This window comes from Streptomyces sp. a15 (assembly GCF_059026085.1).
The window spans coordinates 1-57,671 of the sequence record NZ_JBWLKM010000003.1 but is presented as its reverse complement, the minus strand read 5'-3'; the positions used below and the strand labels follow the sequence as shown (position 1 = coordinate 57,671).

Genomic DNA, 57,671 nt, shown 5'->3' with positions numbered 1-57,671 from the left:
GCCCCGGCGGCCGAGGCGAGCAGGGTTCTTCTGCGCGGCCCCGAGGGGGTGCGCGGCGGTGGAGCGTACGGCACGTCAGACGTCCTCGGGGAGCTCGTAAGAACACGCGGGCGGGCAGGGCGGCCCCCGCCGGTGATCACGGTACCCGCGCACCGGCTCGGCACCACTCAGCGGCACCGCCCCCGGTGCAGGTGGACGGCAACACTCCCCTGGACCGGATACCCTTTGACCAGACACGCGCCCTACCCACAACAGCACACGCGGCCGAGGAGTCACCCGGATGAGCACCACCCAGAGCGAGAGGCTGCGAGAGCTCCTGGAACCGCTCGTCAGCTCACAGGGCCTGGATCTCGAAGAGATCGCGGTGGACTCGGTCGGACGCAAGCGTGTGCTGCGCGTGGTCGTCGACTCCGACACCGGCGCCGACCTCGACCAGATCGCCGATGTGAGCCGCGAGCTCTCGGCGAAGCTCGACGAGACGGACGCGATGGGCCAGGGCGAGTACACCCTCGAGGTCGGAACCCCCGGCGCGGAGCGCCTCCTCAAGGAGCACCGGCACTACGTACGCGCCACGAGCCGGCTGGTGAAGTTCCAGCTGACCGACGGCGACGAGCTGGTCGCCAGGATCCTGAAGGTCGACGACGAGGGTCTCGACCTGGAAGTGCCCGGTGTGAAGGGCCGCAAGGCCACCGCCCGCAGACTCGCCTTCGGGGACATCGACCGGGCTCGCGTCCAGGTCGAGTTCAACCGCAAGGACAAGGACGACATGAAGGAAGAGGAGGAGGCGTAGCCATGGACATCGACATGAGTGCCCTGCGGGGCTTGGTGCGGGAGAAGGAGATCTCCTTCGAGCTGCTGGTCGAGGCGATCGAGTCGGCCCTCCTCATCGCCTACCACCGCACCGACGGAAGCCGCCGCCACGCGCGCGTGGAGCTCAACCGGGAGAGTGGCCACGTGACGGTGTGGGCGAAGGAGGACCCCGAGGACCTCGAGGAGGGCCAGGAGCCCCGCGAGTTCGACGACACCCCGTCCGGCTTCGGCCGTATCGCCGCGACCACCGCCAAGCAGGTCATCCTGCAGCGGCTGCGCGACGCCGAGGACGACGCGACGCTCGGCGAGTACGCGGGCCGGGAGGGCGACATCGTCACCGGCGTGGTCCAGCAGGGCCGCGACCCGAAGAACGTGCTCGTGGACATCGGCAAGCTGGAGGCCATCCTGCCGGTGCAGGAGCAGGTCCCGGGGGAGACGTATCAGCACGGGATGCGCCTTCGGTCGTACGTCGTCCGGGTGGCGAAGGGGGTCCGCGGTCCGTCCGTGACCCTGTCCCGCACACATCCCAATCTGGTGAAGAAACTCTTCGCGCTCGAGGTGCCGGAGATCGCCGACGGGTCCGTCGAGATCTCCGCCATCGCCCGCGAGGCCGGCCACCGCACGAAGATCGCCGTTCGGTCCACCCGTTCGGGTCTGAACGCCAAGGGTGCCTGCATCGGCCCCATGGGCGGCCGGGTGCGCAATGTCATGGGCGAGCTGAATGGTGAGAAGATCGACATCGTCGACTGGTCGGACGACCCGGCCGAGATGGTGGCGAACGCGCTCTCCCCGGCCCGCGTCTCCAAGGTGGAGGTCGTGGACATGGCGGCCCGCTCCGCGCGTGTGACGGTGCCCGACTACCAGCTGTCCCTGGCGATCGGCAAGGAAGGGCAGAACGCCCGCCTCGCGGCCCGTCTGACCGGCTGGCGGATCGACATCCGTCCGGACACCGAGCAGCCCGGGGAATAGATCCAAGCCGCAGGTGGCTGAGATCACGACAGTTTCATGCGCGGCAACTGTTCGATTCTTGCCCCGAAGGGGTGAGGTCGGTGCGGGGAGGTAGACTTAAGAGTGTCTGGCCGGACGCGAGCCCGCGCATGCCCTGAACGCACCTGTGTGGGGTGCCGGGAGCGAGCGGCCAAGAAGGACTTGCTGCGGATCGTGGCCATCGAGGGTGAATGCGTCCCCGATGATCGCGGTACGCTGCCCGGCCGGGGTGCGTATGTGCACCCCGCCCTGGTCTGTTTCGACCTGGCGGTACGCCGTCGGGCTATCCCACGGGCGCTGCGCGCCCCGGGACCGCTCGACACCAAGGCGTTGCGTCTCTACGTCGAGCAGGCAACACCGTAAGAAGCGTCGTACGGAACCCCCGTGCGGCCCTGGTACCCCGCGAGTTGGAAGTAGGTCGAGATTGCGATGAGCACTCGATGAGCACGCGATGAGTACGCCCATGAAGTAGCGACGGTCCGGACACATCCCGGACCTAAAAGGAGCGAAGTGGCTAAGGTCCGGGTATACGAACTCGCCAAGGAGTTCGGGGTTGAGAGCAAGGTCGTCATGGCCAAGCTCCAAGAACTCGGTGAATTTGTCCGTTCGGCTTCCTCGACGATCGAGGCGCCCGTCGTACGCAAGCTGACAGACGCCCTCCAGCAGGGCAACGGAGGCGGCAAGCCCGCCTCCGCACGCAAGGCTGCTCCGGCCAGGCCGGCAGCCCCCTCTCCCGCGCAGGCCGCCCGTCCGGCAGCCCCGCGCCCGCCGGCTCCCAAGCCGGCCGCCGCCGAGCAGCCCGCGGCTCCCGCCGCGCCGGCCGCTCCCGGCTCCCGTCCCACTCCGGGCCCGAAGCCCGCGCCGCGGCCCGCCCCGGCGTCTCCGGCTCCGACCACGCCCGAGTTCACGGCACCGCCGGCGGCTCCCGCCGCACCGGCTGCCTCCTCGGGCACCAGCGCCCCCTCCGGCTCTGGCACCGGCACCGGCTCCGGCCCCCGTCCGGGCGCCCCGCGTCCGGCCGGCCAGGCCCCGCGTCCGGGCTCCCGTCCGGCCGGTCCCGGCCAGGGCGGCCAGGGTCGCGGTGACCGTCCCGACCGTGGTGACCGTCCCGCCGCTCCGCGTCAGGGCGGCCAGTCGGCCCGTCCCGGTGCTCGTCCGGCCGGTCCCCGTCCGGGCAACAACCCGTTCACCTCTGGTGGCTCCACCGGCATGGCGCGCCCGCAGGCGCCCCGTCCGGGCGGCGCGCCTCGACCGGCCGGGGGCCACGGCGGCCCTGGTGGCCCCGGTGGCGCTCCCGGCGGCGCCCCGCGTCCGCAGGGCCAGGGTCAGGGCGGTCCCCGTCCCCAGGGCGCTTCGGGCGGTCCCCGTCCGCAGTCTCCGGGCGGCGCGCGTCCCAGCCCGGGCGGTATGCCCCGTCCGCAGGGCGGCGGTCCGCGTCCCGGCGGCGGTCCTGGTGGTAACCGTCCGAACCCCGGCATGATGCCGCAGCGTCCTGCTGCCGGCCCGCGTCCCGGCGGCGGTGGCCCTGGTGGCCGCGGTCCCGGTGGCGGTGGCGGCGGTCGTCCCGGTGGCGCCGGCGGCGGTCGTCCGGGTGGCGGCGGCTTCGCCGGTCGTCCGGCCGGTCCCGGTGGCGGTGGCGGCGGTTTCGCCGGTCGTCCCGGTGGTCCCGGTGGCGGTGGCGGCGGTTTCGCCGGTCGTCCCGGTGGTCCCGGCGGTGGCGGCGGCGGTCGTCCCGGCTTCGGTGGTCGTCCCGGTGGTCCGGGCGGTCGTGGTGGCACGCAGGGCGCCTTCGGTCGTCCCGGTGGTCCCGCGCGTCGCGGTCGCAAGTCGAAGCGGCAGAGGCGCCAGGAGTACGAGGCCATGCAGGCCCCGTCGGTCGGCGGCGTGATGCTGCCTCGCGGCAACGGACAGTCCGTCCGCCTGTCGCGCGGTGCCTCCCTCACCGACTTCGCCGAGAAGATCGGCGCCAACCCGGCGTCACTCGTCGGCGTGATGATGAACCTCGGTGAGATGGTCACTGCCACGCAGTCCGTCTCCGACGAGACGCTGAAGCTCCTCGCGGACGAGATGAACTTCGTCCTCGAGATCGTCAGCCCCGAGGAGGAGGACCGCGAGCTGCTCGAGTCCTTCGACATCGAGTTCGGCGAGGACGAGGGTGGCGAGGAGTTCCTCGTCGCGCGTCCGCCGGTCGTGACCGTCATGGGTCACGTCGACCACGGCAAGACCCGCCTCCTCGACACCATCCGCAAGACGAACGTCGTCGCGGGCGAGGCCGGCGGTATCACGCAGCACATCGGTGCGTACCAGGTCACGACTCAGGTCAACGACGAAGAGCGCAAGATCACCTTCATCGACACCCCGGGTCACGAGGCGTTCACCGCCATGCGTGCCCGTGGTGCCAAGTCGACCGACATCGCGATCCTCGTGGTGGCGGCCAACGACGGTGTGATGCCCCAGACGATCGAGGCGCTGAACCACGCCAAGGCGGCCGACGTGCCGATCGTGGTCGCGGTCAACAAGATCGACGTCGAGGGTGCCGACCCGACCAAGGTGCGCGGTCAGCTGACCGAATACGGCCTCGTGGCCGAGGAGTACGGCGGCGACACCATGTTCGTCGACATCTCCGCCAAGCAGGGCCTCAACATCGAGGCTCTTCTGGAGGCCGTGGTCCTCACCGCGGACGCCTCGCTCGACCTGCGGGCCAACCCGGAGCAGGACGCGCAGGGTATTGCGATCGAGTCCCGTCTCGACCGCGGCCGCGGTGCCGTCGCGACCGTCCTGGTCCAGCGAGGCACCCTGCGGGTCGGCGACACCATGGTGGTCGGCGACGCGTACGGCCGTGTCCGCGCGATGCTCGACGACACGGGCGAGAACCTGGAAGAGGCGGGTCCGTCGACTCCGGTCCTCGTCCTCGGTCTCACCAACGTCCCGGGTGCCGGCGACAACTTCCTCGTCGTCGACGAGGACCGTACGGCCCGCCAGATCGCCGAGAAGCGCGCCGCTCGTGAGCGGAACGCCAACTTCGCCCGCCGGGGTGTCCGGTTCTCCCTGGAGAACCTGGACGAGGCCCTCAAGGCCGGTCTGGTGCAGGAACTCAACCTCATCATCAAGGGCGACGCGTCCGGTTCGGTGGAGGCTCTCGAGTCCTCGCTGCTCCAGCTCGACGTCGGCGAAGAGGTCGACATCCGCGTCCTGCACCGTGGTGTCGGTGCGGTCACGGAGTCGGACATCGACCTGGCGATGGGCTCGGACGCCATCGTGATCGGCTTCAACGTGCGCGCCGCAGGGCGTGCCGCGCAGATGGCCGAACGCGAAGGCGTGGACGTCCGTTACTACTCGGTCATCTACCAGGCGATCGAGGAGATCGAGGCGGCCCTGAAGGGCATGCTGAAGCCGGAGTACGAAGAGGTCGAGCTCGGTACGGCGGAGATCCGCGAGGTCTTCAAGTCGTCCAAGCTGGGCAACATCGCCGGTGTCCTGGTCCGGTCGGGCGAGGTCAAGCGCAACACCAAGGCGCGCCTCATCCGCGACGGCAAGGTGGTCGCGGAAAGCCTCACCATCTCCGGTCTGCGTCGCTTCAAGGACGACGTCACCGAGATCCGCGAAGGCTTCGAGGGTGGTATCAACCTCGGAAACTTCAACGACATCAAGGTCGACGACGTCATCGCGACGTACGAGATGCGCGAGAAGCCGCGGGCGTAACAGCCGACGGTTCCTTCGCCGGCCGGCGGGACTTGCGTCCCGTCGGCCGGCTTCGGCCATGTCCAGCCCCTCCGGCGTTCGAGGAGCGGGGTGGGCAGGGCCGGCTGGGGCGAGAGCGGGGTGGGCCGGGGCGGCGGGGGCGAAACAATCCCGTCGAGCGGCCCGCCCGTTCGTTGTACCGTTCCTGATGTCCCTGCCCACTGGATGGCGGGGCCATCGATCCCGTGCCGGCGGGTGAACCGGCTACACACATGTATGTGGGGACGCTGTCCTTCGACCTCCTCCTCGGCGACGTACATTCGCTGAAGGAGAAGCGCTCCGTCGTCCGCCCGATCGTCGCCGAGCTGCAGCGGAAGTACGCGGTGAGCGCGGCCGAGGTGGACCATATGGACCTTCACCGCAGGGCCGTCATCGGCCTCGCGCTGGTGTCTGGCGACGCGGGGCACGTGACCGACGTACTGGACCGGTGCGAGCGCCTGGTCGCCGGGCGCCCCGAGGTGGAACTGCTGTCGGTGAGACGGCGCTTCCACGGCGACGACGACTAGATTTTCTGAACGTGGAACAGGAAGAACGGGAGACGACCAGTGGCCGACAACGCGCGGGCCAAGAGGCTGGCGGACCTCATCCGAGAGGTGGTGGCCCAGAAGCTGCAGCGTGGGATCAAGGACCCGCGGCTCGGCTCGAAGGTCACCATCACGGACACCCGGGTCACGGGTGACCTGCGGGAGGCGACCGTCTTCTACACGGTGTACGGGGACGACGAGGAGCGGGCGGAAGCGGCCGCCGGACTGGAGAGCGCCAAGGGCGTGCTCCGTTCCGCGGTCGGCCAGGCCGCGGGCGTGAAGTTCACGCCGACGCTGACCTTCGTGGCCGACGCCCTGCCGGACACCGCCAAGACCATCGAGGACCTGCTCGACAAGGCACGGGCCTCGGACGCGAAGGTGCGCGAGGTCTCGGCCGGCGCGGCCTTCGCCGGTGAGCCGGACCCGTACAAGAAGCCGGGCGAGGACGAGGACGACGCCGCCGAATGACCCAGCAGAACCGGACGCCCGACGGCCTTGTCATCGTCGACAAGCCGTCGGGCTTCACTTCGCACGATGTCGTCGCCAAGATGCGCGGCATCGCCCGGACCCGCCGTGTCGGCCACGCCGGCACCCTCGATCCGATGGCGACGGGAGTCCTCGTCCTCGGCGTGGAGAAGGCGACCAAGCTCCTCGGGCACCTCGCGCTCACCGAGAAGGAGTACCTGGGGACCATCCGCCTCGGGCAGACGACCCTGACCGACGACGCCGAGGGCGAGATCACGGGGTCGGTCGACGCCTCGAAGGTCACCCGCGACGCCGTCGAAGCCGGGATCGCCAAGCTGAGCGGCGACATCATGCAGGTGCCGTCCAAGGTAAGCGCCATCAAGATCAAGGGCGTGCGGTCCTACAAGCGGGCGCGGGAGGGCGAGGAGTTCGAGATCCCCGCCCGGCCCGTCACCGTCTCGTCCTTCGCGGTGTACGACGTCCGGGACGCCGTCGCCGAGGACGGCACCCCGGTCCTGGACCTGGTGGTGTCGGTGGTCTGCTCGTCCGGCACGTATATCCGGGCGCTGGCCCGCGACCTGGGCGCCGACCTGGGCGTCGGCGGCCACCTCACGGCGCTGCGCCGGACGCGCGTCGGACCGTACAAGCTGGACTCGGCCCGCACCCTCGACCAGCTCCAGCAGGAGCTGACGGTGATGCCGATCGCCGAGGCCGCCTCGGCCGCGTTCCCGCGCTGGGACGTGGACGAGAAGCGGGCCCGGCTGCTCACCAACGGGGTACGGCTCGACATGCCCGGCGCCTACACCGGCGCCGGCGCCGTGGCCGTCTACGACCCCGAGGGCCGCTTCCTCGCGCTCGTCGAGGAGCACAAGGGCAAGGCGAAGAGCCTCGCCATCTTCGGCTGAGCCCGACGACTGGCACATGGCGCTGCATCCGCCCGTGGAGCGGCGATCACGGGGTCGTCACTGCCGCCGCTCCACGGTCCCCCTCGGTTCCCCCACCCCTAGGGTGTATCCAGGCGCCCTCGTCCATTCACCCGACCGGGCAGGCGCTCGGAGTGAAGTGGGGGAGCGGAAGGGGGCGCGTTCGTCGCGCGATCTGTCCGGCTGATCATCTCGCGCCTACCGTCGAATCAGGCACGTGCGTGCGTACGGCAGACAGGCGCGTGTGTACGGCGGGGAGGTTCGACCATGGCGGGACGGGGCCCGCGGACCGGGGACGCCCGCGGCACGGAACGCTCGCGGCATGCGGGCGGCGGCCGACAGGGCAGGGGTGCCGGGGAGCCGGAGGACGGCCCCGCCCGGGACGACTCATTCATCTCACTCATCCGCATCCACGACCTCGCCGGCCGCCCCTGCGGCACCGGCTTCCTGGCCGACCACCACGGCACGGTCGTCACCAGCCACGAGACCGTCGACGGCTTGCTCCGGCTGGTCCTGTACGGCGCCGGGGACCGCAGCTGCGTCGTGACCGCCGACGCGGTGACCCCTCTTCCCGACCTGGACCTGGCCCTCGTCCGCACCGAAGGCAGCCTCGGCGTGGACCCGCTGCCCGTCACCGTGCGGGACCGGATCGCGACGGGTACGTACGTGAGGGTCCCAGCCGGCTGCTGGCGCGAGGCCCGGGTCCTGGGTGCGACTCCCGTGACGTACACCGCGACGGACCGCTTCCATCTCCTGGGCGACGCCCTCGAGCTGGCGATCGGCACGGCCGGCCGCGACGCCCTGCGACTGGGCGGCGGGGCCGCCGGGGGACCGGTCCTCGACGCCGCGACCGGCGCCGTGGTCGGCGTCCTCGGCACGGCGCTGCGGAGCGGCCACCGGGATGTGGGTTTCGCGGTACCACTCCGCCCGGCACCGAGCGGCCCTCTCGCGGACCTGCTTGCCGTGAACGCGGCGACGGTCCCTGCGTACGGCGCCGACCTCAACCTGGCCGGGGTGCTGGAGCTCACGGCGACCTCGGTGGGGCAGGACGGGCCGGTGGGGGTGTTGGCGGGGTATATGGGGCGGCCTGGTGACAGGGGGGTGGGCGAGGGCCTCGGTGGGATGACCGCGGGTTCTGGTTGGTCGAGTCCGGGCCCGGGTGGGGTGGGGGTGAGCGCGGGCGGGGCGGGGACGTGCGCAGGTGGGGCGGGCGAAGGCTCCGGGAGGCTGCGTGCTGGTGCCGGTGGGTCGCAGGCGGGGGCGGCTTGGCCTGAAGAGGGCTGGGGTGGGGCGGGTTCCGGCGTGGGCGGGGCTGGTGCGGGAGCGGGCGAGCCGGGGACGGGGGCGCGAGAGCCGGGTTCGGGCAGGAGTGGCGCGGCGGCGGGTCAGTCGGGTGTGTTCGGGGCTGGTGCGGGAGCGGGCCAGCCGGGTGTGGCGGTCGGCGGGGCCGGCGCTTGGGCGCGCGCACATGGTGTGGGTGGGGCTGGTGCGGCGGCGGGTCAGCCGGGTGTGGCGGCTGGCGGGGCCGGCGCTTGGGCGCGCGCACATGGTGTGGGTGGGGCTGGTGCGGCGGCGGGTCAGCCGGGTGTGGCGGTCGGCGGGGCCGGCGCTTGGGCGCGCGAACCTGGTGTGGTCGGGGCTGGTGCGGGTGAGTGCGGTGTGGGTGCCGGTGGAGCGGGGGTGCCTGCGCCGGTTGAACGGGGTGCCGTGGTGGGGGAGTTCGCCGCGTTCGTCGCGGGGGAAGCCGCCGTCCTCGGGCTTGTCGGGGCGCCCGGCAGCGGCCGTACGACCGAGCTCGCGGCTCTTGCCGCGCGGCGTCATCGCGGCGCGGAACCCGCACCCACGTTGTGGCTGCGTGGTGCCGATCTGAGGGACGACGACGGCTCGGTGGCGGACGCGGCGCGGCGGGCGCTGGCTCGGGCGGTGCGGATCGTCGCGGCGTCCGACCGGCCGGCGGGTGTCCGCGCCCAAGCGACCGAGGACGGCACCGGCAGCGCCGAGCGAGGCCGTGGCGGGGGAGAAGAGGGCGCCGCACGTGCCGAGCGAGGCCGGGGGCGGGAGCGCTCGCACGCCCTCGCGCCCGACGACCTCGGGGACACCAGCCCCGAACGCCTCGCCCGCCTCGCCCGCACGGCCGGCCGCCCCCTCCTGCTCCTCCTGGACGGCCCCGAGGAGATGCCGCCCGTTCTGGCCCACCGCCTCGCCGAGTGGACCGACGGGACGGCGACGTGGCTGCGGGAGACGGGGGCGCGGCTGATGGTGGCATGTCGGGGGGAGTACTGGGAGGAGGCAGGGGCGGGGTTCCCCGAGGAGATGCTGCATCGACCGGCCTTGGCCGCCGATGCCGGTCCGCATTTTCCAGAGGGCGAAACTCCCCCACGGCTCCCCCCGTGCGTCCACCTCGGCGACCTGCGCGAGGACGAGGCCCGCCAAGCCCGCGCGTGGTACCGCATCCCCGAGAGCGTCCTCCAGGACCCCGACGCCCGTCACCCCCTCACCCTCCGCCTCCTCTCGGAGATCCGCGCCGCCCACCCCGACGCCCCCGACACCCCCCTGGACCGCCACGACGTCTTCTCGGCCCATCTCGACCTGATGTGCCTGCGCATCGCGGTCCGCCTGGCCGCGGAGAGCGGCCTCCGCGGCACCGCCGTACGCCGCCTCGCCGCCAAGGTCTCCGGCCAGGTCCACGAGGCCGCCCGCCGCAGCCTGGGCCCCGGGCAGGGCGAGCTGGACCGGAAGTCGTTCGAGGCGGTGTTCCCGTGGGGGCAGGCGCCCGCGCGGCTCGGCGGCGGCACCGGCTGGGCCTCCGCCGTACTCACCGAAGGCCTCCTCGTCCCCGCCGCCGGCGGTTACCGCTTCGCCCACGAGGAGCTCGCCGACTGGATCCAGGGCATGCACCTCGACCTGGACGAGGCGCTGCGCGCCCTGGTCCACCGCCGCCGCACCCACCCGCACGGCGAGCACCCCCTCCCCGTGCCGCACCACCGCATCGGCCCCGTCGTCCAGGCCCTGCTGCTCCTGGCCCGCCAGCACGGCACTCGCGAACTCGCCGCCCGTCTGGAGGAGTTGGTGCACGCCCTGGAGGACGACCCGCACTCCTGGTGGGCCGCCCGCCTCCCCGCCGAGGTCCTCCTCCGCGTGCCCGACGCGACGCCGTACACCCCCCTCCTCCGCCATCTCACCGACCGGCTGGTGGCCTGGCGGCAGCAGGCACGCCCCGTGCCCACCGCGTTCGGGCCGGACTTCTGGACGTCCCTGCCGCTCCCGCCCGACACCCGCTTCGACCTGCTGCGCCGGCTCGTCCTCGCCGACGGCCCGCCGCACGAGACCGACGGCCCGCGGTTCCTGGACGCCGCGGCCCGGCTACTCACCGCCGACCCCACCGCCGTACAACCGCACCTGACCCGCTGGTTCGACGACGAGCGACCGTTGCCCGCCGCCCCGCACGCGACCGTGGCGAAGGCCGCGCAGGCGCTGCTGCACACCCACCGGCACCGGGCCCTGGACGACCTGACGGAGGTCCTCGTCGACAGCGCCCACGCCAGGGCCGACGAGCTGCTCGCCGTACTGGCCGAGGACGAGCCGTCGGCCGTGTGCCGGGCCGTGGACCGGTGGGCGCACGACGAGCGGCCCGCGCGGCGGGTCGCCGCTGTGGCGTACGGACTGCGCGCCGCCCCGCACGTACGCACCGAGGCCGACCGCGAACTGCTGCGCTACGCCGCCCTCGCCCTGCTCGCCCGCCCCGCCGACTGCACCCTGCACGGCGGCGCGCTCGCCCTGCTCGTCCGGGATCCGCACACCCGGGACCGCCATCTCCCGCAGGCCCTCGGGCACTTCGCGGCCGGCGATCCGCAACTGCCGCCCGACGCCCTGGTACCCGCCCTGGCGACCCACCCGGACCAGGTCCTGGACGCCTTCCGGGCCCGCCTGCGCCGCCCGGACGCCGGGGCGGCGCTGCGCACGCTCGCCGACGTCACCACGCCCGCCCTGGCCCGCCGGGTCGCGGCCCTCGTACGGGAGGCGGTGGAGCGGCGCCCGGAGACGGCCGCGGACGTGGCGGCGTACGTGGACCGGCGGCTGGAGCACGGCCCCACCGCCCGGACAGTTCTGCTCCCCCTGGTCGGCGGCCTGCTGGACGGCGGCACCGAGCAGGTGCGGGCGGCCCTCGCGGCCGTACTCGCCGCCCCCGGGACACCCGCCTCCCGCCCCCTGCGCCAGGAGCTCCTCGAACTCCTCCTGGGCCGCGAACAGGACCCGTCCGTCCTGATGGCCGTACTGCACGCGGCAGCCTCACTGGGCGAAGACGACTCCCTCGTCGCCCGCGGCCTGGTCCACCGCACCGGCCTCCTCCTCGTCCGCACCCCGGAAGGGGCGACCCGCTTCGACCGCGGCCTCGTCGACCTCGGGCGGCACGTGCCCGGCTTCGCCGCGCTGGTGGCAGGCTGGCTTGCGGAGACCCCTCAGGAATGGGCGGCCGTGGTGGGACCGAGTGCCCGCCGGATGATCGAGAACCTGGCGGGCGTACGGGTACCCGCCTGACGGGTCGCACGTGCGCCGGGTCACAGCCCCCATGCCGATGCAGGCCCCGGCACCCCGGCATGGCACCCTTAGACCTGCGTATGAGACAAGCACGGACACCGGTTCGACGAGTTTGCGACGAGGAGCAGTCACAGTGCAGCGCTGGCGTGGCTTGGAGGACATCCCCGAGGACTGGGGGCGCAGCGTCGTCACCATCGGTTCCTACGACGGGGTCCACCGCGGGCACCAGCTGATCATCCGGCATGCCGTGGAACGCGCCGGTGAGCTGGGCGTCCCGGCCGTCGTCGTCACCTTCGATCCGCACCCCAGCGAGGTCGTCCGCCCCGGCAGCCACCCGCCGCTGCTCTCCCCGCACCACCGCCGCGCCGAACTGATGGCCGAGCTGGGCGTGGACGCGGTCCTGATCCTCCCGTTCACTACGGAGTTCTCGAAGCTGTCTCCGGCCGACTTCGTCGTCAAGGTCCTCGTCGACAAGCTGCACGCCAGGGCCGTCGTCGAGGGCCCCAACTTCCGCTTCGGCCACAAGGCCGCGGGGAACGTGGAGTTCCTCGCCGAGCAGGGCAAGGTCTACGACTTCGAGGTCGAGGTCGTAGACCTGTACGTGTCCGGCACGGCGGGCGGCGGCGAGCCGTTCTCCTCGACCCTGACCCGGCGCCTGGTCGCCGGCGGGGACGTCGAAGGCGCCGCCGAGATCCTGGGCCGCCCGCACCGCGTGGAGGGCGTGGTCGTCCGCGGCGCCCAGCGCGGCCGCGAGATGGGCTTCCCGACGGCGAACGTCGAGACCCTCCCCCACACCGCCATCCCGGCCGACGGCGTCTACGCCGGCTGGCTGCACGTGAACGGCGAGGCGATGCCCGCCGCGATCTCCGTCGGCACGAACCCGCAGTTCGACGGCACCGAGCGCACGGTGGAGGCGTACGCCATCGACCGCGTGGACCTCGACCTGTACGGCCTGCACGTCGCCGTCGACTTCCTGGCCTTCGTCCGCGGCCAGGCGAAGTTCGACACGCTGGACGCGCTGCTGGAGCAGATTGCTCGGGACGTGAAGCGGTGCCGGGAGCTGGTGGGGGCGGCGGAGGCCGCCGAGTAGGTCTTGCCAGGGCTTGCCCTGCTGTGTGACGCCGAAGGGCGGCCGGTGCCTCTCAGGCACCGGCCGCCCTTTCGTGTGGCCTACTGCTACTGCTGTGGGGGCGGCGGTTGCGGGGGCGGGGTCTGTCCACCCGGCTGGCCTTGCTGTCCCGGTTGGCCTTGCTGTCCCGGCTGGGGATAGCCGTAGCCCTGCTGGGGATAGGGCTGCCCGTGCTGGGGGTACGGCTGACCGGGCGCGGCGGGCGGTTGTCCCGGCTGGCCCGGCTGTCCCGGCTGGGCGTAGGGCTGGCCCTGCGGGTACGGCTGACCCGGCTGCTGGCCGGGGTGGGGCTGCTGCTGCGGATACGGGCCCGGTTGCCCAGGCTGACCCGGCTGACCCGGCTGTCCCGGTTGGGCGTACGGCTGGGCGGCGGCCTGGCCCGGCATCGGTGGGGCCGCCACCGGGGGCGGGTTGCCGTTGGCGGTCCATAGGCCGTGCAGCTGCTGGTGCCGTACGAAGTCCTCGGCGACCATCGCCGCGAGGTTGAAGTACGCCTCCCGCACCTTCGGCCGCATCATGTCGAGGTCGACCTCGGCGCCAGCCGAGAGGTGTTCGTCGAAGGGGACGACGACGACTCCGCGGCAGCGCGTCTCGAAGTGGCTGACGATGTCCTCGACCTTGATCATCTTGCCGGTCTCACGGACCCCGGAGATGACCGTGAGGGACCGCGAGACGAGGTCGGCGTAGCCGTGCGCGGACAGCCAGTCCAGGGTCGTGCTGGCGCTGCTCGCACCGTCCACGGACGGCGTGGAGATGATGATGAGCTGGTCGGCGAGGTCGAGCACACCACGCATGGCGCTGTAGAGCAGACCGGTGCCGGAGTCGGTGAGGATGATCGGGTACTGGTTGCCGAGCACGTCGATCGCGCGCCGGTAGTCCTCGTCGTTGAACGTGGTCGACACGGCCGGGTCGACGTCATTGGCGATGATCTCCAGGCCGGACGCGGCCTGGGAGGTGAACCGCCGGATGTCCATGTACGAGTTGAGGTACGGGATCGCCTGGACGAGGTCGCGGATCGTGGCCCCGGTCTCGCGGCGGACCCGGCGGCCGAGCGTGCCGGCGTCCGGGTTGGCGTCGATCGCGAGGATCTTGTCCTGCCGCTCGGTGGCGAGCGTGGAGCCGAGCGCGGTGGTCGTGGTGGTCTTGCCGACGCCGCCCTTGAGGCTGATGACGGCGATCCGGTAGCAGGACAGCACCGGCGTGCGGATCAGCTCCAACTTCCGCTGCCGCTCGGCCTCTTCCTTCTTCCCGCCGAGCTTGAACTTGGAGCCGGCCGCCGGGCGGCTGCTCTTCGCCTTCTGCTTCTTGCTGTTGAGCAGGCGGTCGGAGGACAGTTCCACGGCCGCGGTGTAACCGAGGGGCGCGGCACCGGGGTTGGCCTGCTGCCGCTGGTCGTGCTGAACGGCCTGGGGCCAGGCGGCACCGGTGCGCGGGTCTACGGCCGGGTGGGGTTGCTGGGGTTGCTGGGGCTGTGGGGGCTGCTGACCGGGCTGGCCCTGCTGGCCCTGCTGGGGGTACGGCTGGGCCTGAGGGCCGGCTTGCGGGGGTCGGCCGTCGGGCTGCTGCGGGGCGCCCGGGTGGGCTTGCGCGGGGTTGGCCGGGTGGCCGGGGTGGCCCTGCTGGGCGGGCGGCTGGGGGAAGCCGTAACCGCCGGGCTGGGCGTTCGGGGCCGGGGTCTGTGCCTGCGCCTCTGCCGGGGCGCCGGGGGTGCCGGGCTGCGGGAAGCCGTACCCGCCCTGGGCGTTGGGCGCGGGGGGCTGGGGGAAGCCGTAACCACCCTGCGCGTTGGGCGCCGGCGCCGGCGGCTGGGGGAAGTATCCGCCCTGGGCGGCGGCAGGCGGCTGTTGGGGGGCCGGGGCGCCGGGGTGCGGGAAGCCGTAGCCGGGCTGCGACGGGGCCTGCTGGGTTTCCGGGTTCGGCGGCGTCGGCCCGGCCTGCGGGTTCCAGGCGGTCGGCGCGGGCTGCGGCGCCTGCGGCTGGAAGGGCGGCTGCTGTGGGTGTGCGGGCTGTGCGGGCGCGGCGGGGTCCGGCTGCGGCTGCGCGGGCCACTGCGGCGCGGCCGTGGGGGCGGCGGGCTGGTACGACGGCGGCAGCGGCGGCACGCCGCTCTGCGGGGCCGGCGGGGGAGTCCAAGCGGAGGGGGCGCCCTGGGGGGCGGCGTCGGGTTGCGGTGCGTCGGCACCGGCGTTCGGCGAGGAGGTGTCCTCTGCAGCCTCGGCCTCGGCCTCGGTCTCCGTCTCGCCGTTCGTGGGAGTGGCGTCGTCGGACACGGGGGCGGGAGCCTCAGTGACCTCTGCGGAGTCCTCGGCGTCGCCGGCCCGGTCGTCCGTCTCGGCACCGGCCGAATCGGCGGCCGTACGGTCGGTATCGCCCTCACCGTCGCCCTCACCGTCGTCGTCGCTGTCGCCGGACTGTGCCGAAGCGCCGGTCGAAGCCTGCTCGGCGGAACCGTCGCCCGCGGGCTGGCCCTCGTTCTCCTCGGCCGGCTGCTGCGGGGTTCCCGATCCGGACCCGCCTGCTGCCTGCGCTTCGGCAGCGGCGGCCAGTTCCGCGATCTCCTGCTTCAGGGAGGCGGCGGAGAACCGCATGGTGGCGCCGCTCTCCAGATCGCCGTTCCCGGCCTCCTCCTCGCCGAAAGCCGGGAAGGGGGAGGGAGAGGGGTCCGCCGGGGCAGGAGCGACAGGCGGTGCCGGGGAGACCGGCGGGGCGGAGGCGACCGGCGGTGCCGGCGGAGCAGGCGGTGCGACGGGCGCCTCGGGCGGGGCCGGAGCCCACTGCGCATGGCCCCCCTGCGCATGGCCCCCCTGCGCCTGCCCTTGAGCCGGTCCCTCCGGCTGCCCCTGCGGCTGCTGCAGCTCGAAGCCGCCGCTCGCGGGAGGCGACGGCGGGGCCATCGGTTCAGCCGCCGGCGTGGCCGGAGGCGGCGGCGAGAACGAGCTGTCCGGCGGCGAGAACGCGTTGTCCGGCGGCGGCGGAACGGCCGCGGGCGTAGGTGTACCAGAGGCCCCGCCGGCCGCCGCGCCCTGTCCAGACGCCGTGTCGCCCGAGTTCTGCGTGTACCAGGCGGGCGGCGCGTAGTCGATGGTGAACTCGCCCGTCATCTCGATGGCGGACTCGGCGTCGGGCTGGTCATCGTCGGGTGTGGCCCAGCCCCCGCGGATCCCGTCCCGATCGCTGCTCACAATTCCTCCTGGTGTGGTCGAGCACCCTCATGCCGTGCCGGGGCGACCATTACTTGTCGGCCTTGGTCGTTCGAGGTCGTCCGATCCACCGGCTCCCCCTGGGGCGCCGACGCCCGGTCAACGGGGTTCTGGCGTCGCGCCCGGTACCAGCCTAATCACCATGCGCCCCACCTCGGCAGGCCCATCCATCCCTCCGGGCCTGCCTCCGGCATCACAACCGTCCCTGAAGTGCCGCGCACAACGCCAATTCCGGCGAACAAACCGCCCGAAAGCGGATACGACGGTGCGCGGCAAAGCGGAACATTTGCCCTCGAATGGTCAATTCGCGTCAGGTGACGACTGATTCAGTCCATCCTTCGAGGCATACCCAACAATCCGATCTCGGCGTCGGTGGGCTGCGTCAACACGTACTGCCGGTCGCGATCCGTGCACCAGAGCGTGAGCCCGTCGGAGAGACCGGGCAGCGCGTCCATCTCCGCCCGGGGCAACGCCATCGTACGGCCCAGTTCCGTGGCCTCGTCCGGCGAGATGCGCTGCACGCCGACGAGCCGGGCCTGTCTGAGCAGCCGCGGGGCCACCGGGCTGAGATACGGCAGCAGCGTCAGCACCGCCTGCCAGGGCCCGGACACGACCCGACCGCGCGGCGGGCGCATGCCGCAGTCCCGCACCACCAGCACCGGCGTACCGGCCGAGGTGCCCTGCGGGGGCACCCGCCCGACGTCGTACACCGCCAGACCGTTCTGCCCGCCGCCCATCGCGTGCACCATCTGCATCCAGGCCTGCGGCCGCCCCGTCTCCACGGCGACCCGCGCGCCCGTCGCCGCCGCCCGGAGCGCGATGACCTGCGCGGTCCACAGACCACCGATGAGGACGACGTCGTACGGCGTCGGCCGGTTGAGCCCCAGCACCGCGGGCCGGCCGTCCGCGTCCACGCCGATGACCACGCCGTCGTCGCCTATGGGCAGCGTGAGCGCGTCCAGCTGTTCCACGGGCAGGGAGTGCCGCGGATGGCGCGGGCCGATCAATCCGAAGCCGCTGCGCAGCAGATCGCGTGCCCGCTGCGGGGCGGTGGGCCGGGGTTCCCCGCGACCGGTGGCCGTCTGTCCCGCGCGCGTGGTCATCGCCGTCACCGGACACCTCCGAGGGGCATTGTGGCGAGCATGCCGGGGACCTGTTCCCGGTCGAGGCGGGCGAGCCCGGTGCCGGTGTGCCGGGCCGCGCCCTGCACCGCCCGTCTGGCGGCGACGAGTTCGTCGTCACTGCGCCCGGTCACCCGCAGGTGCCCGCACACGGAGACCTCCTGCCGCTCCCCGCGCGTGAGCGTGAGACTGAAGGTGGTGGCGAGTGCCGGAACTGCTGTGACCAGGGCGACCAACTGCGGCAGCGAGGGCGCTCTTTCACCGCCGAGCGACGGCCACCGGCGGATCCAGTACGTGGTGTGCCTGCGGTTGTCGCAGCGCCAGCTCCGGCTGGACTCCTCGGTCCGCCGCTCCCGCGTGTCCGTCCGTCCGGCCTCCGCGGTCACCAGCGGGTTGGCACAGGCCGAGGTGGCGATGGCGGAGGTCAGCTCCTCCTCGTCGAGGAGGGTGGCGCGGAATCCCGCCCCGGTCAGCCGGCTCGCGAGGTGATCGGCCGCGCGTACGACACACTTCTGCGCGCCGACGAGACCGCCACCGCGCGCCTCCACCGCCTCCGGGCACAGCTCCGGGTCGAGCTTCAACGCGATCCACGTGATCCGCACGGCCGGCGCACCCGTCTGCTCCTGCAGCGGCGCGTAGTTGGCGACGGCCACCGACTGCTGGGGCAGATGGAGCGCGGGCGCGGGCTGGGTGTGCAGGACGACCTGAGCCGACTCCAGCCTGATGTCGTCGACGTCCAGGGCGTCGTACACCAGCGAGATCGGCAGCGGCTGCCGGTTCCGCTCCGCGCGCAGGGCGGTGGCGTCGGCCTCCACCTGGAGGACGGCGGTGACGAAGGTGCCGTCGCCGATGACGCCGACGGAGCGGCGGTCACGGCCGGCGTACGTGCTCGTGCGCAGGGTCGGGTCGCACTCCACGGCCGGCGCGAGCCCCGGCTCCGTGCCCTCCGGTATCGGCGTACTCGCGGCCCGGCGCTGCCGCGCGCGCAACGCTCTTGCCATGGCCAGCCATTCGGGCAGGGAGCGGCCGCGGCGACGCAGGAAGGCGAGCAGCACGAGGCAGACGGCGACGACGGCCGCGGCCACCAGGGCGACGGTGCCGATCACCCACCCGACGAGCAGGACGGCGAGCGCGATCTCCAGCAGGACGACGCGTTGCAACCGGAATGCCCCGGCCTGACCCGAACGCACCCTGAGGTGGAGTGTGCCCGGCGAGGCCGGCCGCTGCACCGGCGTCTGCCGGGGTGTTGCCGGTGTCTGTCCGGGCGCCGACGAGCCCCGTGACCGCGATCGGCCGCGGGACCGGGCGCGTGTTCCGGAAGCCATCACTCCATCCCCCCGTTCTGCTCACAACTCACTGGTATTTCAGCACTGCACAAGGCATTTGAAGGCCCGAGCACCCTACCCGCTCCACAAGTACCCGCGGATACCAGGCATAGTAGGGGGCCGCTCTGACATCGGAGGCGGGGGACCACGTCACCCCGGCGAGCGCGGACCATGTGAACACGGGGAGAGACAGGCACAGATGGCATCCAGGCGCGATCAGCTCAATGCCTACACCTTCGCGAAGCGCCGCATGCTGGCGGCCTTCCTGCAGTCGTCGCCCGACGGTTCGGAGGAGGGGGCGCCCCGCCCGCTGCGGTCGATACTTCCCGGCATCATCGTGGGCGTGATCGTCATCGCGGTCTTTGGGGCGTGGGGGATGTTCAAACCCACCGCACCCAAGGGCTGGAACACCCCCAACGCCAAGGTGATCATCGCCAGCGACTCGACCACGCGTTATGTCGTGCTGAAGACCGGCACCCAGGTCCAGCTGCATCCGGTCCTCAACATGGCGTCCGCCAAGCTGCTCCTCAACGAGGGCAAGGGCGAGGTCGTGACCGTCGCCGAGTCCGTCCTCGACAACGGCAAGATCCCGCACGGCGTGACCATCGGCATCCCGTACGCACCGGACCGCCTGCCCTCGGCGTCCGAGGCGGGCAGCGACAAGCGCTGGGTGGTCTGCGAACGCCCCAGCGCGGGCGGTGAGTCCATCCAGAAGGCGGCCCTGGTCCTCGCCTCCCGTGACATGAAGGCGACCGAGGGCAAGGGAGAGAAGCTCGCGGGCGGTCAACTCCTCTACGTCGCGGACCCGAACGGCAACCGTTACGTCGTCGACGCGGGCGGACGGGCGTACCCCATCGACAAGACCGACGAACTGCTGCTGCGTGCCGTCGTCGGTTCCGGCCGGGAGCCCCAGAAGGTGTCCAAGGAGTGGCTCGCCACTCTGCACACCGGTGACGCGATCTCCTTCCCGGAGATTCCCGACCAGCCGGGTACCGCGGCCGGTGCCCCCGGTCAGCTGGACGAGACGACCAACAGGGTCGGCATGGTGCTGAAGGCGTCCGACCTCAACAGCGACCAGTACTACGTGGTGCTGCCCGGCCGGGTCGCCCCCATCTCCGCCTTCGTCGCCCAACTCCTGCTGTTCAGCGAGGACCTGGCCACCCTCGGCCAGGCCGGTGACGCCAAGGAGATGAGCCCCGGTGCGATCGTCCCGGGCAAGGCGTTCGGCACCGAGGAGGTCTGGCCCACCGAGGACCCCCAGCCCGTCAACGACGCCTCCGGCGTGGCAGGCAGTCGCAGCACCGTCTGCAACGTCCTGCGCGGCGTGAACGGCGACTCCGGCGCCACCACCCTGAGCACCTGGGCGGGCACCGACTTCCCGGCCAAGCTCCCCACCGGCTCCTCCAGCGCCTACGTCACGCCCGGCTCCGGTCAGCTCTACCGCCAGTTCCAGGGCAAGGAGACCAAGGCCGGCCCCGTCTTCCTCGTCACCGACACGGGCCTGCGCTACGTACTCCAGTCCAACGCCGACAGCGGCACGGACGACGCCGGCATCGGCACGACGGCCAAGGAGCGCGAGCAGGCCCAGCAGGAGGCCGAGCAGGCCCAGACCCGGCTCGGCTACAAGGACGTGGACCCCGCGCCGGTCCCCGCAGCCTGGTCGGAGTTCCTGCCCACGGGCCCACGCCTGTCGACGACGGCGGCACGCCAGCCGCAGGGCTCCTGAGGGGTGCGGACATGCGACACCTGCCCTCCGTCCGCCGCTTGACGACCGCGGCGGCCGCGACCCTGCTCACGACTGCCCCCGTCCTCTTCGCGCCCCCCGCGGCGGCGGCCGACCTCCCGTACTCGGACCAGTGCGCCTTCCCCAACGGCAAGTACCCGGGCCGCCCTTGGTCCCTGCAGCGCGTCCTCCTGGACGAACTGTGGAGCCAGTCCAGGGGCAAGGGAGTACGGGTAGCGGTGATCGACACCGGCGTGGACGTCACGAACCCTCAGCTCACCGACGCGGTGGACGTGAAGAGCGGCCGTAACCTCCTGCCGAAGAACCTCAAGGACGACGACGGCAACCCGCTCGAGCGAGGCAAGGAGAACGGCACCACGGACACCGTCGGCCACGGCACCAAGGTCGCCGGCATCATCGCGGCCCGCCCCGTCGAGGGCACCGGCTTCGTGGGCCTGGCCCCCGAGGCGACGATCATCCCCATCCAGCAGAACGACGCAGAGGGCCACGGCACCACCGAGACCCTGGCCGACGCGATCCGTTACGCCATCACGGCCGGGGCAGGCGTCATCAACATCTCCCAGGACACGTCCAACGCGGTGAAGCCGTCCTCCGACCTGGAGTTGGCGATCAACGAGGCCCTGTCCCAGAAGATCGTCGTGGTGGCCTCGGCCGGTAACGACGGCCTCGGCGGCAACGTCAAGGAGACCTACCCCGCGTCCTACAAGGGCGTCCTCGCGGTCGCCTCCTCGGACCGCAACAACGAACGCGCCTCCTTCTCCCAGTCCGGCGAGTTCGTCGGCGTGGCCGCCCCCGGCGTCGACATGATCTCCACCGTCCCCAAGGGCGGCCACTGTTCCGACAGCGGTACGAGCTTCTCCGCGCCGTACGTCGCGGGTGTCGCGGCCCTGATCAAGGCCAAGCACCCGACGTGGACGGCCCAGCAGATCGTCGCCCAGATCGAACAGACCGCGGAACGCACCATCGCGGGCCACGACCGCCTGGTCGGCTGGGGTGTTGTGGACCCCGTACGCGCCCTCACGGAGGACAACGAACCGCTGGAGTCCCCCAACCCCCAAGAGGGCCTCAGCAAACCGGAAGCCCCCACACCGGCCAAGTTCCAGATCGGCGAAACGGCTGCGGAACGGAACGCCCGCCTCGCCACGTACGTCTCTGTGGGCGCGGTGGTACTCGTGGCCGGACTCGGCGGTACGGCTGTGGCGATCCGGGATGCGCGGAGGCGGGGGCGACGGGTTGTGGGGGCGGAGTAGGCGGCAGTAGGCGACAGGGGCATCTCCGCGTCCGTGGAGTGCAGTTGGGGTGCGCCGGTTCCGACATCCGTACGATTGCCGGAACAGCAGTCGGAACAACAAGTGACTCGTGATGCCGAAGCGACGGGGGCAGAGGTACGGGTATGGGTGTGAACGGAGCAGGTTCGGCGCAGGGGGGCGGCAAGAACCTCCGGGTCTCGTCCCACGACTTGACCAAGCTCGCCGGCGACCTGGACGACATGCAGGACCACTTGGACAAGCAGGTCAAACGCATGGACGCGGTCGTCGACCGCATCGAGGCGGGATGGCGCGGGCCGGCGGCCTTCGTGTACCGCGACTTCCACCGAGCGGCCGCTGAGGACGCCGTACGCATCCGTGAGGTGATGAGGCTGCTGGAGGAGGCGGTGCGGCTGAGCCGCGACGGCTTCTCCCGGGACGACCTCGACGTGCTGGCGCAGATGCGGCAGATCCAGGTGGACGTCGGGAGCGAGGTGGACAGACTGTCGACGCCGAACACCGAGGCACCGGCGTCGGCGCCGCGCAGCAGCCTCGACGACTTGTAGCCCTTTCAGAACCGCAGTTGCCGATACGAACACAGGGGGATCATGTCGACAGGCTCCGCACCCGACGAGGACATATGCGTTTCCTTCGACACCCTCACCGAGCTGGCCGCCGACCTGGAGGACATCCTCAAGCAGCTCAATGGCAGGCTGGATGACCTCTACGACCGGGTCGTGCCCGTCGTGCTGTCGTGGCAGGGCGAGACCCGCGACGTCTTCGTCGACAAACTCGACGAGTGGGACCGCTCCGCCCAGGACCTGCAAGCGGCCCAGAAGTGGCTGCACGAGTACGTGACCACGGGCCACACGAACTACGCGGCCGCGCACCTCGCGGTGCTGCGAGGCTGGGGCGGTGCCTGATGGCCGAGCGGCGGCCCACGGACGAGGAACGCGCACAGGAGCGGTCGGACACCCGAACCCGTTCGCCCAAGACGAGCGGCGGCGGATTCGACGTACAGCCGCAGCACGTGCATTACACCGCGCTCGTGGTGCGTGACGGGCAGTTCGACTACGACAAGGGCGCCAGGGCTCTCGCCGACGTGCTCAACGAGTACAGCCAGTCGGCGGGAACCGGCTGGGGCGCGGATGCCTTCGCGGCGGCGTACAAGTCGGTGAACGAGAAGTTCCTGGAGCTCTGGGCGAAGAGCGTGGTCAGCGTGGGTGGTGTCGCCGTCGGCCTGACGGACACGGCCAACAAGTACACCCAGGCCGACTGGCAGGCCCGCAGGATGTACGGCCCGCCGCCCGTCGAGAAACCGCCGCCTGCCGTCATCGAGAACACGCCCAAGTACGGCCCGGTCAACGACATCAAGTGGTCTGGCACCGGCGAGGACGCGGACTCCTGGGACATCTCCGGAATCCTGGGCGAGGTGCCCGACTTCCTCGCCGACGTCATCCGGCCCGCGATCGAGCACGGCCTCAACCTCGGCAAAATGCACGAGATCACCCCGGGAGCCAGGGACGAGGAGCTCAAGGGCATGGCCACGGCCTGGCGCGCGGCCGAGAAGGACGCGAAGGCGGCGTCGGACAACTTCAACGGCGCCATCAAGTTCATCACCAACAACAAGGGCAACGACGAGTGGCAGGGCGCGATGAAGGCGTTCTGCCAGACCATCTGGGGCACCACCGAATGGGGCAGGACCTACGACGCGCAGGGCAACCGGGCCTCCATGGGCCGCAGTTGGAAGACCAACCGCAGCGTCGTGCCCGCGAAGCAGCGGCCCATCATCGAGATCCTCCGCCAGACCGCGACCACCGTGCAGGAGACCCTCGACCATCTGGCCGAGGTGCGCATCAAGACCGCGGAGACGACCACCCGGCTCGGCCAGGAGGCCGCGAAGGCGACGGTCAAGGACCTGACCACGGGCCTTGACCTCTTCGAGTTGACCCGGCTCGCGGCGACCATGGCGTTCGGCGAGATCGTGCTGACGTTCCGCTCACACATGGACAAGGCGGCCGCCGACGCGGCCGTCGAGAAGTACCACCAGGCCTTCAGCGACGCCGCCACCAAGTTGAAGACGCTGGAGATCGAGCTGGACGAGGCACTGCTCAGTGTGCCCACGTTCCGCGCGGAGGCGGCGCGCGCCGAGGCGTACGGTGCGCGCTCCCTGAACGACTTCAAGAAGGAACACATCTGGCAGCGTACGGAGAGCCAGATCCCCTACAAATACTCCATCGATCTGGCCACCGAGGAGGAACTGTACGGTGGGCACAGCATTGACAGGCATGTCGGGCTGACGGATGCGCAGCTGACTCAGCGGTTGCGGGACGAGGCGACCGGGGCGGGCAAGGTCGATATTCCCGCGGCTTCCTCCTTCACCGATCTGGATTCGGCGCAGTATTACACTCAGCACAATGTCCGGACCAATACGGCAGAAATCGACAAGTGGATTCAAGGTCCGCCGCCTCCGGTGCCAGGTGAAAAGCAGGAATTCTCCGTGGGTGCGGTGCCCTCGGGACCTCTGGGGACTCCGGCGGTGACGGGGCGTACGGCGCCGGTGGTGAACGATCGGGCGACGCCACCACAGGACGCTCACGGTGTTCTGACCGTGCTCAAGTACGAACCGAACCTGGACCCGCCGTTCGTGGTCCTGACGTCCATGCCCCAATGATGAGTGAGGAGACAGCGATGGCCGGACTCGACGAGCGTTCGTGGTCCGAAGCGATCGACATGTACGAGCGTCGGGCGACCATTGCCAAGGCGACGAGCAGGGAGCACGAGAACTGGGTGCTCGACCTGTCCACCCTGATGCGCGGTGACATCCGCGACACCCGCGGCTGGCGCACGGTGGACATGTGGGAGGGCGAACTCGAAAGGCTCGACGAACCGTCCTACCCCTTCGTCATGCCTCCGGAGGCCGTCGCGACGGCGGACGCATGGAAGCGCTATCTGCATGAGATCTCGCGTTCTCAGGCCGTACGGTTCCTCGTGGCCCTTTCCACGCCCTGGATCGATGTCACAAAGGAACCGGACTTCGAGGAGCGCAGGGAGGCTCTTGAAGCGAAGGCCCGAGTCATGCTGTCGCGTTTCCCTGAAGGCTCGCACTTCTATGCGAACACCGGGCACGGCAGCGATACCCGCGACTATTACCAGCGGGTTTCTCGTTGGTTCCCCTTTTCCGTGCGCACCTTCGACTTCGGCTTGGTACTCGTGTCGGAGACGGAAGTCGGGATGGTCTGGTCATTCCGCTGATGTGATGCGATCCGCCGCGCTGCCCGATCCTCCGTACTGCCCACGAGGGAGAAGCCCCTTGCGCACCCGTACCGCCACCTACCCCGACCGCGCGACCGCCCAGTGGGCGACCCAGCGCGTGGTCACCGTCAACGAACAGGTCGTCCACCGTTGGCTGGCGCAGTCGACCCGGCAGCGGCTGACCATCGAGGCGGCGTGGCCGTCCCGCGAGGAGCCCGTCGGGCGGGTGCTCCTCCAGGCGATGATGCTGGCGGGCCGCGGCTCCGTCGACGCACGGGCCGCCCGGGTCGTGCTGCGCCGCGAGCCGTCCGCCGCGCACGGGTTCGCCGTGCACGCCAGTTTCCCCGTCTACTTGTGAAGGCAGTTGGCCGACCGTGCCCCTGAGCCCTCTCGAACACGACCGCCGCTACGGCGAGCTGGACCAGGTGATGCGTGCCTACGCCGGTCAGCCGGCGGACGACACCGCGGACAAGCCCAGCGCGGCCCTGACCGCGTACCTGCGGCAGACCTGGCACAGCCGCCCGTGGGCCCTGGCTGTCGCCGAGCGGCAACTGCGCGAGTATGCCGACAACCCGCCCGGCCGACTCAGGCTGCGCCTGGGCGAGTTCTACCCGATCCCTGACGTCGGCCTGCCCGAGGGTGAGATCCAACAGTGGCTGTACTGCCTCGCGGACCACATCAAGCACAGCATCGAGGAGGGCGCGGTTCCGCCCACGGCCACCCCCGCCACCCACTGGGAGTGGCACGCCCGCTTCCCCGAACTCGGCCAGTTTCTGGGCGGCTGGTTCTCGCAGGACATGTCGGACGAGTTCGACGACCATGACGCGGCGGTCGACGACTACCGAACCTCGACCGACCCGCAGCTCACGGCCCGCCTCGTCGGCGAGCTGCACGAACTGCTCGCGCTGGACCTCGACGAGTCCGACTACGCCTTGGCCGTCGCGGAGTTGGGCATGGAGGTCGATCCGCCGGCCCCGTACTCGCCCGGTGGCTGGCTGGCGTTGGTCGCCGATCGGATCAGTGCGCCGCGGGCGGAGTACGGGCCCCGGGAGACGGGGACGCGTGAGTGACCGAGCCAGGCGATGAGTTGTCGTCAAGCGCCGTTGTCAGTTCGGAGCCGGGGAAGCCGTGCCGTCGGCCTCGAAGTCGAAGTTGATCGGGTCTTCTTCGACAGAGGTCACCTTGACCGTCACGCCCAAGGTGCTGCCGTCGTCTGCCGTGAGCGTGCAACGGGTGGTGGTACCGACCTTCCCGGTGAGGTCCTCGGGACACGTGATATCTGGCTTCGGCTGGCCCGTTGTGGCGGCGAGCTTCTCGGCGAGGGTGGTGGCCAGCGTGTCGGAAGACATCTTCGGCAAGGACGTTCCGACACTGACCGAGCCCGAGCAGCCGACGAGCAGCACGCCGGCTGCCACGGCCGAGAGACTCCAAGTCGCTGCGGACAAGCGGGCCATGGTCATGAGGGCGCCATTCCCGGTGATCAGGTGTGCGTTGCAGGGTGGATGAGGTCCGGGCGCGTTTTGGCATCGCAAAGATTGAGCCATGTGCGGCAGGCGACCTCTCGGAACGGCTCTGGTTCTCGGACGAGCGCGGTGAAACGGGGTCGCTCTGTCCAAGTTTCAGTCAGTTCAGGGAAATTTGGGGCGGGTTTCCTGACGGTGTCTCGACAACTTCGTAACTCACCTAACACAAAGTTCAGTTGGCCGCGATTTACACAATGACTACAGTAGTTATCGAGTGTGTTGATCAGGCCACCGCCTGTGCACCGCTCGACAGCTTCACCAACGGGGAACGGGGAAGGAAGGCATCGTGCCTGCTGCGGAGCGCCAGGCTCTCAAGGTCACTCTGGAGTCGCTCGGAGAGTTCAAGAAGCGTGTGGACACCGCGCTCTCCAACTTCGAGGAGTCTCAGGGCAGTGCGCAGAAGGTGGGGGCGCACCGCCTATCGGAAGCGTCGTTCAAGGGCGCAGGTCGCTTCGCCGAGGCTACGGGGCTCCACGCGCAGTACGAGCGCGTCCACGAGCGGCTGACCGCGCTCTCCAAGAACCTGGGCCTCCAGATAGAGGCGCTCCAGATCGCCGTCAACGGCGCGCGCGGCAACTTCAGCGACCTCGAAGAGGAGCAGCGGCGACGGTTCTGGGAGATCCAGACCGAGATCGGGCGGCAGGAAGAGGAAGCGCGGCGGGAGAGGGCCGCCGCAGAAGCAGCGAAACACGGCGAACCCGCGAAGAAGCGCTCCGACGACAAGCAGGCAGGGGGTGGCCTCTAGTGAGCGACGAGCGGAAGCACCAGGATCCGCACCAGGCGGAGCAGGAAGACGCCGCAGCGCAGCTCAGCGCCATCGACATGATCAATCAGGGGACGGCGTTCGTCAGCAGGGTCCTTCCCTTTGGCGGTGGTCTCCCCCGCGTCTTCGGCAAGACGGACTTCGAGAGCCACGACCTGAACGCCATGATCGACTTGGTCGAGTCCGCGAAACCGGAGGATCTGGAGACCGCGGGCAAGGCTCTGTGGGACGCCAAGGACGCCATCGAAACGGCCGCCAACGAGCTCAAGGACCATATTGGGAGGGTTGAGTGGGAGGGCGAGTCCGCCACGGCCTTCCACACATGGGGCGGCAACCTCGTCAAGCATGCTCTTGAGCTCGCGACCTTCGCCGAAGCAGCCGGTACCCAGGTCACGGCAGCGGCCACGGGCCTCGCGTCGGTCCGAAGCGCCATGCCGCCTCGCGACACCCGGCTCGTCCGCACACCGGTGGAGGACATCCCGACGCCGAAGCAGGTTGACGGCAACGAGGAGTACACGGCGGCCGTCAAGGTCGAGAGGGACCGCCAAGAGGCGATCAACCAGATGAACCGGCTGGCCTCCTTCTACGAGGTGTCGGAGGGATACCTGGCGAAGCAGGAGGCGCCTACGTTCGAGGCTATGCCGGATGTGGGGGTGCCGAAGCCGGCGTGGACCTCGATCGAAGGCCCACGAGAGTCGCAAGGCGGCGGGGAGGTGGCGGCCACCCGTGAGTACGTAGCGGTCGGCCATGAGTCGTCGAGTGCGGCGACTGGTCACGCGCGGTCGGTTGACACCACGCCACCGCTCAAGCATGTGGACGACTCGATCATCTCCCCGGACCGGAACGTCGGTACGAAGATCGACAGTGTTGGAACGCTGCCGCCGCAGGAGACCACGAAGCCGGTGGCTGTGACGCCGCCGACCCCGACCGGGCCGAGCGGAACCACGACGGGCACGGTTCCTCCTTTTGCCGTCGGCGTGCCACCCACGTCGACCGGCCGCACCTCAGGGTTCGGCCCGGCGACTGGCAACAGGGCCCCGATCTCGGCACAGGGCCGTACGGCCACGCCCAGCGGCACCACTGGTGGGCGCAGCGCGACGGGCCCGATGGGACGTACGACTCCTCCTGGGCAGTCGGGAGTCCGAGGCGGGGGCACAGCGGCAGGTACGTCGCCCATGGGTCGTGGTGTCTCCGGAGGAACGCCTCGCCCCATCGGAGGGGCTACGAACAGCCGTGCCGGTGGCACGGGGTCCATGGGGGCAGGACGCGGCAATGGTGTTGTCGGAGGACGGCCCACCACCGGTGCCACTCCGGGGTCGACTGGTTCCAGGATGCCTCGCGGTACTGTCGTCGGCGCCGAGGGCAACACCGCCCCCCGTACGCCCGCTGGCAAGATCGGACAACGCGGGGTCATCGGGGCACCGAACTCCCCTTCTACTCCCGGCGCTCGAACGGGGCAGACTGCCCGACCCGCCGGGGGCAATCCTGACGGAGTTGTCGGTACGCCCAAGGGGCGAGCCTCCGCAGCGAGAAGCGGTGGAGCGGCCGGAGGCAGTGCTGAAGCTGCGCACGGCCCAAGGGGGAACCGGCGGAACCCGAACGGTGATGACCGAGAGGGCGAACGTCAGCCCGACCCTCAGCGGCGTAATGCGCCGCCAGTGACTGACTGAACACGAGCGAGGATCTACAGAGGCATGACAGGGACCAGCCCACGTGGCGGAATGACTGCGCTCTTCGCAAGACGTGCCGGACGACGAGTGTCGGCCGTGTGCGCGGCACTCGGCGCTTTCGCCGTCGTGTCTTCGGGGCTGGCTCCGAGTGCGGTGGCCGCCGATGTCCAGTCAAAGCAGTGGTACTTGGACGCGATGGACGCGGAAGGGATGTGGAAGATCAGTACGGGCACGGGCGTCAAGGTTGCTGTCGTGGACACTGGTGTGAATCCCGCGACTTCGTCGCTGAAGGGCCAAGTACTTACGGACGAGGTCCCCAAGGCTGTTTCGCGCGGTGCGACCAATGACTTTGACGGCCACGGCACGACCATGTCGGAGTTGATCGCTGGCACAGGCGCTGGCGGAGGCTTGCAAGGACTGGCTCCCGGAGCGAAGATCGTCCCCTATCAGGTGAACCTGAAGGGTAATCCGGACAAAAAGGCGCCTGAGGTTGCGGAAGCGATCAAGGCTGCCGCTGAAAGCGACGCTCAGATCATCAACATGTCTTTCGGTGGCAACACCATCGACCCGGATGTGGAGGAGGCGGTGAAGTACGCCGAATCCAAAGGCAAGTTGATGTTCGCCGGCACGGGCAACGACGCTGAAACCAAGAACTTCGTAGGCTACCCAGCCGCCTACCCTTATGTCGTCGGAGTAGCTGCCTCAGACGAGGATGGGAAAGTGGGAGACTTCTCGGAGCACGGCAATTATGTCGATCTCGCGGCTCCCGGCCTAAAGGTGCCCACGTGGTGTGACGCCACGTTTCGCGCGTACTGCGATGACGGACATGGAACAAGTATCGCCACCGCCATCGCCTCGGCCTCCGCTGCCCTCATCTGGTCCGCCCACCCCAACTGGACGGCCAACCAGGTGCTCGCCACCTTGATCGACACAGCCAGCCGTGACTGGCCGAAGGACCAGCCGAGTAACTATCTCGGCTACGGCCTCGTCCGTCCTCGCAAGGTGCTGGAAAACAGCAGTATCAACCCGGGCCCCGCCAACACGGACCCTCTTAGCTACGAGAACGGGACCGGCGTCACCGGAGCCTCCTCTTCTCCCTCCGCTCCCGCCTCAGCCTCGTCACAAGCGCCGAAGGACACGTCAGGCGGCGCAACCTCAGCGGCAGGCTCCACCTCGAACTCCTCCGACGACAACACCCAGTTGTACGTGATCCTGGGCGCCGCCCTTGTCGTGGCAATCGGCGGCGGAGCCTTCGCCGTGGCACGAAAGAGGCGAACCACCTGACCGCTTCCCGTACCTGCGCCACACTTCTGTGTTGCGCAACCCGTAGGCGGCTCTCTCAACACCCCCGCAACTAACAGCAATTACACGAAGGGAATTCTGGCTATGGTGGCTGGGCAGAAGCTCAACGATACCGAAGTAATCAGGCTCGAAAAGGAGATGGTTCAGCGGTACGAGTCGATCCAGGGACAGCTCAGCCGTCTCCAGGGAACGCTGGACACGATGGAGGCAAACTGGCGAGGCGTCGGCGCCAGGGCCTTCAACGACAAGCAGGTCGAGATCAACCAGCGCGTCAAGAGCATCGGCGCACTGCTCACGTGGTTCCTGGACAACATCAACGAGACCCGCAAGCTCACGAACACGAATGAGGACGCGGTGCGCTCCACCATGCAGAGCATCGATATCCAGTACGGCGGAGAGAAGTCGGCTCTCAACAGCTACTGAGCGGCACACCTCGCGTATGCGGGCAGTCGTGCCCGCAAGAAGCCAATGAAGAGATGAGGAACCATGGTTAACGTCCACAACGACGAGATGGCTGTGAAGTACGGCGGTCTCGACGCGATCACCACTGAGCTCGGCAAGCAGGCCAATAAGCTGGAAGAGGACATCCAGGCGCTCAAGGCCGCCGTGTTGAAGGTCGCCGCCGGCTGGGAAGGTGAAGCCGCGGACGCGTTCGGTGGGAAGATGCAGCAGTGGGACAAAGACGCTGCCGCGCTCCACTCGGCGCTCGTGTCCATCGGCCAGAAGGTCACCCAGGCCGGCGGCGACTACCGCGCCGGTGACCTCAAGGGAGCCAGCTACTTCCAGTGAGCTGAGCGGATCGACATGACAGGGTGGGCACGCACGGGAGGTGCCCACCCTATGTCGTGCCCGCGCCCCGGACTTCCGCAAGACCGTGTTCCGGCGTGCTTCGCAGCCGCGAAAGCGGCGCGGATCATGGATCGGGAATCGCTGCCCGGTGCAGGCGACGGACACCCAGAAGTCGGTGAAGTGCCGGAATGCGTCGCTGCCTCATGCGGGATCGGCTCGTACACGCTGATCAGTGCGGTGACCGGTCCTTGCGATGCATCCCGGTGCCGGTGGTTCTGAGTTCGACCGATCTCTGCGGTTCAGGTCTGATCAGAAAAGCTGCTCGCTGGCCACTGCGTTGGCGAATCGCGACCATGCTGCTCGGCATGCAGTTACCCAAGGCAGCTGCGGGTTCTTAGAATCGCGGATGACAATCGAGTATCCGTTCTGGGCTATCTCGATACAGTTGTTGCCGGACGCCTCCGAGAACGATGACTTGACCCACTTCAACTCGGACAAAGTGTCTTCCTTTATAGATCCTTGGCAATTTCGAGGATTCGGTCCCTCGAACGCTTGGGATCCAAGGTTACTTGTTCGACCGCGTCCAGGCGGCGGCGGAAGTTGGCCAGCTGTGTGGGGGAGTCGAAGAAGACGGCACCGATTGGTGTGTCCAGCTGCACGGTGTCGAGATGAGCGCTGTCGGCAGCTGCGTACAGCACTGAGTCGCCGGCCATCGGGAACCCTCCGGCGCTGAATGGGATGATCAGGAGTTCCACGTGCCCGCGTTCACTCTCTTCGAGTAGGCGGTTAAGCTGCGCCTTCGCCACATGCCGTCCGCCCACCCGCATGTGAAGGGCGGCCTCGTGGATCAGCCCTTGATACGTCACTGGCGGCGTTTTGGTGATGACTGCGTGGCGGGCGAGCCGTTGAGCGATGCGGAGCTCGACCTCAAGACGCGGCAACGCTGGGATGAACAGGTCGAAGAGGGCGCGGGCGTGGTCCTCGACCTGAAACATGCCGGGGATGTGGGCCGTCTGCAAGGTACGGAGTGACGTGGCGTGCTGTTCCAGCTCGGCCACGTCGAGGAAGTCTGGCGGGACCTTGCCGCGATACTCGTCCCACCAGCCTGAGCTGCGGCCACCCGTCATGGCTGCCAGGGCATCGATCAGAGTCGGGTCATCGCATTCGTAGATGCCAGCGAGTCGCCGCAACCGCTGCTCGCTGACGCCGAAGCGTCCCGCTTCCACGTTGGAGATGGTCGTGCGGTCCGTACCGAGCAATTCGGCCGCCCTTGGGGCGGACAGGCCGGCGGCCTCGCGCAACCGTCGCAGCTCCGCGCCGAAGCGGCGCTGACGGACGGTGGGTGTCTGCCGTGGTGCCATGCGTCTCTCCTTGTTCGCGCTCAGTGTGCCCAGTCACCCTTCGTGGGTCCACTGAACCCGATAATTCAACTCGTTGGAGGGAAGCTGGTATCACGGGTTGGAATTGAAGTCTATGGTGTGGCTCAGGTCACTGTCGACCCCGTGTGAGAGGTGCAACTTGGACGCCGCGACTCCTCCCGTCACCACTGTCTTCGATGCCACACCAACCCGAGTTGGCTGGGACGCCACTGTGTTGGATCCCTACCGTCCGGTGACCGAAGCACGGCATCGCGCCCGTGTTTGGCTTCAACAGCACTGGAAGCTCCCAGGCTTGGCAGACTCCGTGGAACTCGCGGTCGGAGAGCTTTGCGCGAACGCCGTGCGGCATGGCGGCGGACTGGCTGGACTTGAGCTGATTCTGGGAGCGGGAGGACGCTTCACCCCTCGAGTCTTGCGAGTGATGGTGATCGACCACGCTCCGGATCGGGCGCCAGAACTGCCAGATGCCGGCGACGTGTTCTGCGAACAGGGCCGTGGCCTGCGCCTGGTCGAAGCCCTTGCGTGGCGCTGGGGCTGGCATTGCACCGGCTTCGATGAGAAGCAGGTCTGGTGCACCTTCGTCATCGGCCCCTCGACCAAAGCTGGGGGAGAGTCAGGACCAGTGTCACAGACTGATGTGCCCTGAGTCTGAACCGCTCTGGGATCGGTGGAGGCTCGGCGTTGACTCCAGCCGCCGGTTGGGGCTGGAGTTGAGCGTAGTAGTTGATCTTGTGTTCGTGGGGTGGGATGCCTCCGACCGCGGTGTGGAGGCGCTGGAATGTAGAACCAGTCGACCCATTCCGCGGTGGCGAGTTCGACGTCGGCGAGTCGTCCAGTGCACCTGTCCAGGATGGCTCGCCGACCTGCTGGGCTGTGATCCGGCTGGGGCCGACACTCTGGCCGTGGACGGCAGGAGCGCTCGCGGCTCGCGCCACGGCACCACTTCAGCCGCATCTGATGTTCGCGATGACCGGCAGCGGCCAGACCATCACCCAGCTGCCGGTGCCGGACAAGACGAATGAAATCACCTGCTTCACCGCCCTGTTGGAGCCCTACGACCTGACCGGAGTGATGGTGACCGCCGACGCTCTCCACACCCAGCGTGACCACGCCCGCTTCCTCCGGGAGGAGAAGAGGGCGCACGATGCGATCACGAGACTTTGCAACAGCCCTTGTCGGCAGGGTCCTTCAGCTTGGTAAGCGCCCCCTCACTGTCAACTCGCCGCCGGGAACTTTTTGAGCGTTCCGAGATCGTTGGGAATCTTGCTGTCGTCGAAACATTTCATCTGCTGGGCCAACTTGACTGCAGCGGCGTGCGCGATGTGGGTCAGTAGTTCAGGAGCTTGATCGGCCTGATTGGTGTCCAAGGACCCCAAGGAGCCCTGAAGGTCCACCGCGAGCACGGTTTTCTCGGCGCTGCCAGGTCCCACAGGGCATCGGAAGCTGAACTCGGCGAACTGTTCCCCGGCGTACGCATAGGGTTCAGCTGCGTCCTTCTGTCCGGTGCCGGAGATGTCGAAGTGGGTGACATCGTCGGTGCTCTGCCAGGAGTAGTCTCCTGGCGACAGTTTGAGCCATTCGGTGGCGACGGCGAGGCTCGCGTAGCTGGACCCGTCGGCAGAGTTCGGGAGGCAAAGGTTGATCTTCTTGCCTCGTTCGGCGAACGATGATTCGCCGCGCAGATCCGACGCCGCCTGGGAGAGCTTCTCCACCCGTTGGTCACCAGTCCCGGCCGTTTCCGTGAAACGCTCGGACCCGGTGAGTTCCTCCAGAGCAGATCCACCTTCGTCGCCCAGGAGCGCGTCGCAGAGGCGAGTAGCCGACACCCCCTCCTGAGCCTTGTGAGAAGGGCTCGGAGCGGGATCGGGCGTGGAATCCGCCGAGCATCCGCACAGTGTTATGGCGAGGAAGCATCCCGATACCGCAAGGGCGGGATTCCTGGAGACAAATGTCATGACTTCAGCCTTGCGGGGTAGGGAGTTGGCCGACGTTCTCTTGATTCTGGCTTCCGCGCGTGTAACCCTCGGTGTAAGCGCGCTGTATGGAACTGCTGAGCATCTGATATTCAGGCCGACTCCAGGAGGCATCCTTGTCGGCTCGCTCAAGAACGGAAAGGCCGGGCTGCCAGGACGCCTTGTAGCCGTTCTCGAAGACGTGATTTCCGTCGGCATGGTACTTTTCGGAATTGTCCCTGTGCTGAGACTCCGCGTACTCGTCCAGGTTCTTCTCGATAAGGCCGTCAACCACGCCATTGGTTTGGTCGCTGACAATCGGTACGACAGTCGCGGCCAGCCCGCTGCTCGGTTCGGGCACCAAGGAGAAGAATCCACCCGTGACCGCGCCGGCGATCATCTTCTGGCGCTCCACACTGGCGTCGATCTTCTCGTTGTAAGCGTCGTCCAGGGCTTTGCCATGAGCCTTGATCTCTTCGGCGCGAGACCTGTCCAGGATGCCCTGGACCTCTGCTCCGTGCCGGATGGCCGTCTCGGACTGGAATGAGTTCAGGTCACCGTCGGCTTCCATCGTCGGCGGATACTTGTCGACCAAGGACGTCGTATACACCTGCTGGGCGGTTCCCAACTCGGCATACGCGGCAGGATCCTGTCCGAGCGTGCTGATGAACTTGCTGACGCCGAGTCCCTCGGTGTCGAAGTGTGCGCGTTCTCCGAGGGACGTGCGTTCCCCACTGTCCATGGCGTAGAGCGACTTGTCGGCATTACCGTCCATGGCCCAGTTGATGTCGTCGATGTAAGAGGCGCCGATCTTGCCGAGGCTGTCTGCGATGCCTTCCTGATCGTGCATCAGCTGAGCCCCGCTGGGGGCGGTCTGCTTGTCGTCCTTGTACTCAGCGTCACGCCCGTACAGATCCACGACCTTCTCGGCGACCTTGGCGGTCTCCATATCACGGTGCAACGCAGGCGGGTTGGCGTCGTAGGCCGCACCGGTCGTCGCCGATTCCAGCGCGTGTCCAAGGGAGTTGTACCCGGCGACGGTCTTCGCGCCATCTTCGGCGAAGTCCTTGGGCCACTCCCGATCCTCGGTGAGGTACTCGAAGTGCTTCCCGTCGTTGAAGAAATCCGTCGAGGCCTCCGAATTGTGTCCCAGCGCTTCCATAAACCCGGTCATCGGATCTCGGCCTGCGTCATTCTTGGAGCCGTAGTGGAGCTGTTCGTACTGGCCCGAGTGGTCCCACGGGAGGACGTCCTCGCGCCGGACGTTGCGCTGGAGCCCTCCATACTCGTCGGATGAGTCGTTTTTCTCCCAGGAAATCAGCTTGTCGCCGTAGTCGTGAAGGAAGTCCGTCTCGTAGGAGCCGTGACGCATGAGGTTGCTCATGACCTGGAAGCCGTAAACGGGGTTCTCCCCCTTCGGCCGAACGTCGGTGCCTCCCAGCGCGATCACGTCGCTCTTCCATTGGTGCATCTTTTCGCTGTCCGAGTGACTTGCGGTCGCGAGACTCGTGCCGAGTTGCTTCTCCAGGCCCTCGATGAGCTTCATCCGCTCCTTTTGCTCGTCGGAAAGACCTTGGCGGGAGCGGGGGTTTACATAGAACTGGGAGTCGTTGACGACCTCCGCGTAGAACTCAAGGGTCCGCTTTGGGCCGGCGTCAGTGGCGAGCTTCTCGGCAAACAGCGGGTCGTTCTTATATTTGGACAGCGTGGTGTTCAGCGCGTTGAGTTCGGTGTTGCTGAGCTCGCTGGGATCCTCCTTGAGGATCTTTGCCGCCTTCTCCGCCGCTTCCACGGCTTCGGCCGCCTGGTCCCGGTTCTTATAGCTGGCGTCCGAGAAGCCATACTCGGCCTGGTCCACGAGAAGTCGAAGCACCTTGGCTGCGCTGTTGTCGCTCTCCGTAGCCTTGGCCAGGATTTTCTTGACCTCCTCCATGAGGTTGTCCACGTCCTGCTGGGTGTGCTCTGGAAGGTCGGTGCCCTTGGCGGCTCGGTCGGGGTGGATGTTCATCGTGACGGTAAATGTGCCGTTGCCGGTGTCCATCACGGTGAGGTTCTTCTTGGCGCCACGTGAGATGGCGCCCTGGAGCTGCTCCTGATAGTCGGCAAGCTCCCCTTTTGTGTCGGAGAGGATCTTGGTGACGGAGTCGGCCTGCGTGTGCGCGTCGGCGAACTCCTGCGCGGTCTTGTCGATGAAGTTGCGAGTGACGGTGGCGTTGACGCCGGACCAGCTGGCCTTGTCGGCCTTGGCCTTGAGGTTGCGCTCGGCGTCGTCCTTAAGGTCCGCGAGCTTTTTCGTCATCTGCCGCCAGTCGGTGATCGCGTCTTCGAGTTTCGTGAAGCTGCCGAAGCGGAGTGCGTCCAGATCCATCGGTTCAGGAGCCCTTCCGTGCGTCGAAGCCCTGGTCCAGCTGGGAAATGCTGCTGAGCGTGCTGGCGATGTACGTGTCGTCGGCGGCGTGCTGGTTCTTGGTGAACCGGAGATGGTTGGAGATGTGGGCGCAGGCGTCCAGCAGGTTCTGCACCTGGTCGATCCAGCGTTCGGCGACGTGATCGAGGGCACCACCGATCGCGAATCCCTCGCTCTTAAGACCAGTGGCGGCCTGTTGGGAGGAGACGCGCGCGTGACCGCTGTACTGCCCGAAGTCCTCGAAGAGATCGTGGGCAGCCTTGCCGACCGCCGCGAGGTCCTTCTGGCTGGCGGTGAGGTCTCCCTGGGTGCTGGCGCCGCCCCCTCCCTGATCCGCAGGAAGCTGATTGAGCTGCATATGCGCAGACTGCTTCTGCGCGGCATCGGCCTTCAGTTGTTCCCACTCGTCCCACGCCACGCGCGGACCCCTTCCCCGTTGGTTCACACTTCCCGTCGAAATCCGTCCGGAGGGTTCCATGCCTGGCCCTTCCGGACGGAAGCATTCTGTCAACGCAGCTGCCGGAAACCGGCCAAGTTTTGTCGGAACGAGCCTCAATGTAGGTCGGCCACCAACCCCACCTGCACCAACGGCTTCCCCCGCCGCCGAGACACAAAGACCCCCCGCCCCGCAGGCATCGGCCGCGGCCGAACCCCACCCAGCAGATCACCCTCGCCCGGGTCGCCGGCCAGGACGACACCCTGCGCGCCCAGTTCCTTGATGCGCTGCATGAAGGCCTCGTAAGCCGCCCGCCCGGCACCCGCAGTCGACCGCGCGATGATGAACCGCACCCCCACGTCCCGGGCGAACGGCAACAGCTCCGTCAACCCCGCCAGCGGATTCCCGCTCGACGTCGACACGAGGTCGTAGTCATCGACGACGACGTACACCGTCGGCCCCTGCCACCAGCTCCGGTCCCGCAGCTGCTGCGCCGTCACGTCGGCCGTGGGGGAGCGGCGCTGCATCAGGTCGGCCAGAGCGGCCATGTGGTGGTCCATGGAGTTGGACATGGGGATGTACTCGGCGAGGTGGGACGCCGGCGTCACGTCCAGCAGCGAGCGCCGGTTGTCGATGACGAACAGCTTGGCTTCGTGGCCCGCGTACCGCTCCGTGATCTGCTTGATCAGCAGCCGCAGCAGGTTCGACTTGCCCGACTCGCTCTCGCCGAAGATGAGGAAGAACGGGTCCTGCTCGAAGTCGACGAAGACCGGTTCGAGGTTGTCCTCGTCGAGGGCGAAGGCGACACCTCGGCGCGGAAAGCGATCCCCCGAAGGCAGCTGCGCGGCCGAGAACTCGCGGGGCAGCAACCGGACTTGGGGTGCGCCGGGCGCCTGCCAGTGCCGGGAGACCTCGGTCGCCAGCGCCGCCGTGGCGTCCGCCAGGTCCGTGTCGGACATCAGCCCGTCGATGCGCGGCACCGCCGCCATGAAGTGCAGCTTCCCTGGCGCCTGTCCGCGGCCAGGCACGCCGGCCGGCACGTTCGCGGCCACCTTGCGGTCCAGCTCGGAGTCCATCGTGTCGCCGAGCCGCAGCTCCAGGCGGTTCATCAGGTGGTCCTTCAGAGCGGCCCTGACCTCCATCGAACGCGAGGCCGTCAGGATCAGGTGGATGCCGTAACCGAGACCGCGCGCCGCGATGTCGTGGATCACCTGGTCCATCGCCTCATAGTCGGCACGGAAGTTGCCCCAGCCGTCGATGACCAGGAAGACGTCACCCCACGGCTGGTCCGTGACCGAGATGTCGCCTCGGGCACGGCGCGCCCGGAAGTCCGCGATGGACGCGATGCCGGCGGCGCGGAAGTACTCCTCGCGGCGGGTCAGCACGCCGTACACCTCGGCCACCGTGCGCCGCACCCGCTCGGGATCCAGACGCGAGGCCACTCCACCGACGTGCGGCAGTCCGGCGACCGCGGCCATGCCGCCACCGCCGAAGTCGAGGCCGTAGAACTGGACCTCGTGCGGCGTGTGGGTGAGGGCGAAGGAACAGATCAGCGAGCGCAGCAGCGTCGACTTGCCGGACTGTGGACCGCCGACGATCTGCATGTGGCCGGCCGCGCCGGAGAAGTCGGCCCAGAGCGGGTCGCGGCGCTGCTCGTACGGCTTGTCCACCAGGCCGAGGGGTACGACCAGGCGGCCGGCGCCCTCGTAGCCCGGTTGCGTGAGCCCGCGGCCCTGCACCGCGGTGAGTCCGGGCAGGAGAGAGTCCATCGACGGCGGGCTGTCCAGCGGCGGCAGCCACACCTGGTGGGCCGCCGGTCCCTGCGCCTCCAACCGGCGCACGACCACGTCCAGCACGGTGTCCGCAAGGGCGTCGTCGACCTGCGGATCGTCCGCAGCCGAAGGCCGCTGCTGCGGCACCGCCACATACTGCACCGGCACCTCGGCCGCCGTGAACAGCACCGGCCGCCGGTCCACCGGCAGCGGGCCGCCGCTCAGTGCCGAACGCTGTGGGCCGGAGCGGTACACACCGGAGACGTACGCCGCCTTGAAGCGCACCATCTCACCCGTGCCGTGCTTCAGGATGCCGGAGCCGGGGACGTTCGGCAGTTCGTAGGCGTCCGGTACGCCGATCGCGGCCCGGGACTCCGCGGCGGAGAACGTCCGCAGACCGATCCGGTACGACAGGTAGGTCTCCAGACCGCGCAGGCGCCCCTCCTCCAGGCGCTGTGACGCCAGCAGCAGGTGCACGCCCAGCGATCGTCCGATACGGCCGATCTGCACGAACATCTCGATAAAGTCCGGTTTGGCGGTCAGGAGTTCACTGAACTCGTCGATCACCAGCACCAAGGACGGAATCGGCTGCAGCGGCGCGCCCGCCGCCCGCGCCTTCTCGTAGTCGTGGATGTTGGCGTAGTTGCCCGCGTCGCGCAGCATCTCCTGGCGGCGGTTGAGCTCGCCGCGGATGGAGTCGCCCATGCGGTCGACCAGGGTCAGGTCGTCCGCGAGGTTGGTGATGACGGCCGCCACGTGCGGCATCTGCGCCATGCCCGCGAAGGTCGCGCCGCCCTTGAAGTCCGCGAGGACGAAGTTCAGCGTTTCCGAGGAGTGCGTCACCGCGAGGCCCAGCACGAGGGTGCGCAGCAGCTCCGACTTGCCGGAACCGGTGGCGCCGACGCACAGGCCGTGCGGGCCCATGCCCTCCTGCGCGGCCTCCTTGAGGTCCAGCATGACGGGCCGGCCGTCTTCGCCGAGCCCGATCGGCACCCGCAGCCGCTCGGCCAGCGAACGCGGCCGCCAGGTGCGGTTGGTGTCGACGGACGCCGCGTCACCGAGGTTCAGCAGGTCGGTGAAGTCCAGGTTGGCCAGCAGCGGTTCGTCGTCGTCCCCGCCGGTGGCCATCCGCAGCGGGGCGAGCTGCCGGGCGAGGGCTTCGGCGGACTCATGGGACAGGACGTCGGGAGTCCCCTCGTAGACGACGCCGTGCCCCGACTCCAGGTGCAGCGCTTCGGGTGCTACGACGATGGAGAGCTCGCCGCCGGCCCCGGTCAGCTCGCCGGGGACGACCTCGAGGACCGTCACGCCCTGCAGACCCTCGGGGTTGGCCAGGACGGAGTCCGGCGGCAGGGAGAGGCCGTCGAGTACGACGACGATGTGGGGTTCCTCCGGCAGCGGCGCGGCGTTCGGGTGGAAGCGCGGACGGCCGGTCAGCCGGGTGGCGAGCAGGTTCTCCAGCTCGCGGCTGTCGCTGTCGATCAGCCTGCGGCTGCCCGCGCCGTCCACGGCACCGGGAGCCTGGACGTGCGGGAGCCACTTGGCCCACTCCCAGTGGGGGAGGGCCTCACGGCCGGCCGCGACCACGATGAGCAGGTCCTCGGGGGAGTGCAGCGCGGCCAGCGAGCCGGCCATGGCCCGGGCGGAGGACCGTACGGACTGCGGGTCGCCGCTGATCGTGACGTGGTAGAAGGCCCGCAGCGAGACCGCCATCGGCAGGTCGTCCAGGGTGCTGTGGACGGAGAGGAAGCGCTGCATCGCACCCGCGGTCAGCGGCTCGAGTTGCTGGACAGGGGCGGTCTCGGGGGCGACCAGAGTGGTGGCGAGCGACTGCGAGCCGAGGCCGATGCGGACCTGGGCGAAGTCCTCGTCGCCCGGGCGGCGTTCCCACACCCGGCTGCCCTCGGCGACCAGGGCCCACAGTTGCTCGGGGGAGGGGTGGAGGAAGTACTGCGCGTCCCGCTGCGCCCTTGCCGTGTCGACGGCCGTGCGCCGGGTCTGCGCCAGGTAGCTCAGGTAGTCGCGGCGCATGTCCGCCAACTCCCCCTGGGAGCCTCGGCGGAAGCGGATCACCATCGCGATTGACATGGCGATCGTCGAGGCGATCATGATCATGCCCATGATCTTCATGAACGGCTGCCCGTTCGTGAAGAAGAAGACCACCGAGCCACCCATGCCGAGCGTCGGCAGGAGTTGCATCAGCACGCTTTCCTGGTGCCCCCGCGGCAGTTCGGGCGGAGGCTGCAGGACGATCTCCTGCGTGGACACTTCGGACGGCAGTGCCCGAGGCGGGCGCTTCACGACGATGTGGCTCACTGTCACCCATTCCCTTGGCCGGCCCGAGAGTCCGTCCGCCGCCCCGTGTCAGGCGGACGCAGGCCGCCGCGTGATCCTACTGACTTCATCAGGGACGAGGGGACGGTAGGGTGCCGGATGTTCGCGTGAGCACACGCGAGTTGGGCTGGTGGATCGGGGCATTCCGTGCGATCTGACGAGGTACGGAACCCCGGCGACAGCCCTGCGGCACCGTAGCCGCGACCTCGCCGCAGCGTCGGTCTCGACGGGCGGGGAAAGCGGCGCAGGACTTTCACGCCGCAGACGCAGAGCCATCACTGAGGGGGATCAGCAGGTGAGCATGACGGCCTCCGCGGCAGCCACCGGAGGAGGGGCCGGTGCGGCGACCTCCGGTGCGGGCACGGGGCTCGGCTTCTGCCGGGTCACGATCGTCGCGCCCGACAGCCGCATCGACGTGGCGTTGCCCGACGACATCCCGGTCGCCGACATCTATCCGGAGATCCTCAGGCTCTCCCAGCAGAGCCCCGCCGAGGGCGCACCCGTCGGCTACCACCTGGTACGCCGGGACGGCACCGTTCTCGACAGCTCCCGTTCCTTCGCCGCCCAGCGCATCCTCGACGGCGAACTCCTCACGCTGCGCCCCTTCTCCGAGTCGCTGCCCCCCGCGGTCTTCGACGACGTCTCCGAAGCGGTCGCGTCCGCCGTGACGAGTGAACGCACCTTGTGGAGCGGCGACTTGACCCGCGCCGCGGGCCTCGTCGGAGGAGGTGTACTGCCGGTCCTGCTCGCCTTCGTGGCCTGGACCGGCGACCCGCTCCACGACATGAACAGCCTGCCCGGCATCCTCGCCGGGGTCGCCGGTGTACTTCTGGTCGTCCTCTCCTGCGTACGCGCCAGGGTCTACGACGACCGGGCCTCGGCCATCGCCCTGGGACTCGGCGCCCTGCCCAACGTCGGCGTGGCCGGCTCGGGGCTCCTCCCGCTCGCCGACGGACAGGGGATCGGCAAGCTCCAGTTCCTCCTCGCCTGCGCGGCGGTGCTGCTGGCCTCGGTGCTGCTCACCCTCTGCTCGCCGAGTGGGGACGGCCCGTTCGTCGCCTTCGTCTTCGCCTCCGCCATCGGCCTGCTCGCCGTGTTCGCGGCGACCCTCGCCGACTGGACCCCCTCCGAGATCGCCGCCCTGTGCGCCCCGATCGCCGTCGGGGGCCTGGCCTTCCTGCCGGGTCTGTCGATGCGCTTCGCCCGGCTGCCGATCGGCTTCGACACCCCGGACACCGCCCCGCGCAGCGCGTACGACACCGACCCCGCCCCCCAGGAGCCGGTCGACGCCGAGCGGGTCACCGCCAAGGCCCGGCGCGGACACGAACTCCTGGTCGGCCTGGTGGGCGGCTGCGCGCTGATCGCCGTCGGTGCCTCGGCCGTCCTCGGCTTCTCGTCGAACGTCTGGGCCCAACTCCTCGCCCTCGCGACCGGCGTGGCCCTGCTGATGCGCGCGCACCTCTTCCGGTACACCGGCCAGGTCGCCCCCGTCCTGGGCGCCGGCCTCGCCTGCCTCGTACTGCTCGGCCTCGGGCTGGCGCTCAACCCGCCGCAATCGATCGTCCTCGAGGCCCTCAGGGGCGACCGCACCGACCTCGACATCCGGACCGTCTGGCTCGTGGCGGCGATCGCCGCGATGGCCGCGCTCGTCACGGCGATCGGCCTGATCGTCTCGCGCGGCGGCCTCACCCCGTTCTGGGGACGCTTCCTGGAGATCGCCGAGGGCTTCGTGCTGCTGACCCTGGTGCCGCTGGCACTGGCCGTCTTCGACGTGTACAGCACGGCCCGGTCGATGACGAGCTGAGCCGGCCGAACCGGCAATGAGTGAAGGGACCTCTGAGCGTGAGCTTCGGCCCACCTCCCTCCGTCTACACCCAGTCCAGCGTGACGGCGGACCACCAGCGCAGGAAGCGCCGTAGGACGTTGTTCGGCGCGGTGGCCGCCGTCCTGGGGATTGTGTTGGCCGGGGGTACCTGGCTGCTGTGGGAGCCCGATCCCGCACGGTCGGACAAGCCGGCGGCCACCGCGCCGAACCGCCTCGACATCCGTCAGACGGTCGAGACGCAGCCCGCGAGCACCAACGGCAAGATGGCCCTCCGCTTCTCCATAAACGACATGAGCGCCGGCCAACACCACGAGATGCCGGGCACCTGGGCCACGGACAAGATCCTCGCAAAGGGCATCAACAAGACACTCGTCGGCGTGAGCATCGGCACGGACGCCGCTCCGGGCGAAGAGAAGTGGAAGCTCCCCCTCGACGGCCCGATCTGCGGCTACACCCGCGATGTGAGCGTCGAGAACCGTACGGCCGTCCTCTTCCGGGCCGACAGCAGCGAGGGTGCCCTCTGCAACCACGTGGCCTTCGTCGACCTCGACACCGGCCTTGAGATCTGGCAGACCGACTTCCCGGCCTCCGCTGCCGGTGACTACCCGGGCGCTCCCAGCGACAGCGACACCCAGGACACCCCGAGCGTGGCCCTGACGCACGGCACGGTCATCGTGACCTGGGGCGGCGGCACGGACGCGTACACCATGGACACGGGCAAGCGCCGCTGGCGCACGACACCGACCGGCCCCTGCCAGGACATGGGCGCCGCCGGCGGGGGTGCGCTGGTCATCCGCCAGGAGTGCTGGAACCACGACGAGAGCCTTCCCCCCGACTCGCTGGAACGCGTCGCCTACAAGGCGCGCAAGGTGGACCCGAGCACGGGCAAGATCCTTTGGACCTACTCCGCCGCCGCGGGCATCAGGGACCTGAGGATCCCCTCAGCCGAACCCGCGGTACTCGCCGTCCAAGCCGGCAAGATCGGCATCTCCGAACTCCTCTCCCTTGACGACAGGGGCAAGGATCGCGCGACGATCCGACTTCAGAACGGCACCTACGTAGGCGAGTGCTCGTACAACGACTACCTCGTCGTCGACGACTGCCCGACCATCGCCGTCGGCGCCGGTCAGATCTTCCTGCGGAGCAAGGAGACGGGAGAGAAGGCCAACGCCAACTGGATCATCGGTTTCGACCTGGCGACCGGGAACACCACGAAGAAATTCGACTCCGGCCCCGGCTCGCTGCTCTACCCGATCCGGATGAGCGGCGACCGACTCCTCGCCCTGCGCGAAACCGACGACCACATCTCGCCCTCAGCGCTCGTCAGCCTTGACCCCAAGACCGGCAAGGAGACCCCGTACTTCTACTTCGACCTGCCAGAAGAGGCCGCCCTGCTCATGATGACGGAATACAACGACATCGTCGTCCAAGACGGCCGCCTCTTCTTCGGCGCCAAGGCTGTTGACGGCCCAGCCGCCGACCAGTCGAAGTGGATCTACATGGTCCTCGGCATCGAGAGCACCGCGGTCAAAGACCAGTAACCGGATCCGCACGTGGCGGCCTACACGTGGCGGCGGGGCGGATTCCGGATCCCCGCCGCCCTCTCCACGTCGCCTACGCGTCCTGCCCCCCGTTGTGCGGAGCCGCCTCCAGATCGAACTCCCCGTCCCGCGCCCCCAGCACGAACGCCCGCCACTCCGCCTCCGTGTACCGCAGCACGGTGTCGGGGTCGAGCGACGACCGCATGGCCACGGCGCCTTCGGGGAGGTAGGCGATCTCGACGCGCTCCTCGTGCTCCTCGGTGCCCGGCGCGCTGTGCCACTCGACGCCGGAGATGTCGAGGGCGTACAGCTCGTCCCTCTCCCGCTCCTTGCGTGCCTTGAGTTCCTCGTCCTTGGTGTCGGCCATGGCGATGTCTGATCCTTCCCTCTGCAACGAGCTGTCCAGTCACCCTACTTGCCACCGTTCCCCCTGGTCAGGCGTTTGCCCATGAGCGACCGTCACGAAGGGCGACAGCTCCCTCACACTTCCGTGCCCTCGTCAGAAAGGTCCCGACCGTGAGTTTCGGCCCACCGCCCTCCGTCTTCACCGAGTCCACCCTGGCGGCCGAGAAACGCAGGAAGCGCCGCAGGATGCTCGTCCTCGGTGCCACGACGACCGCACTCGCGGTGCTGCTCGCGGGGATATGGGCACTGTCGTACGACAGCACCGCCACCCCCTCCGGCCAGAGCCCGGTCGCGGCAGGCCAAGCCCCGGACGACATCCGGGAGACGATCGAGCGGCGGCCTGCGACCCCGGAAGCGGTGAGCGCGGTCGCGCGCCGCGCCGAGGGCGTCAAGGCCGGCCAGAACATCGAGGCGACGGGTACCTGGGCGACCGCCAGGACGTTTGCGAAGACCCTGGGCAACAGCATCACGGGGTACAGGATTTCGACCAACCGCCAGGCGTGGAAACTGGCCTTCCCCGGCAGCGTCTGCGCCGCCACCCCGCACGTCACCGTGGACGGCCGGACCGCCGTGCCTTCTCGAGCGAGCCCACCAGGACCGATCCGAGCGGTGGGACCATGAGCGGCCCGTGCGACCGGATCGCGATGTTCGACCTCGACACGGGCAAGCGGCTGTGGCACGTCCGGTTGCCCCAGAAGCGACTCATGCCCGCCAGGGTCACGATGACGCGCGGAAAGGTCATCGCGGCCTGGGAGGACGGCTCGGCGGCGTACGCCATGACCACCGGGAAGCTGCTCTGGTCGCACACGCCCGGACCGGCCTGCGGGGACAGCGGCTACGCCGGGGGTAAGGCCCTCGTGCGGGTCGTCAGGTGCGGCAACGCGGACAACAGCCGCTTTCGGGTGGAGGGGACGAACCCCGAGACCGGAAAGCCCTTGTGGACCTACACGGTGACTCCAGGCGTCCAGGACGTTCGTCTGGTCTCCTCGTCCCCCGTCGTCATCGCTGTCGCGGCGGGCGACCTCGTGATCACCGATCTGATCTCCCTGAGTGACCGGGGCGAGTTTCGCGCCACCATCTCGGTGCCCGTCCAGACCTACGTCACCAAGTGCGGCGACGGCATCGACGTCACGGGCCCGATCGAGACCTGTGACGCGGTGGTGGTCGACGAGCGGCAGCTGTACGTCGCCACTCAGGCACGGGACACCGGCACCGTGAGCGCCCACGGACAGGTGGCCAACGAGATCGTCGCCTTCGACCTGGCCACCGGGAAGAGCCTCAGGAAGTTCGACGCCAAGATCGGCCGCCCGATGTACCCCGTCCGTATGAGCGGCGACCTGCTGATCGCCGCTCGGGAGTCCTCCTCCGCACACACGCCCAGCGCCGCCGTGAGCATCGACCCCAGGTCGGGGAAGGAGACCCTGCTCCTGCTCTTCGGCACCGTCGGCATGCTGCCCTTCGAGTACCTGGACGTCCGCTACGAGCACGGCCGCATCTTCTTCGCCGCGACGAGCCTCGCCGGGCCGGTGAGCAAGGACGACGAAGGTGAGGGCCTCTGGCTTGCCGACGGGTTCGAGACCGGTGGCTGATACCGGGTGGCTGATACCCGAGACGACCCCGGTCAGGGGCGTCCTCCCAGGCTGGTACTCTGTGCTGTGGCCGTTTGTGTACGCGCCCCCGGAGCCCAGGCCCTGGAGGCCGCGCCCAGCGGATCCCCGCCTCCCGAGTATCGGAAGCTTCCCTGAGATTTAGACCAGGGGCACTCGGTGGCCTTCACAGACTACGAGGAGTACGCGTGTCGCTCGACGCCGCTACGAAGAAGCAGCTCATCAGCGAGTTCGGTACCAAGGAGGGCGACACCGGCTCCCCCGAGGTCCAGGTCGCGATGCTCTCGCGCCGTATCTCGGACCTGACCGAGCACCTCAAGACCCACAAGCACGACCACCACTCCCGCCGTGGTCTGCTGATCCTGGTCGGTCAGCGCCGCCGCCTGCTGCAGTACCTGGCCAAGAAGGACATCCAGCGCTTCCGTGCGCTGGTCGACCGCCTCGGCATCCGCCGCGGTGCGGCGGGCGCCAAGTAAGACGCCGTGAGGGGAGCGGTTCCCGTGACTAGGGGACCGCTCCCTTTGCTGTACGTAGGGAACGTGCGGAGTGTCACTGACGCTTTGTACTGTGGTAGCACAACGCAATACGTACGACGCAGAGTGATGACGCGTACTCGCTGAGGGTATGGCGTCATACGACAACGAACAACGAGGAGAAGCGCACCGCACCGCCGCCGGTCCTCGGTAGTGGCCCCCGGGGGAAGTGAGCCCCGAGGGCTTCGATCGAAGACCGGCCCGCACCAGACGGAGCGCTTCTCCGCAACCGTCCCCCTGCCACACGGGCAGTGAGGGACGAAAGACGACAAGTTACGGAGAAAACGCTAGTGGAGAACGAGACCCACTACGCCGAGGCCGTCATTGACAACGGTTCCTTCGGCACCCGCACCATCCGTTTCGAGACGGGCCGCCTGGCCAAGCAGGCCGCCGGCTCCGCCGTGGCGTACCTGGACGACGACACCATGGTGCTGTCGGCCACCACCGCCTCCAAGAACCCCAAGGACCAGCTCGACTTCTTCCCCCTCACGGTGGACGTCGAGGAGCGGATGTACGCCGCCGGCAAGATTCCCGGCAGCTTCTTCCGCCGTGAGGGCCGTCCCTCCGAGGACGCCATCCTCACCTGCCGCCTGATCGACCGCCCGCTGCGCCCGTCCTTCAAGAAGGGCCTGCGCAACGAGATCCAGGTCGTCGCCACCATCATGGCGCTCAACCCCGACCACCTGTACGACGTTGTGGCGATCAACGCCGCCTCCGCGTCCACGCAGCTGGCCGGTCTGCCCTTCTCCGGCCCGATCGGCGGCGTCCGCGTCGCGCTGATCAACGGCCAGTGGGTCGCGTTCCCGACGCACACCGAGCTCGAGGACGCCGTCTTCGACATGGTCGTCGCCGGTCGCGTCCTGGAGGACGGCGACGTCGCGATCATGATGGTCGAGGCCGAGGCCACCGAGAAGACCATCCAGCTGGTCGCGGGCGGCGCCGAGGCGCCGACCGAGGAGGTCGTCGCCTCCGGTCTGGACGCCGCGAAGCCCTTCATCAAGGTGCTCTGCAAGGCCCAGGCCGACCTCGCCGCGAAGGCCGCCAAGCCGACCGGCGAGTTCCCGGTCTTCCTCGACCACCAGGACGACGTCCTGGAGGCGCTGTCCGCCGCCGTCCGCCCGGAGCTCACCTCCGCGCTGACCATCGCGGGCAAGCAGGAGCGCGAGGCCGAGCTGGACCGCGTCAAGCAACTCGCCGCCGAGAAGCTCCTGCCGGACTTCGAGGGCCGCGAGAAGGAGATCTCCGCCGCGTACCGCTCGCTGACCAAGTCCCTGGTCCGTGAGCGCGTCATCAAGGAGAAGACGCGTATCGACGGCCGTGGGCTCACGGACATCCGTACGCTCGCCGCCGAGGTCGAGGCCATCCCGCGCGTGCACGGTTCGGCGCTGTTCGAGCGTGGCGAGACCCAGATCCTGGGCGTCACCACCCTGAACATGCTCCGGATGGAGCAGCAGCTGGACACCCTTTCCCCGGTGACCCGCAAGCGCTACATGCACAACTACAACTTCCCGCCGTACTCCGTCGGCGAGACCGGCCGCGTCGGCTCCCCGAAGCGCCGCGAGATCGGCCACGGCGCCCTCGCCGAGCGCGCCATCGTGCCGGTGCTGCCGACGCGCGAGGAGTTCCCCTACGCGATCCGTCAGGTGTCCGAGGCCCTCGGCTCCAACGGCTCGACGTCCATGGGCTCGGTCTGCGCCTCCACCATGTCGCTGCTGAACGCCGGTGTGCCCCTGAAGGCCCCCGTCGCCGGTATCGCCATGGGCCTGATCTCCCAGGAGATCAACGGCGAGACGCACTACGTCGCCCTCACCGACATCCTCGGTGCGGAGGACGCCTTCGGCGACATGGACTTCAAGGTCGCCGGCACCAAGGAGTTCGTGACCGCCCTCCAGCTCGACACCAAGCTGGACGGCATCCCGGCCTCCGTCCTGGCCGCGGCCCTCAAGCAGGCCCGCGACGCCCGCCTCCACATCCTCGACGTGATGATGGAAGCGATCGACACGCCGGACGAGATGTCCCCCAACGCCCCGCGGATCATCACCGTCAAGATCCCCGTGGACAAGATCGGCGAGGTCATCGGCCCGAAGGGCAAGATGATCAACCAGATCCAGGAGGACACCGGCGCCGAGATCACGATCGAGGACGACGGCACCATCTACATCGGTGCCCAGGTCGGCTCGCAGGCCGAGGCCGCCCGCGCCACGATCAACTCGATCGCCAACCCGACCATGCCGGAGGTCGGCGAGCGCTACCTGGGCACGGTCGTGAAGACGACCACCTTCGGTGCGTTCGTCTCGCTGCTCCCGGGCAAGGACGGTCTGCTGCACATCTCGCAGATCCGCAAGCTCGCTGGCGGCAAGCGCGTGGAGAACGTCGAGGACGTGCTCGGTGTGGGCTCCAAGGTCCAGGTCGAGATCGCTGAGATCGACTCCCGCGGCAAGCTCTCCCTCATCCCCGTGATCGAGGGCGAAGGCGACGACGACGAGAAGAAGGACGACACCGACCAGTGACGTCGAGCAGCTCCACGGCGACGGCCCGCACCTCCTCGGAGGCGCGGGCCGTCGCCCGTACCCAAACCCTGATCAAGGGGACCAACGGCATCGGTGTCGTCCGCAAGACCACCCTCCCCGGCGGCCTGCGCATCGTCACCGAGACCCTGCCCTCGGTCCGCTCGGCGACCTTCGGCATCTGGGCCCACGTCGGCTCCCGCGACGAGACGCCGACCCTGAACGGCGCCACGCACTACCTGGAGCACCTCCTCTTCAAGGGCACGTCACGCCGTAGCGCCCTGGACATCTCCTCCGCCATCGACGCGGTCGGCGGCGAGATGAACGCCTTCACGGCGAAGGAGTACACGTGCTACTACGCGCGCGTGCTCGACACCGACCTGCCCCTGGCCATCGACGTCGTCTGCGACATGCTCACGGGCTCCCTCATCCTCGAAGAGGACGTCAACGTCGAGCGGGGCGCGATCCTCGAAGAGATCGCCATGACCGAGGACGACCCGGGCGACTGCGTGCACGACCTGTTCGCGCACACCATGTTCGGCGACAACCCCCTCGGCCGCCCGGTCCTCGGCACGGTCGACACGGTCAACGCCCTCACCGCCGACCGCATCCGCCGCTTCTACAAGAAGCACTACGACCCGACCCACCTCGTGGTCGCCGCGGCCGGCAACATCGACCACAACAAGGTCGTACGACAGGTCCGCGCCGCCTTCGAGAGGGCGGGCTCCCTCAAGAACCCCGACGCCGAGCCCATCGCACCCCGTGAGGGCAGCCGAGCCCTGCGCACCGCGGGCCGCGTCGAGCTGATCGGCCGCAAGACCGAGCAGGCCCACGTCGTCCTGGGCATGCCGGGCCTGGCCCGCACGGACGAGCGCCGCTGGGCGCTGGGGGTGCTCAACACTGCCCTCGGCGGCGGCATGTCCTCCCGCCTCTTCCAGGAGGTCCGCGAGAAGCGCGGCCTGGCCTACAGCGTGTACTCGTACACCTCCGGCTTCGCCGACTGCGGCCTCTTCGGCGTGTACGCGGGCTGCCGCCCGAGCCAGGTGCACGACGTCCTGAAGATCTGCCGCGACGAACTCGACCACGTCGCCGAGCACAGCCTCTCGGACGACGAGATCGGCCGTGCCATCGGCCAGCTCCAGGGCTCCACCGTCCTCGGCCTGGAGGACACCGGCGCGCTGATGAACCGTATCGGCAAGAGCGAGCTGTGCTGGGGCGAGCAGATGTCCGTCGACGACATGCTGGCCCGGATAGCCTCGGTCACCCCGGACGACGTCCGGTCGGTCGCCCGCGAGATCCTGGGCCGACGGCCCTCGCTGTCGGTCATCGGCCCGCTGAAGGACAAGCAGGCGTCCCGACTGCACGAGGCCGTCGCCTGACCAAGTCCGAAACCCCGAGAATCCATAACCCCGAGACTCCGTAACCCCGAGACTCCGTCCCTGAGACTCCGGAACCCCGGTTAAGGAAGCAAGAAGATGAGCAAGCTGCGCGTGGCGGTCCTCGGTGCCAAGGGCCGGATCGGCTCCGAGGCGGTACGGGCGGTCGACGCCGCCGAGGACATGGAGCTGGTCGCCGCCCTCAGCCGGGGCGACAAGCTGGAGACGCTGGCCGAGAGCGGTGCCCAGGTCGCCGTCGAACTGACCACGCCGGCCTCGGTGATGGACAACCTCGACTACTGCGTACGGCACGGCATCCACGCCGTCGTCGGTACGACGGGCTGGACCGACGAGCGCCTCGCGCAGCTCGAGGGCTGGCTCGCCGAGTCCCCGGAGACCGGCGTGCTCATCGCGCCGAACTTCTCCATCGGGGCCGTACTGACGATGAAGTTCGCGCAGATCGCCGCGCCCTACTTCGAGTCCGTCGAGGTCGTCGAGCTGCACCACCCGAACAAGGTGGACGCCCCGTCCGGCACGGCCACCCGCACCGCCCAGCTCATCGCCGACGCCCGCCGCGCGGCCGGCTCCGCCCCGGCGCCGGACGCCACGGCGACGGCCCTGGACGGCGCCCGCGGAGCCAACGTCGACGGCGTTCCCGTGCACGCCATCCGCCTGCGCGGCCTGCTCGCCCACCAGGAGGTCCTGCTGGGCGGCGAGGGCGAGACACTGACCGTCCGCCACGACTCCCTGCACCACAGCAGCTTCATGCCGGGCATCCTGCTCGGCGCCCGCCGCGTGGTGACCACCCCGGGCCTGACCTTCGGCCTGGAACACTTCCTGGACCTGGGCTGACACCCGCCATGCGAGCCAAGCTCTCCTACGCCGTAACGGCCGCCGTCCTGGTCTTCTACTTCGTCCTGGTCGGCAGCCGCGGCGTCATGCTCATCCAGACCGGCACGCTCCTCACCGTCACCTTCGGCGTGGCGGTGCTGATCCTGCCGGTCATCGGCGTGTGGTTCCTGTGGAAGAACACCCAGTTCGTCCGCAGGGCCAACCAGCTCGCCGCCGAACTCGACGCCCAGGGCGGCCTGCCCGTCGACGAGCTGAAGCGCACCCCCGGCGGCCGCATCGACCGCGACTCCGCCGACGAGGTCTTCGCCAAGCGCAAGGCCGAGACGGAGGCGGCCCCCGACGACTGGCGCAGCTGGTTCCGCCTGGCCGTCGCCTACCAGGACGCCCGCGACACCCCGCGCGCCCGCAAGGCCATGCAGAGGGCGATCGCCCTCCACGACGGCAAACCGGTCCAGGTCTGACCGCTCCAGCCGCACGCCGAAGGGGCCGGCCCGCACCAGATGCGGACCGGCCCCTTCGCCGCGCTGCCGGACGTCAGCCCCGCCGGTACTCCTCGCCCCACGCCTCGACCGCGTCCGACGCCCTGTCGAAGGCCTCGGCACGCGCCAGGAAGTCCGCGTTGTGCGTGGTCAGCAGGGCCTGCGCGTCATCAGCGGCACGGTCGTGCCGTACGAGGAGCAGCGCCTGTCCCTGAACGGTGCGCGGCAGGCCGAGCCAACGCACCGGCTGCTGCACCGTCCGCACGGCTGCCACCCGGTCCCAGGGCACCGTATGCGTGAGGAAGAAGCCCACCCGGCGCAGGCCGAGCGCGCTCACCCACACGCCTACGCGCAGCAGCCGCAGGGCACCGGCGATGACGAGCAGCGCGATGCCGAACACCACACCCGCCTCGGACACCGAGCCGGTCAGCGCGATGATGACGGCCGCGAACAGCACGTACGAGGCGAGCAACAGCAGGATCGCGGCGGCGCCCACGCGCCACGGGCCGGGGCGGTAGGGGCGCCGCCAGCGGTCGCGGTCGTCGAACGGCAGCGCGACGTCGTCCATCGCCTCGAATGCGCGGTCGGCCGTCAGGAAGGGCAGGGGCACGGCTGGGTCCTCACTCAATCCATCCATGGGCTGTGCCCGGTGAGGTTATCCACCTGTACCCCCGCTCACCACCCTTGGGGGGCCGGATGGAGTCAGTGCCCCTGGGACGCCTGGGACTGCTGGGTCTGCGCCGACTGATCCGGACTCAGCGCCGGCATCCCGACGACCAGGGAGCCCACGAGCGCGGCGACGATGGTGAGCCCCAGCAGCCAGCGCCCGGCTATTTGACTCACGGACGCCCGCTCGCGAGGCGGGGGAGTGACATTGCTGCGGAACTTGTCGGCTTCGGCGAGGAAGGCGAACGGTACGGGTTCGCGCCGACGGAACATCGGGGGTGCTTCTCCCTTCCGGGATCGAACGAGTGACTCTCACTGACGCAGACGAGCGGGTGCCCCAAAAGGTGCCGTCTTTCGCCGAATTCGCAGAAGTTCACCGAAGTTGTCGCCTCCCGGCACCGAACGCCCCGATGTCAGTGCCGGGCCGTAGAGTGGGCGCCGCCCGAGAGAAGTGATGGAAGGACCCTCCGAGCCGTGACCGACACCCCCGCCGACGACCTCAAGCCCAGCTTCCGCAGCGAAGTCACCGTGGAGCTCGTCAAGCACACCGCGTCCGACGCGGACGTGCTCTTCGCCGCCCGCGTCTCGACCGTCGGCGAGCAGTCCCTGGAAGAGCTGGGCAAGGACCCGGAGCGCTCCAAGGGCCTGATCAACTACCTCATGCGGGACAGGCACGGCAGCCCCTTCGAGCACAACTCGATGACCTTCTTCATCAGCGCCCCGATCTTCGTCTTCCGCGAGTTCATGCGACACCGCGTGGGCTGGTCGTACAACGAGGAGAGCGGCCGCTACCGGGAGCTCCAGCCGGTCTTCTACGTCCCGGGCGAGTCCCGCAAGCTCGTCCAGGAGGGCCGCCCCGGCAAGTACGTCTTCGTGGAGGGCACCGAGGCCCAGCGGGAGCTGGTCGGCCGCACCATGGAGGACTCCTACCGCCAGGCGTACGAGGCCTACCAGGAGATGCTCGCCGCCGGCGTCGCCCGCGAGGTCGCCCGCGCGGTCCTCCCCGTCGGCCTCTTCTCCTCGATGTACGCCACCTGCAACGCCCGCTCGCTGATGCACTTCCTTGGTCTGCGCACCCAGCACGAGTTGGCGAAGGTCCCGTCCTTCCCGCAGCGTGAGATCGAGATGGTCGGCGAGAAGATGGAAGCCGAGTGGGCCAAGCTCATGCCGCTCACCTACGCGGCCTTCAATGCGAACGGCCGTGTGGCGCCGTAACGCACCCTCGTTCTCCCGCAGGGCACAGATGTACGGGTCAGCCTCACGAAGTGTCCGTATTGCGGCATTTAGAGAAGTTCATCTAGCCTGATCAAACGGACCCGGCACTGCTTGAACCCCCGAGCAGGCAGTGCCGGGCTCCGCATTTGTCACCACTTGTCGCCTCCCCCGAGGGCAGACCCGGCCTTGAGCAGCGAGTAGCGTGTTACCCATGGCTCCGACCTCCACTCCGCAGACCCCCTTCGGGCGGGTCCTCACCGCCATGGTCACGCCCTTCACGGCGGACGGCGCACTCGACCTCGACGGCGCACAGCGGCTCGCCACCCACCTGGTGGACGCAGGCAACGACGGCCTGATCATCAACGGGACCACCGGCGAGTCGCCCACGACCAGTGACGCGGAGAAATCGGATCTCGTACGAGCCATCCTGGAGGCCGTCGGCGACCGCGCCCACGTCGTCGCCGGCGTCGGCACGAACGACACCCACCACAGCATCGAGCTCGCCCGCGCCGCCGAGAGGACCGGCGCGCACGGCCTCCTGGTCGTCACGCCGTACTACAACAAGCCCCCGCAGGAGGGCCTGTACCGGCACTTCACAGCCATCGCCGACGCCGCCGAGCTGCCGGTCATGCTGTACGACATCCCCGGCCGCAGCGGCGTCCCGATCAACACCGAGACACTCGTCCGCCTCGCCGAGCACCCGCGGATCGTCGCCAACAAGGACGCCAAGGGCGACCTCGGCCGCGCCAGCTGGGCCATCGCCCGCTCCGGCCTCGCCTGGTACTCCGGCGACGACATGCTGAACCTGCCGCTGCTCTCCGTGGGCGCGGTCGGCTTCGTATCGGTCGTAGGCCATGTGGTCACGCCCGACCTGCGGGCCCTCGTGGAGGCCTTCGCCTCCGGTGATGTCCAGAAGGCCACCGAGATCCACCAGAAGCTGCTCCCGGTCTACACCGGCATGTTCCGCACCCAGGGCGTCATGACCACCAAGGCCGCGCTCGCCCTCCAGGGCCTGCCTGCCGGACCGCTGCGCGCCCCCATGGTCGAGCTCGCGCCCGAGGAGGTCGAGCAGCTCAAGATCGATCTTGCCGCCGGCGGGGTACAGCTCTAGCACCAGACTTCGCGAATCTCTTCGCGCGATCAGACTTCACAACTGAATAAGCAGGCCACCGGTGCCTGTGTCCACAACGACAACTGCTTCTGCACGAACGTCATGCGCGCCACGTGCCCACCGGTACGTGGCGCGTGTGGTGAGGAGAGTCTTTTGAGTCATCCGCATCCTGAACTCGGCCCGCCCCCGCCGCTCCCCGAGAGCGGCCTGCGCGTCACCCCGCTCGGCGGCCTCGGCGAAATCGGCCGGAACATGACGGTCTTCGAGTACGGCGGCCGTCTGCTGATCGTCGACTGCGGCGTGCTCTTCCCCGAGGAGGAGCAGCCCGGAATCGACCTGATCCTTCCGGACTTCTCGTCCGTACGGGACCGCCTCGACGACATCGAGGGCATCGTCCTTACGCACGGCCACGAGGACCACATCGGTGGTGTCCCCTATCTTCTCCGCGAGAAGCCGGACATCCCACTGATCGGCTCCAAGCTGACTCTCGCCCTGATCGAGGCGAAGCTCCAGGAGCACCGCATCCGCCCGTACACCCTGGAAGTGGCGGAGGGGCACCGAGAGCGCATCGGCCCCTTCGACTGCGAGTTCGTCGCGGTCAACCACTCCATCCCGGACGCCCTGGCCGTGGCCATCCGCACTCCGGCCGGCATGGTGGTCCACACGGGCGACTTCAAGATGGACCAGCTCCCGCTGGACAACCGCCTCACCGATCTCCACGCGTTCGCACGGCTGAGCGAGGAGGGCATCGACCTCCTTCTCTCCGACTCGACGAATGCCGAGGTCCCGGGGTTCGTTCCGCCCGAGCGCGACATCTCCAACGTCCTGCGCACGGTCTTCGGGAACGCGCGCAAGCGGATCATCGTGGCGAGCTTCGCCAGCCACGTCCACCGCATCCAGCAGATCCTGGACGCGGCCCACGAGTACGGCCGCAGGGTCGCCTTCGTCGGCCGCTCGATGGTCCGCAACATGGGCATCGCCAGGGACCTGGGATACCTCAAGGTCCCGCCGGGCCTGGTGGTGGACGTCAAGACGCTCGACGATCTGCCGGACCACGAGGTGGTCCTGGTCTGCACGGGTTCCCAGGGCGAACCGATGGCGGCCCTGTCCCGCATGGCCAACCGTGACCACCAGATCCGCATCGTCCCCGGCGACACGGTCATCCTGGCCTCGTCGCTGATCCCCGGCAACGAGAACGCGGTCTACCGCGTCATCAACGGCCTGACACGCTGGGGCGCGAACGTCGTCCACAAGGGCAACGCCAAGGTGCACGTCTCCGGCCACGCGTCCGCGGGCGAGCTCCTGTACTTCTACAACATCTGCCGCCCGAAGAACCTGATGCCGGTCCACGGCGAATGGCGCCACCTGCGCGCCAACGCCGAGCTGGGCGCTCTGACCGGCGTCCCGCACGACCGGATCGTCATCGCCGAGGACGGCGTGGTCGTCGACCTGGTCGGGGGCAAGGCGAAGATCTCCGGCAAGGTCCAGGCGGGTTACGTGTACGTCGACGGCCTCTCGGTCGGTGACGTGGGCGAGCCGGCGCTGAAGGACCGCAAGATCCTCGGAGACGAGGGCATCATCTCGGTCTTCGTGGTCCTCGACTCCTCGACCGGCAAGATCACAGGCGGACCGCACGTCCAGGCGCGCGGCTCCGGCATCGAGGACTCGGCCTTCAGCGATGTCATCCCGAGGATCACCGAGGTGCTGGAGCGGTCGGCCCAGGACGGCGTCGTGGAGCCGCACCAGATGCAGCAACTCATCCGCCGGACCCTGGGCAAGTGGGTCTCGGACAACTACCGGCGCAGGCCGATGATCCTCCCTGTGGTGGTGGAGGTCTGACGGTCCGTCGGCCTTCGTCCGCGTGACTCAGGAGCGGGGCGCCTCGATTTGCATCGAGGCGCCCCGCTCCAGTAGGTTTACGGCTCCGCCCAGACGGGAACCCGGCCGCTTCGTGCGCCGGAACCAGTCCCCGGGGGGCGGGAATTCCGACTCAGAACTTCTGATAAAGTCGGAATCGCCGGAAAGGGAAACGCGAGAGCGGGAACCTGGAAAGCACCGAGGAAATCGGATCGGGAAGATCTGGTAGACTCGGAAACGCAAGACCGAAGGGAAGCGCCCGGAGGAAAGCCCGAGAGGGTGAGTACAAAGGAAGCGTCCGTTCCTTGAGAACTCAACAGCGTGCCAAAAGTCAACGCCAGATATGTTGATACCCCGTCC

50 protein-coding genes (1 of these 50 running past the window's edge) are annotated in these 57,671 nt (G+C 69.1%); 36 read left to right on the top strand and 14 right to left on the bottom strand.

What is annotated here, in order from left to right; all coding sequences use genetic code 11:
• A protein-coding gene (locus tag AC5P09_RS04875; protein WP_493872611.1) for a hypothetical protein crosses the window boundary here: on the bottom strand, nucleotides 1-74 show its 5' portion. The gene continues 481 nt to the left of window position 1, outside the view; the window shows 74 of its 555 coding nt (coding positions 1-74); its start codon is at nucleotides 72-74; its stop codon lies off the left edge, out of view.
• Nucleotides 75-280: 206 nt separating this feature from the next.
• Between AC5P09_RS04875 and rimP the strand changes: the two genes are divergently transcribed.
• The 9 genes from rimP (at nucleotide 281) to AC5P09_RS04830 (ending at nucleotide 13,079) form a co-directional block, all read left to right on the top strand.
• Entirely contained in the window at nucleotides 281-790 is a 510-nt protein-coding gene (gene rimP / locus AC5P09_RS04870; protein ID WP_266433114.1) for a ribosome maturation factor RimP, read from the top strand.
• 2 nt (nucleotides 791-792) lie between these two features.
• Nucleotides 793-1,779 carry a transcription termination factor NusA gene (nusA, locus tag AC5P09_RS04865; RefSeq protein WP_266433112.1) on the top strand — a complete coding sequence of 329 codons (987 nt, stop codon included), beginning with the start codon at nucleotides 793-795 and terminating at the stop codon, nucleotides 1,777-1,779.
• A gap of 102 nt (nucleotides 1,780-1,881) precedes the next feature.
• Nucleotides 1,882-2,160, top strand: coding sequence for a YlxR family protein (locus AC5P09_RS04860; RefSeq protein ID WP_266433110.1), 279 nt, complete (start codon nucleotides 1,882-1,884; stop codon nucleotides 2,158-2,160).
• A gap of 147 nt (nucleotides 2,161-2,307) precedes the next feature.
• Nucleotides 2,308-5,499 carry a translation initiation factor IF-2 gene (gene infB / locus AC5P09_RS04855; RefSeq protein ID WP_493872610.1) on the top strand — a complete coding sequence of 1,064 codons (3,192 nt, stop codon included), beginning with the start codon at nucleotides 2,308-2,310 and terminating at the stop codon, nucleotides 5,497-5,499.
• Between the two features lie 251 nt (nucleotides 5,500-5,750).
• A complete protein-coding gene (locus AC5P09_RS04850; RefSeq protein WP_493872609.1) occupies nucleotides 5,751-6,044 on the top strand; it encodes a DUF503 domain-containing protein in 294 nt (97 codons plus the stop codon).
• Between the two features lie 39 nt (nucleotides 6,045-6,083).
• A complete protein-coding gene (gene rbfA, locus AC5P09_RS04845) occupies nucleotides 6,084-6,530 on the top strand; it encodes a 30S ribosome-binding factor RbfA (protein ID WP_266433104.1) in 447 nt (148 codons plus the stop codon).
• Nucleotides 6,527-7,432 carry a tRNA pseudouridine(55) synthase TruB gene (gene truB / locus AC5P09_RS04840; RefSeq protein ID WP_493872608.1) on the top strand — a complete coding sequence of 302 codons (906 nt, stop codon included), beginning with the start codon at nucleotides 6,527-6,529 and terminating at the stop codon, nucleotides 7,430-7,432. The genes rbfA and truB overlap by 4 nt, the downstream gene beginning before the upstream one ends.
• Nucleotides 7,433-7,717: 285 nt before the next feature.
• Nucleotides 7,718-11,989, top strand: a complete 4,272-nt coding sequence (locus tag AC5P09_RS04835) for a hypothetical protein (protein ID WP_493872607.1) — start codon at nucleotides 7,718-7,720, stop codon at nucleotides 11,987-11,989.
• Between the two features lie 133 nt (nucleotides 11,990-12,122).
• Nucleotides 12,123-13,079 carry a bifunctional riboflavin kinase/FAD synthetase gene (locus AC5P09_RS04830; protein ID WP_493872606.1) on the top strand — a complete coding sequence of 319 codons (957 nt, stop codon included), beginning with the start codon at nucleotides 12,123-12,125 and terminating at the stop codon, nucleotides 13,077-13,079.
• 86 nt (nucleotides 13,080-13,165) lie between these two features.
• On the opposite strand, the gene AC5P09_RS04825 is transcribed toward AC5P09_RS04830, so the two are convergent.
• From AC5P09_RS04825 to eccE, 3 genes are all read right to left on the bottom strand, one after another.
• A complete protein-coding gene (locus AC5P09_RS04825) occupies nucleotides 13,166-16,300 on the bottom strand; it encodes an SCO5717 family growth-regulating ATPase (RefSeq protein ID WP_493872605.1) in 3,135 nt (1,044 codons plus the stop codon).
• 344 nt (nucleotides 16,301-16,644) lie between these two features.
• Nucleotides 16,645-17,421 carry a hypothetical protein gene (locus AC5P09_RS04820; RefSeq protein ID WP_493872604.1) on the bottom strand — a complete coding sequence of 259 codons (777 nt, stop codon included), beginning with the start codon at nucleotides 17,419-17,421 and terminating at the stop codon, nucleotides 16,645-16,647.
• 5 nt (nucleotides 17,422-17,426) lie between these two features.
• Nucleotides 17,427-18,764 (bottom strand): type VII secretion protein EccE, encoded by a 1,338-nt coding sequence (gene eccE, locus AC5P09_RS04815; RefSeq protein ID WP_493872603.1) that lies wholly within the window; start codon nucleotides 18,762-18,764, stop codon nucleotides 17,427-17,429.
• Nucleotides 18,765-18,963: 199 nt separating this feature from the next.
• Between eccE and eccB the strand changes: the two genes are divergently transcribed.
• From eccB to AC5P09_RS04775, 8 genes are all read left to right on the top strand, one after another.
• Nucleotides 18,964-20,490, top strand: a complete 1,527-nt coding sequence (gene eccB, locus AC5P09_RS04810; protein WP_493872602.1) for a type VII secretion protein EccB — start codon at nucleotides 18,964-18,966, stop codon at nucleotides 20,488-20,490.
• 11 nt (nucleotides 20,491-20,501) lie between these two features.
• Nucleotides 20,502-21,758: a type VII secretion-associated serine protease mycosin gene (mycP, locus tag AC5P09_RS04805; RefSeq protein ID WP_493872601.1), complete on the top strand. Its 1,257-nt coding sequence runs from the start codon at nucleotides 20,502-20,504 to the stop codon at nucleotides 21,756-21,758.
• 143 nt (nucleotides 21,759-21,901) lie between these two features.
• Nucleotides 21,902-22,321 carry a WXG100 family type VII secretion target gene (locus tag AC5P09_RS04800; protein ID WP_493872600.1) on the top strand — a complete coding sequence of 140 codons (420 nt, stop codon included), beginning with the start codon at nucleotides 21,902-21,904 and terminating at the stop codon, nucleotides 22,319-22,321.
• A 42-nt stretch (nucleotides 22,322-22,363) separates the two neighbouring features.
• Entirely contained in the window at nucleotides 22,364-22,678 is a 315-nt protein-coding gene (locus tag AC5P09_RS04795; RefSeq protein WP_493872599.1) for a WXG100 family type VII secretion target, read from the top strand.
• Nucleotides 22,678-24,429, top strand: a complete 1,752-nt coding sequence (locus tag AC5P09_RS04790) for an RNase A-like domain-containing protein (RefSeq protein ID WP_493872598.1) — start codon at nucleotides 22,678-22,680, stop codon at nucleotides 24,427-24,429. The genes AC5P09_RS04795 and AC5P09_RS04790 overlap by 1 nt, the downstream gene beginning before the upstream one ends.
• A 17-nt stretch (nucleotides 24,430-24,446) precedes the next feature.
• Nucleotides 24,447-25,010 (top strand): hypothetical protein, encoded by a 564-nt coding sequence (locus AC5P09_RS04785; protein WP_493872597.1) that lies wholly within the window; start codon nucleotides 24,447-24,449, stop codon nucleotides 25,008-25,010.
• Between the two features lie 58 nt (nucleotides 25,011-25,068).
• The gene (locus tag AC5P09_RS04780; RefSeq protein WP_493872596.1) at nucleotides 25,069-25,368 is read left to right on the top strand and encodes an RNase A-like domain-containing protein; all 300 of its coding nucleotides are present in this window, start codon (nucleotides 25,069-25,071) and stop codon (nucleotides 25,366-25,368) included.
• A 16-nt stretch (nucleotides 25,369-25,384) separates the two neighbouring features.
• Nucleotides 25,385-26,080, top strand: a complete 696-nt coding sequence (locus AC5P09_RS04775) for a contact-dependent growth inhibition system immunity protein (RefSeq protein WP_493872595.1) — start codon at nucleotides 25,385-25,387, stop codon at nucleotides 26,078-26,080.
• 36 nt (nucleotides 26,081-26,116) lie between these two features.
• Here the strand turns inward: AC5P09_RS04775 and AC5P09_RS04770 are convergent, their stop codons facing one another.
• The gene (locus AC5P09_RS04770) at nucleotides 26,117-26,470 is read right to left on the bottom strand and encodes a DUF4333 domain-containing protein (protein WP_493872594.1); all 354 of its coding nucleotides are present in this window, start codon (nucleotides 26,468-26,470) and stop codon (nucleotides 26,117-26,119) included.
• A gap of 349 nt (nucleotides 26,471-26,819) precedes the next feature.
• Here AC5P09_RS04770 and AC5P09_RS04765 point away from each other — a divergent pair, with 349 nt between their 5' ends.
• The 5 genes from AC5P09_RS04765 (at nucleotide 26,820) to AC5P09_RS04745 (ending at nucleotide 31,057) form a co-directional block, all read left to right on the top strand.
• Nucleotides 26,820-27,278 (top strand): DUF2563 family protein, encoded by a 459-nt coding sequence (locus AC5P09_RS04765; protein ID WP_493872593.1) that lies wholly within the window; start codon nucleotides 26,820-26,822, stop codon nucleotides 27,276-27,278.
• Entirely contained in the window at nucleotides 27,278-28,966 is a 1,689-nt protein-coding gene (locus tag AC5P09_RS04760) for a WXG100 family type VII secretion target (RefSeq protein WP_493872592.1), read from the top strand. Before AC5P09_RS04765 ends, AC5P09_RS04760 begins: the two co-directional genes overlap by 1 nt.
• Nucleotides 28,967-29,017: 51 nt before the next feature.
• On the top strand, nucleotides 29,018-30,250 hold the full coding sequence (locus AC5P09_RS04755) for a S8 family serine peptidase (protein WP_493872591.1): 1,233 nt from the start codon (nucleotides 29,018-29,020) through the stop codon (nucleotides 30,248-30,250).
• A 156-nt stretch (nucleotides 30,251-30,406) separates the two neighbouring features.
• Complete coding sequence (locus AC5P09_RS04750; RefSeq protein WP_493872590.1) at nucleotides 30,407-30,691, top strand: WXG100 family type VII secretion target; 285 nt, start codon at nucleotides 30,407-30,409, stop codon at nucleotides 30,689-30,691.
• Nucleotides 30,692-30,778: 87 nt separating this feature from the next.
• The gene (locus AC5P09_RS04745; RefSeq protein WP_493872589.1) at nucleotides 30,779-31,057 is read left to right on the top strand and encodes a WXG100 family type VII secretion target; all 279 of its coding nucleotides are present in this window, start codon (nucleotides 30,779-30,781) and stop codon (nucleotides 31,055-31,057) included.
• A gap of 309 nt (nucleotides 31,058-31,366) precedes the next feature.
• Here the strand turns inward: AC5P09_RS04745 and AC5P09_RS04740 are convergent, their stop codons facing one another.
• Both AC5P09_RS04740 and AC5P09_RS04735 read right to left on the bottom strand, forming a co-directional pair.
• The gene (locus AC5P09_RS04740; protein ID WP_493872778.1) at nucleotides 31,367-31,546 is read right to left on the bottom strand and encodes a DUF397 domain-containing protein; all 180 of its coding nucleotides are present in this window, start codon (nucleotides 31,544-31,546) and stop codon (nucleotides 31,367-31,369) included.
• Between the two features lie 20 nt (nucleotides 31,547-31,566).
• Complete coding sequence (locus AC5P09_RS04735) at nucleotides 31,567-32,418, bottom strand: helix-turn-helix domain-containing protein (RefSeq protein WP_493872588.1); 852 nt, start codon at nucleotides 32,416-32,418, stop codon at nucleotides 31,567-31,569.
• A gap of 250 nt (nucleotides 32,419-32,668) precedes the next feature.
• On the opposite strand from AC5P09_RS04735, the gene AC5P09_RS04730 reads away from it, so the two are divergent.
• Both AC5P09_RS04730 and AC5P09_RS04725 read left to right on the top strand, forming a co-directional pair.
• Nucleotides 32,669-33,082, top strand: a complete 414-nt coding sequence (locus tag AC5P09_RS04730) for an ATP-binding protein (RefSeq protein WP_493872587.1) — start codon at nucleotides 32,669-32,671, stop codon at nucleotides 33,080-33,082.
• Between the two features lie 311 nt (nucleotides 33,083-33,393).
• Complete coding sequence (locus AC5P09_RS04725; protein ID WP_493872586.1) at nucleotides 33,394-33,636, top strand: transposase; 243 nt, start codon at nucleotides 33,394-33,396, stop codon at nucleotides 33,634-33,636.
• A 14-nt stretch (nucleotides 33,637-33,650) separates the two neighbouring features.
• Here the strand turns inward: AC5P09_RS04725 and AC5P09_RS04720 are convergent, their stop codons facing one another.
• The 4 genes from AC5P09_RS04720 to eccCa all read right to left on the bottom strand — a co-directional run bounded on the left by AC5P09_RS04720 (nucleotide 33,651) and on the right by eccCa (nucleotide 41,319).
• Nucleotides 33,651-34,262: a hypothetical protein gene (locus tag AC5P09_RS04720; RefSeq protein WP_493872585.1), complete on the bottom strand. Its 612-nt coding sequence runs from the start codon at nucleotides 34,260-34,262 to the stop codon at nucleotides 33,651-33,653.
• A 133-nt stretch (nucleotides 34,263-34,395) separates the two neighbouring features.
• On the bottom strand, nucleotides 34,396-36,756 hold the full coding sequence (locus AC5P09_RS04715) for a hypothetical protein (RefSeq protein ID WP_493872584.1): 2,361 nt from the start codon (nucleotides 36,754-36,756) through the stop codon (nucleotides 34,396-34,398).
• A 4-nt stretch (nucleotides 36,757-36,760) separates the two neighbouring features.
• On the bottom strand, nucleotides 36,761-37,213 hold the full coding sequence (locus AC5P09_RS04710) for a hypothetical protein (RefSeq protein WP_493872583.1): 453 nt from the start codon (nucleotides 37,211-37,213) through the stop codon (nucleotides 36,761-36,763).
• Nucleotides 37,214-37,347: 134 nt separating this feature from the next.
• Nucleotides 37,348-41,319, bottom strand: coding sequence for a type VII secretion protein EccCa (gene eccCa / locus AC5P09_RS04705; protein WP_493872582.1), 3,972 nt, complete (start codon nucleotides 41,317-41,319; stop codon nucleotides 37,348-37,350).
• A 319-nt stretch (nucleotides 41,320-41,638) separates the two neighbouring features.
• Between eccCa and eccD the strand changes: the two genes are divergently transcribed.
• Both eccD and AC5P09_RS04695 read left to right on the top strand, forming a co-directional pair.
• A complete protein-coding gene (gene eccD, locus AC5P09_RS04700; RefSeq protein ID WP_493872581.1) occupies nucleotides 41,639-43,141 on the top strand; it encodes a type VII secretion integral membrane protein EccD in 1,503 nt (500 codons plus the stop codon).
• A gap of 38 nt (nucleotides 43,142-43,179) precedes the next feature.
• A complete protein-coding gene (locus AC5P09_RS04695) occupies nucleotides 43,180-44,703 on the top strand; it encodes an outer membrane protein assembly factor BamB family protein (protein WP_493872580.1) in 1,524 nt (507 codons plus the stop codon).
• A gap of 73 nt (nucleotides 44,704-44,776) precedes the next feature.
• On the opposite strand, the gene AC5P09_RS04690 is transcribed toward AC5P09_RS04695, so the two are convergent.
• A complete protein-coding gene (locus tag AC5P09_RS04690) occupies nucleotides 44,777-45,070 on the bottom strand; it encodes a DUF397 domain-containing protein (protein ID WP_493872579.1) in 294 nt (97 codons plus the stop codon).
• 149 nt (nucleotides 45,071-45,219) lie between these two features.
• Here AC5P09_RS04690 and AC5P09_RS04685 point away from each other — a divergent pair, with 149 nt between their 5' ends.
• The 7 genes from AC5P09_RS04685 to AC5P09_RS04655 all read left to right on the top strand — a co-directional run bounded on the left by AC5P09_RS04685 (nucleotide 45,220) and on the right by AC5P09_RS04655 (nucleotide 52,444).
• Nucleotides 45,220-45,729, top strand: coding sequence for a hypothetical protein (locus tag AC5P09_RS04685; RefSeq protein WP_493872578.1), 510 nt, complete (start codon nucleotides 45,220-45,222; stop codon nucleotides 45,727-45,729).
• Nucleotides 45,726-46,697, top strand: a complete 972-nt coding sequence (locus AC5P09_RS04680) for an outer membrane protein assembly factor BamB family protein (RefSeq protein ID WP_493872577.1) — start codon at nucleotides 45,726-45,728, stop codon at nucleotides 46,695-46,697. The genes AC5P09_RS04685 and AC5P09_RS04680 overlap by 4 nt, the downstream gene beginning before the upstream one ends.
• Nucleotides 46,698-46,903: 206 nt before the next feature.
• Nucleotides 46,904-47,191, top strand: a complete 288-nt coding sequence (rpsO, locus tag AC5P09_RS04675) for a 30S ribosomal protein S15 (protein WP_307677652.1) — start codon at nucleotides 46,904-46,906, stop codon at nucleotides 47,189-47,191.
• Nucleotides 47,192-47,538: 347 nt separating this feature from the next.
• Complete coding sequence (locus tag AC5P09_RS04670; RefSeq protein WP_493872576.1) at nucleotides 47,539-49,758, top strand: polyribonucleotide nucleotidyltransferase; 2,220 nt, start codon at nucleotides 47,539-47,541, stop codon at nucleotides 49,756-49,758.
• Nucleotides 49,755-51,134, top strand: coding sequence for a M16 family metallopeptidase (locus AC5P09_RS04665; RefSeq protein WP_493872575.1), 1,380 nt, complete (start codon nucleotides 49,755-49,757; stop codon nucleotides 51,132-51,134). The genes AC5P09_RS04670 and AC5P09_RS04665 overlap by 4 nt, the downstream gene beginning before the upstream one ends.
• Before the next feature lie 96 nt (nucleotides 51,135-51,230).
• On the top strand, nucleotides 51,231-51,983 hold the full coding sequence (gene dapB, locus AC5P09_RS04660) for a 4-hydroxy-tetrahydrodipicolinate reductase (RefSeq protein ID WP_493872574.1): 753 nt from the start codon (nucleotides 51,231-51,233) through the stop codon (nucleotides 51,981-51,983).
• Nucleotides 51,984-51,991: 8 nt separating this feature from the next.
• Nucleotides 51,992-52,444 (top strand): tetratricopeptide repeat protein, encoded by a 453-nt coding sequence (locus AC5P09_RS04655; RefSeq protein WP_266433037.1) that lies wholly within the window; start codon nucleotides 51,992-51,994, stop codon nucleotides 52,442-52,444.
• Between the two features lie 73 nt (nucleotides 52,445-52,517).
• Here the strand turns inward: AC5P09_RS04655 and AC5P09_RS04650 are convergent, their stop codons facing one another.
• Complete coding sequence (locus AC5P09_RS04650; protein ID WP_493872573.1) at nucleotides 52,518-53,072, bottom strand: SCO5741 family PH domain-containing membrane protein; 555 nt, start codon at nucleotides 53,070-53,072, stop codon at nucleotides 52,518-52,520.
• A gap of 92 nt (nucleotides 53,073-53,164) precedes the next feature.
• Nucleotides 53,165-53,401 carry a hypothetical protein gene (locus tag AC5P09_RS04645; protein WP_493872572.1) on the bottom strand — a complete coding sequence of 79 codons (237 nt, stop codon included), beginning with the start codon at nucleotides 53,399-53,401 and terminating at the stop codon, nucleotides 53,165-53,167.
• A 201-nt stretch (nucleotides 53,402-53,602) separates the two neighbouring features.
• Here AC5P09_RS04645 and thyX point away from each other — a divergent pair, with 201 nt between their 5' ends.
• The 3 genes from thyX to AC5P09_RS04630 all read left to right on the top strand — a co-directional run bounded on the left by thyX (nucleotide 53,603) and on the right by AC5P09_RS04630 (nucleotide 57,293).
• The gene (thyX, locus tag AC5P09_RS04640) at nucleotides 53,603-54,343 is read left to right on the top strand and encodes an FAD-dependent thymidylate synthase (protein WP_493872571.1); all 741 of its coding nucleotides are present in this window, start codon (nucleotides 53,603-53,605) and stop codon (nucleotides 54,341-54,343) included.
• Nucleotides 54,344-54,554: 211 nt separating this feature from the next.
• Complete coding sequence (gene dapA, locus AC5P09_RS04635) at nucleotides 54,555-55,454, top strand: 4-hydroxy-tetrahydrodipicolinate synthase (RefSeq protein WP_493872570.1); 900 nt, start codon at nucleotides 54,555-54,557, stop codon at nucleotides 55,452-55,454.
• Between the two features lie 153 nt (nucleotides 55,455-55,607).
• On the top strand, nucleotides 55,608-57,293 hold the full coding sequence (locus AC5P09_RS04630; RefSeq protein WP_307677659.1) for a ribonuclease J: 1,686 nt from the start codon (nucleotides 55,608-55,610) through the stop codon (nucleotides 57,291-57,293).
• Nucleotides 57,294-57,671: the final 378 nt, after the last annotated feature.

Bases quoted from the DNA above. Each gene is read 5' to 3' on its own strand.
- nusA (WP_266433112.1), top strand. From the start codon at position 793: ATGGACATCGACATGAGTGCCCTGCGGGGCTTGGTGCGGGAGAAGGAG.
- AC5P09_RS04800 (WP_493872600.1), top strand. From the start codon at position 21,902: ATGGGTGTGAACGGAGCAGGTTCGGCGCAGGGGGGCGGCAAGAACCTC.
- mycP (WP_493872601.1), top strand. From the start codon at position 20,502: ATGCGACACCTGCCCTCCGTCCGCCGCTTGACGACCGCGGCGGCCGCG.
- AC5P09_RS04715 (WP_493872584.1), bottom strand. From the start codon at position 36,756: ATGGATCTGGACGCACTCCGCTTCGGCAGCTTCACGAAACTCGAAGAC.
- eccE (WP_493872603.1), bottom strand. From the start codon at position 18,764: ATGGCTTCCGGAACACGCGCCCGGTCCCGCGGCCGATCGCGGTCACGG.
- truB (WP_493872608.1), top strand. From the start codon at position 6,527: ATGACCCAGCAGAACCGGACGCCCGACGGCCTTGTCATCGTCGACAAG.
- AC5P09_RS04795 (WP_493872599.1), top strand. From the start codon at position 22,364: ATGTCGACAGGCTCCGCACCCGACGAGGACATATGCGTTTCCTTCGAC.
- AC5P09_RS04850 (WP_493872609.1), top strand. From the start codon at position 5,751: ATGTATGTGGGGACGCTGTCCTTCGACCTCCTCCTCGGCGACGTACAT.
- AC5P09_RS04755 (WP_493872591.1), top strand. From the start codon at position 29,018: ATGACTGCGCTCTTCGCAAGACGTGCCGGACGACGAGTGTCGGCCGTG.
- AC5P09_RS04735 (WP_493872588.1), bottom strand. From the start codon at position 32,418: ATGGCACCACGGCAGACACCCACCGTCCGTCAGCGCCGCTTCGGCGCG.
- AC5P09_RS04835 (WP_493872607.1), top strand. From the start codon at position 7,718: ATGGCGGGACGGGGCCCGCGGACCGGGGACGCCCGCGGCACGGAACGC.
- AC5P09_RS04645 (WP_493872572.1), bottom strand. From the start codon at position 53,401: ATGTTCCGTCGGCGCGAACCCGTACCGTTCGCCTTCCTCGCCGAAGCC.
- AC5P09_RS04680 (WP_493872577.1), top strand. From the start codon at position 45,726: ATGAGCGGCCCGTGCGACCGGATCGCGATGTTCGACCTCGACACGGGC.
- AC5P09_RS04750 (WP_493872590.1), top strand. From the start codon at position 30,407: ATGGTTCAGCGGTACGAGTCGATCCAGGGACAGCTCAGCCGTCTCCAG.
- AC5P09_RS04820 (WP_493872604.1), bottom strand. From the start codon at position 17,421: ATGACCACGCGCGCGGGACAGACGGCCACCGGTCGCGGGGAACCCCGG.
- eccD (WP_493872581.1), top strand. From the start codon at position 41,639: ATGACGGCCTCCGCGGCAGCCACCGGAGGAGGGGCCGGTGCGGCGACC.
- dapA (WP_493872570.1), top strand. From the start codon at position 54,555: ATGGCTCCGACCTCCACTCCGCAGACCCCCTTCGGGCGGGTCCTCACC.
- AC5P09_RS04770 (WP_493872594.1), bottom strand. From the start codon at position 26,470: ATGACCATGGCCCGCTTGTCCGCAGCGACTTGGAGTCTCTCGGCCGTG.
- AC5P09_RS04745 (WP_493872589.1), top strand. From the start codon at position 30,779: ATGGCTGTGAAGTACGGCGGTCTCGACGCGATCACCACTGAGCTCGGC.
- eccB (WP_493872602.1), top strand. From the start codon at position 18,964: ATGGCATCCAGGCGCGATCAGCTCAATGCCTACACCTTCGCGAAGCGC.
- AC5P09_RS04655 (WP_266433037.1), top strand. From the start codon at position 51,992: ATGCGAGCCAAGCTCTCCTACGCCGTAACGGCCGCCGTCCTGGTCTTC.
- AC5P09_RS04725 (WP_493872586.1), top strand. From the start codon at position 33,394: ATGTTCGCGATGACCGGCAGCGGCCAGACCATCACCCAGCTGCCGGTG.
- AC5P09_RS04790 (WP_493872598.1), top strand. From the start codon at position 22,678: ATGGCCGAGCGGCGGCCCACGGACGAGGAACGCGCACAGGAGCGGTCG.
- dapB (WP_493872574.1), top strand. From the start codon at position 51,231: ATGAGCAAGCTGCGCGTGGCGGTCCTCGGTGCCAAGGGCCGGATCGGC.
- AC5P09_RS04785 (WP_493872597.1), top strand. From the start codon at position 24,447: ATGGCCGGACTCGACGAGCGTTCGTGGTCCGAAGCGATCGACATGTAC.
- rimP (WP_266433114.1), top strand. From the start codon at position 281: ATGAGCACCACCCAGAGCGAGAGGCTGCGAGAGCTCCTGGAACCGCTC.
- AC5P09_RS04690 (WP_493872579.1), bottom strand. From the start codon at position 45,070: ATGGCCGACACCAAGGACGAGGAACTCAAGGCACGCAAGGAGCGGGAG.